This is a genomic window from Halomonas sp. KM-1, from assembly GCF_000246875.1.
In the GTDB taxonomy this organism is placed as follows: Bacteria; Pseudomonadota; Gammaproteobacteria; order Pseudomonadales; family Halomonadaceae; genus Halomonas; species Halomonas aerodenitrificans.
The window spans coordinates 1-56,712 of record NZ_BAEU01000124.1 but is presented as its reverse complement, the minus strand read 5'-3'; the positions used below and the strand labels follow the sequence as shown (position 1 = coordinate 56,712).

The 56,712-nt window shown below is 64.5% G+C and carries 54 protein-coding genes and 4 tRNA genes (1 of these 58 only partly in view); 24 read left to right on the top strand and 34 right to left on the bottom strand.

Going from position 1 to position 56,712, the window contains the following annotated elements; genetic code table 11:
• From lon to B8115_RS14185, 8 genes are all read right to left on the bottom strand, one after another.
• Positions 1-982, bottom strand: the start of a protein-coding gene (gene lon / locus B8115_RS14220) for an endopeptidase La (protein ID WP_010628480.1). 1,424 nt of this gene lie to the left of the window's left edge; only the first 982 of its 2,406 coding nucleotides appear in the window; its start codon is at positions 980-982; its stop codon lies beyond the left edge, outside the window.
• A 151-nt stretch (positions 983-1,133) separates the two neighbouring features.
• Entirely contained in the window at positions 1,134-2,411 is a 1,278-nt protein-coding gene (clpX, locus tag B8115_RS14215) for an ATP-dependent Clp protease ATP-binding subunit ClpX (RefSeq protein ID WP_010628479.1), read from the bottom strand.
• A 77-nt stretch (positions 2,412-2,488) separates the two neighbouring features.
• Positions 2,489-3,109, bottom strand: a complete 621-nt coding sequence (gene clpP / locus B8115_RS14210; RefSeq protein ID WP_010628478.1) for an ATP-dependent Clp endopeptidase proteolytic subunit ClpP — start codon at positions 3,107-3,109, stop codon at positions 2,489-2,491.
• Between the two features lie 91 nt (positions 3,110-3,200).
• Positions 3,201-4,559, bottom strand: coding sequence for a trigger factor (gene tig / locus B8115_RS14205; RefSeq protein ID WP_010628477.1), 1,359 nt, complete (start codon positions 4,557-4,559; stop codon positions 3,201-3,203).
• 374 nt (positions 4,560-4,933) lie between these two features.
• Positions 4,934-5,008 (bottom strand) — tRNA-His (locus B8115_RS14200).
• Between the two features lie 32 nt (positions 5,009-5,040).
• Positions 5,041-5,115, bottom strand: a tRNA-His gene (locus tag B8115_RS14195).
• Positions 5,116-5,191: 76 nt separating this feature from the next.
• Positions 5,192-5,268: transfer RNA gene (locus B8115_RS14190), tRNA-Arg, on the bottom strand.
• 67 nt (positions 5,269-5,335) lie between these two features.
• A tRNA-Pro gene (locus tag B8115_RS14185) sits at positions 5,336-5,412 on the bottom strand.
• Between the two features lie 211 nt (positions 5,413-5,623).
• Here B8115_RS14185 and folD point away from each other — a divergent pair.
• Both folD and mtnN read left to right on the top strand, forming a co-directional pair.
• Positions 5,624-6,502 (top strand): bifunctional methylenetetrahydrofolate dehydrogenase/methenyltetrahydrofolate cyclohydrolase FolD, encoded by an 879-nt coding sequence (gene folD / locus B8115_RS14180; RefSeq protein ID WP_010628476.1) that lies wholly within the window; start codon positions 5,624-5,626, stop codon positions 6,500-6,502.
• A 120-nt stretch (positions 6,503-6,622) separates the two neighbouring features.
• A complete protein-coding gene (gene mtnN, locus B8115_RS14175; RefSeq protein ID WP_010628475.1) occupies positions 6,623-7,363 on the top strand; it encodes a 5'-methylthioadenosine/S-adenosylhomocysteine nucleosidase in 741 nt (246 codons plus the stop codon).
• Positions 7,364-7,450: 87 nt separating this feature from the next.
• Here the strand turns inward: mtnN and B8115_RS14170 are convergent, their stop codons facing one another.
• From B8115_RS14170 to pyrC, 3 genes are all read right to left on the bottom strand, one after another.
• On the bottom strand, positions 7,451-8,428 hold the full coding sequence (locus B8115_RS14170; protein ID WP_010628474.1) for a glycosyltransferase family A protein: 978 nt from the start codon (positions 8,426-8,428) through the stop codon (positions 7,451-7,453).
• 5 nt (positions 8,429-8,433) lie between these two features.
• A complete protein-coding gene (locus tag B8115_RS14165) occupies positions 8,434-9,300 on the bottom strand; it encodes a polysaccharide pyruvyl transferase family protein (protein ID WP_010628473.1) in 867 nt (288 codons plus the stop codon).
• Between the two features lie 217 nt (positions 9,301-9,517).
• Complete coding sequence (pyrC, locus tag B8115_RS14160; protein WP_010628472.1) at positions 9,518-10,555, bottom strand: dihydroorotase; 1,038 nt, start codon at positions 10,553-10,555, stop codon at positions 9,518-9,520.
• A gap of 183 nt (positions 10,556-10,738) precedes the next feature.
• On the opposite strand from pyrC, the gene B8115_RS14155 reads away from it, so the two are divergent.
• The gene (locus tag B8115_RS14155; protein WP_010628471.1) at positions 10,739-11,167 is read left to right on the top strand and encodes a hypothetical protein; all 429 of its coding nucleotides are present in this window, start codon (positions 10,739-10,741) and stop codon (positions 11,165-11,167) included.
• Positions 11,168-11,185: 18 nt separating this feature from the next.
• Here B8115_RS14155 and B8115_RS14150 read toward each other — a convergent pair whose 3' ends face one another.
• From B8115_RS14150 to B8115_RS14130, 5 genes are all read right to left on the bottom strand, one after another.
• Positions 11,186-12,430: an FAD-binding oxidoreductase gene (locus tag B8115_RS14150; RefSeq protein ID WP_010628470.1), complete on the bottom strand. Its 1,245-nt coding sequence runs from the start codon at positions 12,428-12,430 to the stop codon at positions 11,186-11,188.
• A 123-nt stretch (positions 12,431-12,553) separates the two neighbouring features.
• Complete coding sequence (locus tag B8115_RS14145; RefSeq protein WP_010628469.1) at positions 12,554-13,009, bottom strand: TerB family tellurite resistance protein; 456 nt, start codon at positions 13,007-13,009, stop codon at positions 12,554-12,556.
• A gap of 74 nt (positions 13,010-13,083) precedes the next feature.
• Positions 13,084-14,379 carry a TRAP transporter large permease gene (locus tag B8115_RS14140; RefSeq protein ID WP_010628468.1) on the bottom strand — a complete coding sequence of 432 codons (1,296 nt, stop codon included), beginning with the start codon at positions 14,377-14,379 and terminating at the stop codon, positions 13,084-13,086.
• Positions 14,379-14,921, bottom strand: coding sequence for a TRAP transporter small permease (locus B8115_RS14135; protein ID WP_010628467.1), 543 nt, complete (start codon positions 14,919-14,921; stop codon positions 14,379-14,381). Before B8115_RS14135 ends, B8115_RS14140 begins: the two co-directional genes overlap by 1 nt.
• Positions 14,922-14,998: 77 nt before the next feature.
• The gene (locus B8115_RS14130; protein WP_010628466.1) at positions 14,999-15,979 is read right to left on the bottom strand and encodes a TRAP transporter substrate-binding protein; all 981 of its coding nucleotides are present in this window, start codon (positions 15,977-15,979) and stop codon (positions 14,999-15,001) included.
• 244 nt (positions 15,980-16,223) lie between these two features.
• On the opposite strand from B8115_RS14130, the gene B8115_RS14125 reads away from it, so the two are divergent.
• Positions 16,224-16,988: an SDR family NAD(P)-dependent oxidoreductase gene (locus B8115_RS14125; RefSeq protein WP_010628465.1), complete on the top strand. Its 765-nt coding sequence runs from the start codon at positions 16,224-16,226 to the stop codon at positions 16,986-16,988.
• Position 16,989: 1 nt separating this feature from the next.
• Here the strand turns inward: B8115_RS14125 and B8115_RS14120 are convergent, their stop codons facing one another.
• Positions 16,990-17,673, bottom strand: coding sequence for a GntR family transcriptional regulator (locus B8115_RS14120; protein ID WP_010628464.1), 684 nt, complete (start codon positions 17,671-17,673; stop codon positions 16,990-16,992).
• Positions 17,674-17,856: 183 nt separating this feature from the next.
• Here B8115_RS14120 and B8115_RS14115 point away from each other — a divergent pair, with 183 nt between their 5' ends.
• From B8115_RS14115 to B8115_RS14085, 7 genes are all read left to right on the top strand, one after another.
• Positions 17,857-19,407, top strand: a complete 1,551-nt coding sequence (locus tag B8115_RS14115) for an ABC transporter substrate-binding protein (protein ID WP_010628463.1) — start codon at positions 17,857-17,859, stop codon at positions 19,405-19,407.
• Positions 19,408-19,476: 69 nt separating this feature from the next.
• A complete protein-coding gene (locus B8115_RS14110) occupies positions 19,477-20,454 on the top strand; it encodes an ABC transporter permease (RefSeq protein WP_010628462.1) in 978 nt (325 codons plus the stop codon).
• Positions 20,451-21,287: an ABC transporter permease gene (locus tag B8115_RS14105; protein WP_010628461.1), complete on the top strand. Its 837-nt coding sequence runs from the start codon at positions 20,451-20,453 to the stop codon at positions 21,285-21,287. Before B8115_RS14110 ends, B8115_RS14105 begins: the two co-directional genes overlap by 4 nt.
• A 9-nt stretch (positions 21,288-21,296) precedes the next feature.
• Entirely contained in the window at positions 21,297-22,919 is a 1,623-nt protein-coding gene (locus tag B8115_RS14100; RefSeq protein ID WP_010628460.1) for an ABC transporter ATP-binding protein, read from the top strand.
• Positions 22,920-22,950: 31 nt separating this feature from the next.
• The gene (locus tag B8115_RS14095) at positions 22,951-24,342 is read left to right on the top strand and encodes an FAD-binding oxidoreductase (protein ID WP_026038129.1); all 1,392 of its coding nucleotides are present in this window, start codon (positions 22,951-22,953) and stop codon (positions 24,340-24,342) included.
• Positions 24,343-24,349: 7 nt separating this feature from the next.
• Positions 24,350-25,276: a DMT family transporter gene (locus B8115_RS14090; RefSeq protein WP_010628458.1), complete on the top strand. Its 927-nt coding sequence runs from the start codon at positions 24,350-24,352 to the stop codon at positions 25,274-25,276.
• Between the two features lie 54 nt (positions 25,277-25,330).
• Positions 25,331-26,440 carry a histidinol-phosphate transaminase gene (locus B8115_RS14085; RefSeq protein WP_010628457.1) on the top strand — a complete coding sequence of 370 codons (1,110 nt, stop codon included), beginning with the start codon at positions 25,331-25,333 and terminating at the stop codon, positions 26,438-26,440.
• 17 nt (positions 26,441-26,457) lie between these two features.
• Here B8115_RS14085 and B8115_RS14080 read toward each other — a convergent pair whose 3' ends face one another.
• From B8115_RS14080 to B8115_RS14065, 4 genes are all read right to left on the bottom strand, one after another.
• Positions 26,458-26,940 (bottom strand): tripartite tricarboxylate transporter TctB family protein, encoded by a 483-nt coding sequence (locus B8115_RS14080; protein ID WP_010628456.1) that lies wholly within the window; start codon positions 26,938-26,940, stop codon positions 26,458-26,460.
• Positions 26,937-28,463 (bottom strand): tripartite tricarboxylate transporter permease, encoded by a 1,527-nt coding sequence (locus B8115_RS14075; RefSeq protein WP_010628455.1) that lies wholly within the window; start codon positions 28,461-28,463, stop codon positions 26,937-26,939. The genes B8115_RS14080 and B8115_RS14075 overlap by 4 nt, the downstream gene beginning before the upstream one ends.
• A gap of 74 nt (positions 28,464-28,537) precedes the next feature.
• The gene (locus tag B8115_RS14070) at positions 28,538-29,629 is read right to left on the bottom strand and encodes a tripartite tricarboxylate transporter substrate binding protein (RefSeq protein ID WP_010628454.1); all 1,092 of its coding nucleotides are present in this window, start codon (positions 29,627-29,629) and stop codon (positions 28,538-28,540) included.
• A 91-nt stretch (positions 29,630-29,720) separates the two neighbouring features.
• Positions 29,721-31,142: a sigma-54-dependent Fis family transcriptional regulator gene (locus tag B8115_RS14065; RefSeq protein WP_035591203.1), complete on the bottom strand. Its 1,422-nt coding sequence runs from the start codon at positions 31,140-31,142 to the stop codon at positions 29,721-29,723.
• A 184-nt stretch (positions 31,143-31,326) separates the two neighbouring features.
• Here B8115_RS14065 and speB point away from each other — a divergent pair, with 184 nt between their 5' ends.
• From speB to B8115_RS14020, 9 genes are all read left to right on the top strand, one after another.
• Positions 31,327-32,277: an agmatinase gene (gene speB / locus B8115_RS14060; protein ID WP_010628452.1), complete on the top strand. Its 951-nt coding sequence runs from the start codon at positions 31,327-31,329 to the stop codon at positions 32,275-32,277.
• 81 nt (positions 32,278-32,358) lie between these two features.
• On the top strand, positions 32,359-33,741 hold the full coding sequence (locus B8115_RS14055; RefSeq protein ID WP_010628451.1) for a YjiH family protein: 1,383 nt from the start codon (positions 32,359-32,361) through the stop codon (positions 33,739-33,741).
• 8 nt (positions 33,742-33,749) lie between these two features.
• Entirely contained in the window at positions 33,750-35,384 is a 1,635-nt protein-coding gene (locus B8115_RS14050; RefSeq protein ID WP_238539225.1) for a 5-guanidino-2-oxopentanoate decarboxylase, read from the top strand.
• Positions 35,385-35,411: 27 nt separating this feature from the next.
• Positions 35,412-36,857 carry an aldehyde dehydrogenase family protein gene (locus B8115_RS14045; protein ID WP_010628449.1) on the top strand — a complete coding sequence of 482 codons (1,446 nt, stop codon included), beginning with the start codon at positions 35,412-35,414 and terminating at the stop codon, positions 36,855-36,857.
• 72 nt (positions 36,858-36,929) lie between these two features.
• Positions 36,930-37,418 carry a GNAT family N-acetyltransferase gene (locus B8115_RS14040; protein WP_010628448.1) on the top strand — a complete coding sequence of 163 codons (489 nt, stop codon included), beginning with the start codon at positions 36,930-36,932 and terminating at the stop codon, positions 37,416-37,418.
• Between the two features lie 151 nt (positions 37,419-37,569).
• Complete coding sequence (locus B8115_RS14035) at positions 37,570-38,565, top strand: TRAP transporter substrate-binding protein (protein ID WP_010628447.1); 996 nt, start codon at positions 37,570-37,572, stop codon at positions 38,563-38,565.
• Positions 38,566-39,108 (top strand): TRAP transporter small permease, encoded by a 543-nt coding sequence (locus B8115_RS14030; RefSeq protein WP_010628446.1) that lies wholly within the window; start codon positions 38,566-38,568, stop codon positions 39,106-39,108.
• Positions 39,105-40,364, top strand: a complete 1,260-nt coding sequence (locus tag B8115_RS14025; protein WP_010628445.1) for a TRAP transporter large permease — start codon at positions 39,105-39,107, stop codon at positions 40,362-40,364. Before B8115_RS14030 ends, B8115_RS14025 begins: the two co-directional genes overlap by 4 nt.
• 81 nt (positions 40,365-40,445) lie before the next feature.
• Positions 40,446-40,652 carry a hypothetical protein gene (locus B8115_RS14020; protein ID WP_010628444.1) on the top strand — a complete coding sequence of 69 codons (207 nt, stop codon included), beginning with the start codon at positions 40,446-40,448 and terminating at the stop codon, positions 40,650-40,652.
• A gap of 10 nt (positions 40,653-40,662) precedes the next feature.
• Here B8115_RS14020 and B8115_RS14015 read toward each other — a convergent pair whose 3' ends face one another.
• Entirely contained in the window at positions 40,663-41,250 is a 588-nt protein-coding gene (locus B8115_RS14015; RefSeq protein ID WP_238539224.1) for a DUF938 domain-containing protein, read from the bottom strand.
• A gap of 86 nt (positions 41,251-41,336) precedes the next feature.
• Complete coding sequence (locus B8115_RS23720) at positions 41,337-41,486, bottom strand: hypothetical protein (RefSeq protein WP_162832595.1); 150 nt, start codon at positions 41,484-41,486, stop codon at positions 41,337-41,339.
• Positions 41,487-41,642: 156 nt separating this feature from the next.
• On the opposite strand from B8115_RS23720, the gene B8115_RS14010 reads away from it, so the two are divergent.
• Positions 41,643-41,894 carry a hypothetical protein gene (locus tag B8115_RS14010; protein ID WP_035591198.1) on the top strand — a complete coding sequence of 84 codons (252 nt, stop codon included), beginning with the start codon at positions 41,643-41,645 and terminating at the stop codon, positions 41,892-41,894.
• Positions 41,895-41,898: 4 nt separating this feature from the next.
• Here the strand turns inward: B8115_RS14010 and B8115_RS14005 are convergent, their stop codons facing one another.
• From B8115_RS14005 to B8115_RS13960, 10 genes are all read right to left on the bottom strand, one after another.
• A complete protein-coding gene (locus B8115_RS14005) occupies positions 41,899-43,131 on the bottom strand; it encodes a DUF418 domain-containing protein (protein ID WP_010628441.1) in 1,233 nt (410 codons plus the stop codon).
• 102 nt (positions 43,132-43,233) lie between these two features.
• Positions 43,234-44,601: an HTH domain-containing protein gene (locus B8115_RS23955; RefSeq protein ID WP_010628440.1), complete on the bottom strand. Its 1,368-nt coding sequence runs from the start codon at positions 44,599-44,601 to the stop codon at positions 43,234-43,236.
• A gap of 79 nt (positions 44,602-44,680) precedes the next feature.
• Positions 44,681-45,712 (bottom strand): 23S rRNA pseudouridine(2604) synthase RluF, encoded by a 1,032-nt coding sequence (gene rluF / locus B8115_RS13995; protein ID WP_010628439.1) that lies wholly within the window; start codon positions 45,710-45,712, stop codon positions 44,681-44,683.
• 89 nt (positions 45,713-45,801) lie between these two features.
• Positions 45,802-46,455: a glutathione S-transferase family protein gene (locus B8115_RS13990; protein WP_010628438.1), complete on the bottom strand. Its 654-nt coding sequence runs from the start codon at positions 46,453-46,455 to the stop codon at positions 45,802-45,804.
• A 125-nt stretch (positions 46,456-46,580) separates the two neighbouring features.
• Positions 46,581-46,898: a cytochrome C oxidase subunit IV family protein gene (locus B8115_RS13985; RefSeq protein WP_010628437.1), complete on the bottom strand. Its 318-nt coding sequence runs from the start codon at positions 46,896-46,898 to the stop codon at positions 46,581-46,583.
• Between the two features lie 11 nt (positions 46,899-46,909).
• Positions 46,910-47,644, bottom strand: coding sequence for a cytochrome c oxidase subunit 3 (locus B8115_RS13980; protein ID WP_141638604.1), 735 nt, complete (start codon positions 47,642-47,644; stop codon positions 46,910-46,912).
• Positions 47,645-47,654: 10 nt separating this feature from the next.
• A complete protein-coding gene (locus B8115_RS13975; protein WP_010628435.1) occupies positions 47,655-48,320 on the bottom strand; it encodes a cytochrome c oxidase subunit 3 in 666 nt (221 codons plus the stop codon).
• Complete coding sequence (locus tag B8115_RS13970; RefSeq protein ID WP_010628434.1) at positions 48,317-50,122, bottom strand: cbb3-type cytochrome c oxidase subunit I; 1,806 nt, start codon at positions 50,120-50,122, stop codon at positions 48,317-48,319. The genes B8115_RS13975 and B8115_RS13970 overlap by 4 nt, the downstream gene beginning before the upstream one ends.
• A 26-nt stretch (positions 50,123-50,148) precedes the next feature.
• Complete coding sequence (locus B8115_RS13965; RefSeq protein WP_010628433.1) at positions 50,149-51,528, bottom strand: c-type cytochrome; 1,380 nt, start codon at positions 51,526-51,528, stop codon at positions 50,149-50,151.
• A gap of 72 nt (positions 51,529-51,600) precedes the next feature.
• Complete coding sequence (locus B8115_RS13960) at positions 51,601-52,137, bottom strand: hypothetical protein (RefSeq protein WP_010628432.1); 537 nt, start codon at positions 52,135-52,137, stop codon at positions 51,601-51,603.
• 341 nt (positions 52,138-52,478) lie between these two features.
• On the opposite strand from B8115_RS13960, the gene hutC reads away from it, so the two are divergent.
• On the top strand, positions 52,479-53,195 hold the full coding sequence (hutC, locus tag B8115_RS13955; RefSeq protein ID WP_010628431.1) for a histidine utilization repressor: 717 nt from the start codon (positions 52,479-52,481) through the stop codon (positions 53,193-53,195).
• A 90-nt stretch (positions 53,196-53,285) separates the two neighbouring features.
• Here the strand turns inward: hutC and B8115_RS13950 are convergent, their stop codons facing one another.
• A complete protein-coding gene (locus tag B8115_RS13950) occupies positions 53,286-54,617 on the bottom strand; it encodes a YjiH family protein (RefSeq protein WP_010628430.1) in 1,332 nt (443 codons plus the stop codon).
• A 300-nt stretch (positions 54,618-54,917) separates the two neighbouring features.
• Here B8115_RS13950 and hutI point away from each other — a divergent pair, with 300 nt between their 5' ends.
• Together hutI and B8115_RS13940 are read left to right on the top strand one after the other, a co-directional pair.
• Positions 54,918-56,138 carry an imidazolonepropionase gene (gene hutI / locus B8115_RS13945; RefSeq protein WP_010628429.1) on the top strand — a complete coding sequence of 407 codons (1,221 nt, stop codon included), beginning with the start codon at positions 54,918-54,920 and terminating at the stop codon, positions 56,136-56,138.
• A gap of 131 nt (positions 56,139-56,269) precedes the next feature.
• A partial coding sequence (locus B8115_RS13940; protein ID WP_010628428.1) for an arginase family protein occupies positions 56,270-56,712 on the top strand: 443 nt, incomplete at its 3' end.

The window sequence follows — 56,712 nt, the reverse complement described above, 5'->3', positions numbered from 1 at the left end:
GGCCGTAGTGATCCTCGTCGAGTACCTTGTGGGCGTGCGGCAGGTCATGCTTTACCCGGGTGCGCTTCTTCCACGGCACGCCCACCATCCAGTCGAGATAGGAGCGTACCACCGTGGCTTCTGCGGAGCTCGGCGACATCATCTTGAGCTTGCCCAGCTCTTGCAGGGCCTTCTCCCGCGCCTCCTTGGGCATACCTGACTCTTCGATGGCAGCCTCGTACTTCTCGGCCTCGTTGGGCACGTTCTCGAGCTCGCCCATCTCCTTCTGGATGGCCTTCATCTGCTCGTTGAGATAGTACTCGCGCTGGGACTTCTCCATCTGATCCTTGACCCGCGAGCGGATGCGTTTCTCCACCTGGAGCAGGTCGATTTCCGACTCGATCAGCGCCATCAGATGCTCGATACGGTCACGCACGCGATCCATTTCCAGCAGCTGCTGCTTGTCGTGGATCTTGAGCGAGAGATGAGCGCAGATGGTATCGACCAGACGGCTCGGGTCCTCGATGCCCGAGAGCGAGTTGAGAACCTCGTTGGGCACCTTCTTGGACAGCTTGACGTACTGCTCGAACTGATTGAGCAGCACGCGCACCAGCGCCTCCTGCTCACGCTCCGTCAAGGGCTCGCTGTCGCGCAGCACCGCATCCGCCATGCTGTGTCCGCCGTCGGCATGGTGGACTTCGCGCAGGTCGGCCCGCGAGACACCCTCGATCAATACCTTGACGGTGCCATCCGGCAGCTTGAGCAGCTGCATGATCTCGGCAATGGTGCCGATGGTGAAGAGGTCGTCGGTGCCGGGGTCGTCCTGGCCGGCTTCGCGCTGGGCTACCAGCAGTACGCGCTTGTCGGCTGCCATGGCGGCATCGAGCGCCTGGATCGACTTCTCTCGGCCGACGAACAGAGGGATGACCATCTGCGGATAGACGACCACGTCGCGCAGTGGCAAAAGGGGCAGACTGAGAGTCTGAACGGCGTTCTGCTGCATCGCAGACGTTCCTCAAACAGAAATCGGTGAATACAGGGGGTGTGGGGGCAGCACACCCCCTTTGCAAGGGGGCGCGGGCGACCTGCATGAAAAAGGGGCCGCCCGAGCGACCCCTTTTCGTCACGGGCGTGACGGCAACTGCCGGACGGCCTCAGCCGTCGGTGCCGTCCACCCGCTGGTCCTGCTGAGAATAGATCAGCAGCGGCTCGCTGTCCCCGGCGATGACCGAAGCATCGATGACCACCTTGGTCACCCCCTCCATGGAGGGAATCTCGTACATGGTGTCGAGCAGAACCGACTCGAGGATGGAGCGCAAGCCACGCGCCCCGGTCTTGCGCGCCATGGCCTTGGCCGCCACCGCACGCAGCGCGTCCTCGCGGAACTCCAGCTCCACGCCCTCCATGTCGAACAGGCGGGCGTACTGCTTGACCAAGGAGTTCTTGGGCTCGGTCAGGATCTGAATCAGCGCGTCTTCGTTGAGCTCGGTGAGCGTGGCGATCACTGGCAGACGGCCGACGAACTCGGGGATCAGGCCGAACTTGACCAGATCCTCCGGTTCGACATCAGCGAGCAGATCACCCACGCCCTTGGTCTCGTCCTTGCTCTTCACTACCGCGCTAAAGCCGATGCCGCCCTTCTCGGCGCGGTCTCGAATGACCTTATCGAGGCCGGCAAAGGCGCCCCCCACGATGAACAATATGTTGCCGGTGTCCACCTGCAGGAACTCCTGCTGGGGATGCTTGCGCCCGCCCTGCGGCGGCACGGAAGCCGTAGTACCCTCGATCAGCTTCAGCAGCGCCTGCTGCACGCCCTCGCCCGACACGTCACGGGTGATCGAGGGGTTGTCCGACTTGCGCGAGATCTTGTCGATCTCGTCGATGTAGACGATGCCGCGCTGGGCCTTCTCCACATCGTAGTCGCACTTCTGCAGCAGCTTCTGGATGATGTTCTCGACATCCTCGCCGACATAGCCCGCCTCGGTGAGGGTGGTGGCATCGGCGATGGTGAAGGGCACGTTGAGCAGGCGTGCCATGGTCTCGGCCAGCAGCGTCTTGCCGCTGCCGGTAGGACCGATCAGCAGGATATTGGACTTGCCGAGCTCGACGTCGTCGCCCTTGATGCCGGCACGCAGACGCTTGTAGTGGTTGTACACGGCCACGGACAGCACCGTCTTGGCGCGGTCCTGACCGATGACGTATTCGTCCAGGGTGCGACGAATCTCGCGGGGAACGGGCAGGCGCTCCTCATCGCTCTCGGCATCGGCATCGAGAACTTCCTCGCGAATGATGTCGTTGCACAGGTCGACACACTCGTCGCAGATATAGACGGACGGGCCTGCAATCAGCTTGCGCACCTCGTTCTGATTCTTGCCACAGAACGAGCAGTAAAGCAGCTTGCCGCCTTCGTCCTTGCCTTTGCCGTCGGCCATTCGCGTACCTCTGTCACTTCGGCGACCCGATCGGCCGCCGCTAATCACGTATATGAAGCGTGTCTGAATTCACGCTATCAGGATGTGGGCCGCTTATCCAGTACGGCATCTATGAGACCGTACTCCGTTGCCTGAGTGCCGCTCATGAAGTTGTCACGATCGGTGTCGCGGGCAATCGTCTCGATATCCTGCCCGGTGTGATGCGCCAGGATACGGTTGAGCTTGTCACGGATGCCCAGGATCTCGCGGGTATGGATCTCGATATCGGCCGCCTGCCCCTGATAACCGCCCAGCGGCTGGTGGATCATCATGCGCGAGTGGGGCAGTGAATAACGCTTGCCTGAGGCGCCGCCAGCCAACAGCAGCGCCCCCATACTGGCTGCCTGACCGATGCAGACCGTGGAGACATCGGGCTTGATGAACTGCATGGTGTCGTAGATCGCCATCCCGGCCGTCACGGCGCCGCCCGGCGAGTTGATGTAGAGATGGATGTCCTTGTCCGGATTCTCGGACTCGAGGAACAGCAGCTGCGCCACGATCAGGTTGGCCATGTGGTCTTCCACCGGCCCCACCAGAAAGATCACCCGCTCCTTCAACAGCCTGGAGTAGATGTCGTAGGCCCGCTCGCCGCGTGCGCTCTGCTCAACCACCATCGGCACCAGGCCGCCGGCGTTCCGGGTCTCGAACTCGTTGCTCATCAGTGTGATGTCCTTGCATCCGATGAATGGAAGCGACTGCACCTGCCGGCCGCACTCTCGCGGCCGGCAGGTCGAGGGGCGTGACGCCGAATCAGCTCTTGGCCTCTTCCTCGCCTTCCTCATCTGCGCCCTCTTCGGCCTGCTCGCCCTGCTGAGCGGCTGCGAGAGCCTGCTGGTAGCTCATCTCAACGTCCTTGACGGTCGCTTGCTCCAGCAGCTTGTCGACGGCTTTCTCCTCAAGGATAGCCGACTTGACCTGGGTCTTGAGTTGATCGTTGCCCATGTAGTAGTCAACGACCTGCTGCGGATCCTGGTACTGCTCAGCGAGCTCCTCGACCTTGGCGCGAATTTCGTCGTCGCTGGCGTCGAGCTCGTTGGCCTTGATCACCTCGGCCAGCAGCAGGCCGATCTGAACGCGGCTCTTGGCCTGCTCGGAGAACAGCTCGTTGGGCAGCTGGGACACGTCGAAGTCTTCGCCCAGGCCGAACTGCTGGGCCGCCTGGCGCTTGAGCGCATCAGTTTCCTGCTGGACCAGGGACTGCGGCACCGGAATGTCGTTGGCCTTCTTCAGCGCCCCGAGCACCTGCTGCTTGACGCGATTGTCGACGGCCTGCTTGGCCTCGCGCGCCATGTTCTTCTTGACCTCTTCACGGAACTTCTCGACGTTGCCATCCTCGACGCCGAAGCGCTTGATGAACTCTTCGTCGACTTCCGGCAGGGCCTGGCCCTTCACCGCGTGCACCTTGACCTTGAAGGTGGCTTCCTGACCGGCCAGATGCTCGGCCTGGTAGTCCTCGGGGAAGGTGACCTTGATCTCCTTCTCTTCACCTGCCTTGGCGCCGACGAGCTGGTCCTCGAAGCCGGGGATGAAGTTGCCGGAGCCCAGCACCAGGTCGTGACCTTCAGCGCTGCCGCCTTCGAACGGCTCGTCGCCCAGGAAGCCCTTGAAGTCGATCTTGACCTGATCGCCCTGCTCGGCGGCACGCTCGACCTCTTCCCAGGATGCATTCTGCTTGCGCAGAGTCTCGACCATCTCCTCGAGATCGGCATCGCTGACTTCGACCTGCGGACGCTCGACCTCGGTACCTTCGATCGAGGCCAGCTCGATTTCGGGGTAGACCTCGAGGGAGGCCACGAACTCCAGGTCCTTGCCGGTCTCGTCGACCTTGGGCTCGATGCTCGGGAAGCCCGCCGGGTTGAGGTTCTGCTCGGTGATCGCACGCACATAGCGCTCACGCATCAGCTCGCCCACGACCTCGTCGCGCACGCCGCGACCATAACGCTGACGCACCACGGCCATGGGCACCCGGCCCTTGCGGAAGCCATTGAGACGAATGTTCTTCGCCGTGTCCTTGAGGCGGGCCTCGACGGCCTCGTCGACCTCGGCGGCCGGCACCTGGAACGTGACACGGCGCTCGATCTGGGAGGTCGTTTCGACGGAAACTTGCATGAATGGTCCTCTACCACTAGGGGCGTTCTTGGGAAGCATGAATGTAAAAGAGAGATTCTAAGAATCCCGCCCTACGCTGGCAAGCATTACACCCATTGGTTGGGGCGCGACGGGCGCTTTACAAGGGCGTTTTGCAAGGCATTTCGTCCGGCACTTCATTATGCGGGCATTGTAACCCGGCCTCGGCAAGCCATGACCACCCTGTCTTTGACAACCAGGTCTTCGACAACCAGGTCTTTGACAACCAGTGCCCGGCGAGCATCCACTCAAGAGAGCGAACATGATGACAGCGCCACCAGCGGCAATGAAAGACTCGCGGCAACGAAAAAAGATAGAGGAAAGGAAAGGTACAGAAAAGTATAACAGAGGTGCAATGGGGTGGATGATGGGGATCGAACCCACGACCACCGGAGCCACAATCCGGGGCTCTACCACTGAGCTACATCCACCATTGCAGAGATGAGGCGTCACAAGAGTCGATTGGGGTGGATGATGGGGATCGAACCCACGACCACCGGAGCCACAATCCGGGGCTCTACCACTGAGCTACATCCACCATATCGACACTACTACCTACTACATCACTCGCTACTACACCACTCGAACCGGAGACCCGCCGCGGGCAACAGCATTGGCACGCCCAGCAGGACTCGAACCTGCAACCTACGGCTTAGAAGGCCGTTGCTCTATCCGGTTGAGCTATGGGCGCATTCTACGATCCATGGCGTCTGACCGCAACCCTGATTCGCCATTTCCTCAGCGTAAACAAAAGGTTGTGGTCGGGGTGGAGGGATTCGAACCCCCGACATCCTGCTCCCAAAGCAGGCGCGCTACCAGACTGCGCTACACCCCGCCGGCCTTCGCACGGCCCTCGACAGCCAACAACCAGGCCTCGTCGAGCGCTGCGTATTCTACGCGAGAATCCTTCGCGGTCAATAGCTATCTGAAGCAGCGAGGCTTTTGCGCTTTGCCTGGACGGCGCGGCATGCGAAAATCGGCCCCCTTCGAGAACTTACGGTCGGCATTGGCAGCGCCGCTCACTCATTCACCACAGGGGAGAAACGATGACCGCCCAACTCATCGACGGCAAGGCCATAGCCGCTCAGGTCCGCGAGCAAGTTGCACGCCAGGTCGAAACGCGCCGCACCGAGGGCAAGCGCATACCGGGCCTCGCCGTGGTTCTGGTGGGCGAAGACCCGGCTTCCCACGTCTACGTCAGCAACAAGCACCGCGCCTGCGAGCAGGCCGGCATTCTCTCCTTTCGGCACACTCTGCCCAGCGATACCAGCCAGCAGAGGCTCGAGCGGCTGATCGACGAGCTCAACGCCGACCCGCGCATCGACGGCATCCTGCTGCAGCTGCCTCTGCCGGCCCACCTCGACGCGCGCCCGATCCTCGAGCGTATCCTGCCGCACAAGGACGTCGATGGGTTCCACCCCTACAACCTGGGACGTCTGGCGCAGCGTTTGCCGGTACTCCGCCCCTGCACCCCCAAGGGCATCATGACCTTGCTGCAGGCCAGCGGCCTCAAGGTGCGCGGCATGGACGCCACCGTGGTCGGTGCCTCCAACATCGTCGGCCGCCCCATGGCACTGGAACTCATGCTGGCCGGCTGCACCACTACCGTGTGCCACCGCTTCACCCGCAACCTCGAAGAGCATGTGCGTCGCGCTGAGCTGCTGGTGGTGGCGGTCGGCAAGCCGGGCCTGGTCAAGGGAGAGTGGGTACGCGACGGCGCCATCGTCATCGATGTGGGCATCAACCGCGAGGAGGACGGCAGACTGGTCGGCGACGTGGAATTCACCTCGGCCGCCGAGCGCGCTGCCTGGATCACGCCGGTACCGGGTGGCGTGGGCCCGATGACCGTCGCTTCGCTGCTGGAGAACACCCTCTACGCCGCGGAGCGCCACGATGCCATGGAACAGGAATCCGCCACGCTCTGATAGAACTTGGCAGCCTGAACCTGACAACCTAGCGTCGCTCCGCTAGAATACGCCCCTCCTCAGAACATACCTACTCACGACACGGCGGCCCGGCCGCCTTAGCGGAGCAAGCGACTCGAGATGAAACGCATCGGTATCATCGGCGCCATGGCCCAGGAGGTCGACTACCTGGCTTCGCAACTGGAAGGCCGCCGTACCCGCACCCATGTGGGCTGCACCTTCCATCACGGCAAGCTGCACGGTGTCGATGTGGTCATCCTGCAGTCGGGCATCGGCAAGGTCAATGCCGCCATCGGTACTACCCTGCTGCTCGACGTCTACCAGCCCGAAGCGATCATCAACACCGGTTCGGCCGGCGGCTTCGGTGAAGGGCTGGAGATCGGCGACATCGTGGTATCCAGCGAGGTGCGACATCACGATGTGGATGCCGTGGCGTTCGGCTACGAGCATGGCCAGGTGCCGCAGATGCCCGCCGCCTACCTGCCCGATGCCCGTCTGGTCACGCTCGCCCGGGAGTGCATCGAGGAGCTGGGCGAGGTCAAGGTGGTGGAAGGCCTGATCGCTACCGGCGACGTCTTCATGGCCTGCCCGGAGCTGGTCACCAAGACCCGCACACGCTTCCCCACCATGCTGGCGGCCGAGATGGAAGCCGCCGCCATCGCTCAGACCTGCCACCTCTACGGTTGTCCGTTCGTGGTCATCCGCGCGCTGTCCGACATCCCCGGCGGCGGCGACAATCACCTCTCGTTCGAGCAGTTCCTGGAGCAAGCCGCCGCGCACTCGGCACGCATGGTGGAGCGCATGGTCCTGCGTCTGGGCAAGACCGAGCCGCAACCCGACATCGAACTCGCCGCCAGCTAGGCATCAGGCTTCGCCTGAAAAAACAGGGGAGCGGCAATGGCCGAGACCATGACCGCTCCCCAGCGCCCCCAGCAAAGCCGTCCTGCCTCAGTGGCTACACACCTTGCCCCGGCCCATCAGACGCTTGATCGCGATACGCAGCGAATCGCTGAGCGCATGAAAGACGATTTTCAAGCACATGCTGCGGTTTCTGAATCCTAGCATCAGCGCCAGCAGAAGCGAGAGATCATAGGGTGCCCGCACCTTGCGGCATACGCCCATGTACTGACCGGTATACTGCAGAGCACGCTTGCGGATATGACGCCGGCAACTGCGATAGGCGGGGTCGCGATAAAGCTCCAACAGCGACCCGAGCAGGCCATGCAGGCCCTTCACGTGCTTCATGCACTTGGCCATCGTCATGGTGGAGTTATGACGGATTCTGCGCCGGAACAATACACGATCGGTCACCACATGACGTCTGGCTGAAAAGATCAGGGGATAGAAGACCTGTTCATCCTCGTGATAGTAAGCCTTGAAGCCCAATCGATCCCCCCACAGCATGCGCTTGCTCAGATAGAGACAAGGGCTGCAGGAGCCGCCGCCATGCCGTTCGAACGCCGCCAGAAGGTCAGCCGCACTGGTGTACTCGCCTTCGAACCCGCGGCGGTAGGAGCGCACCAAACCCAGCCCTTTCGCCCCTTCGTCGAAGAACGCAGCTCCCGAAAAGAAGATGATGTCCGGGTAGTGGGTGGATGTGATGAGGGCATGCATCTGCTCGATGAAATCGGATTCCAGCAGGTCATCGGCATCGAAGAAGTAGACGTAATCGCCCGACGCACTGGCAATCCCAAGGTTTCGGGCCCTACCCTGCCCCTGGTTGACCGTCGCTATCAGCTCGACGCGATAGGGATGAGGAAATGCACGTAGACGCTCCCAGGTGTCATCCTCGCTGCCATCGTCAACGATGATGACCTCGTGGGGCGGTAACGTCTGGCTGGCCAGGCTCTCAAGCGCGGCCTCTATATAGGAGGCCACGTTGTAGGCCGGGACGATGATGCTGATGGTCGGCTCGCGCATGTCCATGACCGTCACTTGAATTCGTCGAAGGGAAAACTGGCGACCAACCGCTCCGGTTCATTCAGATACTTCGCCACCCCACCCCGTGCAGGCAACGCCGCCATGCAATCGTCGGCCTCAGCCCGCCCCCTTAGCGTCAAGACGACGGTATCGGGAGCGTCCGTCGTACTGTAATAGTCGCGAAACTTGAACTCGCCACCGATCAGAGCATCGGAGAACCGCACCCAACGATTGGGAATTCGGTAGCAATCGGCAAGAATCAACCCATGCAGCGAGGAAGAAACGATCGCATCGCATTCGGCGAGGGCATCAATGAACGGCTCAGGCTGCTGCCCCACGTCGATCAACTTGACGTCGGGCAGACCCGCCATATAGCGGACCACGGGGTTATCCAGATCGATATAGTGAGGCACCAGCCCGACACGGTAGTGCCGATCGCAACGCACAGGCTGGTAGAACAGAGGCATGAGGAGAGCAGGATCGCCCAGTATCGCTCTTGAGACATCCGCGCCATTGGCAGCCAACAGCTGTTGGGTAAGCCGACCCCTGAGCGCCAGGAAGCGGGCATGCTCGAGAGCCTCTCGTCCTGGTAGCCACCGCGGGTCGATGACACCGCTACCCCACACCAGACTCCGACTTTTCGCCTGGTGAAGGATGCTTCCCACACCCAACAGATGCGCGCCCACGTTCGAGTGAACGCGGTAGGCATCCTTACCGGTGAGCCGCCGTACCAGGTAAGGCGTGATCGCATCTCCGACGTTCAGCCGTTTGTCGAAATATACGACCGGAATCCTCTCCCTGGCGAAGGTCAGCAGCAACGCAAACTCGAGCAGGCTGCGAAGCCCCTTGCGAACCTGCTTATGAGTCGACCTTGTCATCCTGGATCGTTCTCGACGCATACCTACGGGCACCCTGCGGCCAAGCCTCAGGCACTCAGATGGAACGTAAGTAGCGATGAGAGAGTACTCCCTGTACTCAACTCACACGATAGACTAGCCGTCACGGCTTCGCCGCAGGAATGTCATCGAACATGATACCCATCACCAAATGCAGAACGGCCGCCCGAAGGCGGCCGTCTCGCTTCCGCTCGAGCGGTCAGTCGCGCAGCTTCCACATCAGCGTTTCCCCCGCCTTGAGCGGCACGATGCGCTGACCGTTGGCATAGGGCAGCGAGTCGGGCAGCGTCCACTCCTCCCGTACCAGGGTAATAGTGTCGGCGTTGCGCGGCAGGCCGTAGAAGTCCGGCCCGAAGTGGCTGGCGAAGCCCTCCAGCCGGTCCAGAGCACCGGCCTGCTCGAAGGCAGCTGCGTAGAGCTCGATGGCCGCCGGTGCGGTATAGGCGCCGGCACATCCGCAGGCCGACTCCTTGTCGCCCTGAGCGTGGGGCGCGCTGTCGGTGCCGAGGAAGAACTTGCCGCTGCCCGAGGTGGCGGCCGCCAGCAACGCCTCGCGATGGCGCTCGCGCTTGAGGATCGGCAAGCAGTAGTAGTGCGGGCGAATGCCGCCCACGAGCATGTGGTTGCGGTTGAACAGCAGGTGGTGAGCGGTGATGGTCGCACCCACGTTGGCCGGAGCCTGAGCGACGAACTCGGCGGCATCGGCGGTGGTGATGTGCTCGAATACCACATTGAGATCCGGATGACGCTCGAGCAGCGGCTTCATCACCCGCTCGATGAACACCGCTTCGCGGTCGAAGATGTCGATCTCGGCATCGGTGACTTCGCCATGCACCAGCAGCGGCAAGCCGAGGCGTGCCATGGCGCCGATGGCGGCATCGCAGTGCGCCAGATCGGTGACGCCCGAGTCGGAGTTGGTCGTCGCTCCGGCGGGATAGAGCTTCACTGCATGCACCAGACCGCTTGCCACGGCCCGCTCGATCTCTTCCGCCGGGGTATTGTCGGTGAGGTAGAGCGTCATTAGCGGCTCGAAGGTGGAACCCGTGGGGCGAGCCGCCAGAATTCTCTCGCGATAGCCTTGCGCCTGCTCGGTGGTGGTGACCGGCGGCTTGAGATTGGGCATGATGATCGCCCGCCCCATCTGACGCGCAGTGGCGGGCACCACGGCTGCTAGCGCCTCGCCGTCGCGCAGGTGGAGATGCCAGTCATCGGGTCGGGTCAGGGTAATAGCGGTCACGGGGCGTCCTGTCGTTCAACATGAGTGTCGATGCCAGAGTATACCGGAAGGCCCGACCAAAATGGCGTACCGCTCGCGTACCACCCGCCCGCTGGAGCTATCGAGAAAATCGCTTTCGCGGCAGCAACAGACGCCGTTTTGCCGTATCATCGACGCCGTTTTTCGCCGTGAGAGTCGCCGCCAATGCCTCGGGTTCGCCACTACGCCGATATCGTCGCCATTCTGGCCGGTCTGATGTGGATCGTGTTCTTCTGGTCGATCAGTATCTCGGCGCAGATTGGGAGTGTCGAACCGACGCTTGCCGCCCTGCTCGCCCTCGGCGCCATGATTCTGGTCAGCTCCGTGCATCGACCGTTTCGGATCCACCTGAGCCGCTACCACGTGCGCAAGCGCCGCACCGAGATGTGGATGCACATCCTGGCCTTGCCCATGGCCCTGGCATTGCTTTTCGGCGTTTTCATCGAGAACATGCTCGCGCCCATGAGCGGCGAACAGAAGATGCTGCTGTTCAACGTACTCGCCACCGCCGGCTGGGTGGTCTACGTCATGACCCTGGTGATCAAGTTCGTGCACCATCTGTTCCGCCGTCGCCGCAATCGGGCCAAGCCGTAGGCGCCTGGCCCAGGACACTCAAAAGCGCTCGGCGCGAAACGGCGCCATATCCACCGCCGTCGGCTCACCTTCCATCATTTCGCTCAGTACACGCCCCGTGGCCGGTCCCATGGTGAAGCCCTGGTGCCCGTGGCCGAAGGCGAACCACAGCCCCGCATGGCGCGGTGCCGGCCCGATCACCGGCTTCATGTCCGGCAGACAAGGGCGCGCACCCTTCCACGGCTGTGCCTCCAGCCGCTCACCCAAGCCGGGGAAGAGCTCCCGCGCCTTACACTCGGCCGCGGCCAGCTGATCGTGGGAAGATGGCGCATCCAGCGGCGCCAGCTCGGCCCCGGTGGTCAGCCTGATACCGGCCCGCATGGGCGCCAGGATGTAGCCGATGTCGGCATCGGCCAGCCAATGATCGATGCGCTGCCCTTCCGCCGTACCGTAGTGCATGTGGTAGCCGCGCTTGACGAAGGTCGGCAGGTGGTAGCCGAGATCTCTCAGCCAGGAGCCTGCCCAGGGGCCCAGGGCTACCACGACATCACGGGCATCGATACCGCCCTGGTCGGTATCGAGGCGCCAGCCGGACTCCGCCTGACGCACACCCCTCACTTCCGCCTGCAGAAACTCTCCTCCCGACTGCTCGAAGCTGCGGGCATAGGCGGCCACCAGCTCACCCGGATCGGCCACGCTCCAGGAGTTGGTCCAGTGAATCGCCCCGGCCAGCCCGCCGCCGAGGCCCGGCTCCTTCAGCGCCAGACCCTGGCCATCGAGCAAATCGTGAGTCACACCGAAACGCCGGGCAGAGTCCTCGGCCTCGAGCGCCCGACGCTCGAGCTCCGTCTGGCTGCGGTGCACCTCGAGCCAGCCCTCCTTGCCGATCAGCTCCCTCGCGCCGGCGGCTTCGATCATCGGCGCATGCTCCTGGGTCGACAGCGCGATCAACGACGCGTACTCGGGGATGATGCGTGCATAGTGACGAGGCGACGAGTAGCGCCAGTAGTCGAACAGCGGCCCGGCGAACTGCAGCACCCCGCTCCAGCGATAGCGAATGTCGACCCGCCGGTTGGGCAGCGAGCTCAGCAGCTTGCTCAGCTCGCGGGGAAAGGTGTAGGGGCGAACCGCCTCGCGCTGGATCAGGCCGCCGTTGCCATAGGAGGTCTCGCGACCGGGCGGGAGACGATCCACCAGCAGCACCGAACGCCCACGACGGGCCAGGTGCCAGGCAATGGAAACACCGACCATGCCGGCTCCCAGGACGACGGTTTCACGAGACATGCCTCTCCTCCACGATGCGCTGACGCGACCGGCCCCCTGCCGGAACGAGCGCACCAGTCTACCAGTACGTCTCGGAGCATGGCGGGCCAACCTCTCGCTTGTCGGCCTGGATCAAGAAAGTCGCTATTGCGCCTTGCCTTGAACCTGCAATTTGGTGCGGATGAAGTCGGAATGGCTGACGTGAAGCAGATCGGCCAGACGCCGGATACGGTGCTCCTCGAGAGCGTTGTGATTGGCGTCGGCATTGGCCAGCACCCACATCATGCGCACCAGCTCGCGACGCTGGTCGTAGTCGTAGTGCTGCTTGATCAGGCTGACGAACTGATAGTGGTCCACGGAGTTCTCCACTTCGTCGCGAGCCATCTCCATCAGTTCCTCGACCGCCGCACCGGAAAGCTGAAAATGCGATATGAGCAGCTCACGCAGCGCCGCGAGCTGGGTCTCGTCGGTGTGATAATCGGCGCGCATCACCTCGCACAGCAGCGCGGCGGTGGCACGCTCCAGGGTCGGAGCGGGGTCGTCCGAGCGCTCGGGCTCGGCCAGGGTTTGCTGGAAGAAGCGCTGAATGGTGTCGAGCATGGCGGATCCCCTGCGATGGTATCGCTTCAGACCGGCGGCAGCCTCGGGCGTTCCGTTCGAGGCTGCCGCCGCCTTCAATAGCCCATCGTGCGCGGCAGCCAGGTCGTCAGCGTCGGCAGCGCGATCAGGATGAGAATCGTCAGCAGGATCGGGATCAGGAACGGCAGGATCGAGATGACGATCTGCGCATAGCGCAGCCGGGTGATACCCACCATCAGAAACAGCACCGTGCCGAATGGCGGAGTGATGACCCCCACCGACAGGGTGATGACCATGACGATGCCGAAGTGAATCGGATCGAGCCCAGCGGCCAGGGCAGCCGGCACCACGATCGGTGTGAAGATCAGGATGCTCTCGATCACCGACATGAAGCAGCCGATCAACAGGAAGAACAGCGCGAAGGCCAGCAGCAGCAGGATCGTCGGCATGTCGATGGCGGCGACCTGACCGGCCAGCGCCTGAGGAATGCCGATGCGCACCAGGATCCAGCCGTAGAAGCTCGATACGGCGATGATCAGCAGGATCGCGGCGCTGAACATCAGCGTGCGGCGGAAAGCCTGGAACAGATCGCGCAAGGAGAGATCGCGATAGACCAGCCCGCCGAGAATGAGCGCATAGACCGAGGCCACCGCCCCCGCCTCGGTAGGCGTGAACAGCCCGGTCCAGATCCCGCCCACGATGATGGCCGGCATGAACAGCGGCAGCACGGCGCGTCTGCCGGTGCGCAGCACCTCCTTACCATCGAACGGCACCGGCGGCGGCATGGTCACGCGCTTACCCGCCCCCAGCACCACGGTCATGCCCATGAACAGCAGAGCCATGAGAATACCGGGCACCAGCCCAGCCATGAACAGCGCGCCGATACTGACGTTGGCCAGCCAGCCGTAGACTACCAGCGCGATACTCGGCGGCAGAATGGGCCCGATGACACTCGAAGCCGCAGTGATACCGGCCGAGTAGCCGAGGTCGTAGCCGCGCTCCTTCATGGCCTTGATCTCGATGCTGCCGAGGCCGGCGGCGTCGGCTACCGCGGTGCCGGACATGGTGGCGAAGATCGAGCTGGCCACCACGTTGGCATGACCCAGGCCGCCCTTGGTGAAGCCCACCAGCGCCGTGGCGAAATCGAAGATCCGCGTGGTGGTCGAGCCCGTGTTCATGATGTTGGCAGCCAGAATGAACAGCGGAATGGCCAGCAGGGTGAAATTGTTGAGCGTCTGCACCATGCGCAGCGACATCAGCTCCACCGGCAGGCCGCCGGTGCCGGTCACCGCTAGGGCGATGAAGGAGGTGATGCCGATGGCCACCACCACCGGCAAGCCGATGGCCATGAGCAGCAGCAGACCGCCGACGAAAACCATCAGTTCCTGCATCAGTTCGTCTCCCGCTCGGCCTGCAGCTCGGTCTGCCAGGCCACCGGCCCCCGCAGCGTCTGCCACAGCGCCAGCACGGCCATGCCGGCAAAGGCGATGAATATGCCGTAATAGAGGTAGCTGAAGCTGATCCCCAGCGACACGGTGCGATTGTTGGCACTGGCTACCGACATCGTCAGCGCCCCGTAAGCCGCCAGTACGAAGAATCCACACGACAGCAGCGCCACCAGGCGGTACTGCAGCGCACGCGCCACATCACCGAGACGATGGCTGAACAGATCCACCACCAGATGCTCGAAGCGCACCCAGGCAGACAGCGAGCCGAAGGCCACCGCATAGATGGCCAGTATCGAGGCGACCTCTTCGGTCCAGGGCATGCCCAGGCCGATGAAGTCCCGGGCGATGACAGCCGACACGATCAGCAGCAGCACACCGGCCAGCATCAGTACGCCGAGAAAATCACAGATCAGCGTGACGCCTTTGAGCAGATAGAAGGCAACCCGATCCAGGGCGCCCCGTGGCGGCGTTGATGAAAACGTCAAGACAGCGATCCTCCAGACGGAAAACATCAGCGGCGCCCCGAAGGCCGCCGCTGAGGGTCACTTGGCGTGCATGGCAATCAGTCGTTGCCGTTCCCGCCCGTGGCATCCTCCAGCACGCCGTCGGCCATGTCGGCCATGACGCGCTCGATGGAGGGCATGGCAGCCTCGCGAAAGGCTTCGATATCCGGCTCGACGATGGTCATGCCGGCCTTCTCGAGTTCTTCGAGGTAGTACTCGTCCAGCTCCCGCTCCACCTCGGTGCCGTGCTGCCGCGCGACATGGATGGCCTCGGTGATGAGCGCCTGATCCTCTTCATCGAGGCCGTTCCACCAGCGCGAACTGGCCACCCAGTTCCATGGGAACTGCACGTGGCTGGTGAGGATGATGTGATCCTGCACTTCCCACAGGCGGCGGGTATAGGGGGAGGACAGCGAGTTCTCGTGACCGTCCACCTGGCGGGTCTGCATGGCCAGATAGATCTCGGGTGCCGGCACGTTGACCACCTGGGCACCAATCCCCTCCCAGACCTGCAGCCAGACCGGCAGCGACGGCAGACGCAGACGGAACCCTTGCAGGTCTTCGGGGGTATGGATCGCCTTGTTGGCGGTCATGTGACGCGGGCCGCGATGCTGGGTACCGAAGTACTTGAGACCGCCCTTCTCTTCGGCGATCTCCACCAGGCGCTGGCCGGAGGGGCTCTCCATGTAGGCGTCGACCTCCTCCCAGGTGGAGAAGAGGAACGGCACGGTGATGGCGTCGTACTCCGGCGCATACTGCTGGCGCCAGTTGCCGCCGGTGATGGAGATTTGGGTCTGCCCCAGGTTGAGCAGCTCGAGGACCCCATCCTCACTGCCCAGCGAGCCGGCGAGGAAAGGCCGAACGTTGAAACGGCCCGGCGCCTGCTCTTCGAGATATTCGGCGAAACGCTCCACGGCGGCGCTTTCGGAGCCGCCCTCGCTCATGGTGTTGTTGACCTGGATTTCGATGGTGCTGGCAAGTGCGAGCGGGGCGCTCAGCATGCCGAGCGTGGCCAGCGTGGCAAGCAAGGACTTGCGCATGAGGTGCTCTCCTGATCGTTATCGTTATGTTGGTTATCGTGATGACGATGTCCTGATCTTGAAACATGCTCAGGCTGCGCTCAAATCGGCTTTGATGAAGGGAGGCTTCGTGCATCGCGATGCCTCTGGAACGCCCGCCCAGCGGCATTTTCCAGCTGCCCCGCGGATAAACTGCGACCAATGGCTAATATCATGCAGCGCCAGGCAGCATCTCAATGGAAGTATCGTTCCTGGAGCATTCACCATGCACGAAACCACGCCCATCGCTTTCATCACCGGCGCCACCTCGGGCATCGGCCGGGCCTGCGCCGAGGCCTTCGCCAATGCCGGCTGGGGGCTCGTCCTCACCGGTCGCCGGCAGGAGCGCCTGGACGCCCTGCAGCAGCGTCTCGCCCAGGTACCGGTTCACACAGCCGTGCTGGACGTCACCGACCGCGATGCCGTTCAGCAGGTCGTCGACTCGCTTCCACCGCCCTTCGAACGTCCCAGAGTGCTGCTCAACAACGCCGGCCTGGCACTGGGCAAGGGGCCGTCCCAGGAAGCCGATCTCAACGACTGGCACGCCATGATCGAGACCAACATCAAGGGCTTGGTCACGGTCACACGGCTGTTGCTGCCACGACTGGTGGCTCACGGTGCAGGAGCGAGCGTCATCAACATCGGCTCCATTGCCGCTCACACCCCTTACCCCGGCGGCCATGTCTACGGTGCATCCAAGGCCTTCGTCGAGCAGTTCAGCTACAACCTGCGCTGCGACGTCAGTGCCGCCGGCGTGCGCGTCACCGATCTGGCACCGGGCATGACCATGAGCGAATTCACCGAAGTGCGCATGAAAGGCGATCGCGATGCCGCCGACCGCTATTACGCCGGCACCCACGCCCTGCAACCCGCCGACGTGGCCGCTCAGGCGCTGCACATCGCGGAACTGCCACCCCACGTGAACATCACCCGGCTGGAAGTCACGCCGCTGTGTCAGCAGTGGTCGCCGTTCACCATACTGCGCGAGTGACTCAGGCAGACTCGCCGATGCCCTTCACCACGTAATCCCGCGCCACGCCAATGTGGTAGTCGATAGCCTCGTGGCAACGCCGCGGATCGCCGCTGGCCAGCGCATCCAGCAATTCCCAGTGGCAGGTGGCGATGGTGTCGGGTTCGGCATGGGTCTTGCCGATCAGGGCAATGCAGAGACGCAGCTCGTGAGTGATGTCGTCGAAAGCCTTGAGCAGCCGTCGATTGCCCGAGAAGTCGATCAGCATGCGATGGAAGACAAGGTCCTCCTCGATCTTGCGGCTATCGCTGTCCTGCAACGCCACCTCGCACATCAGCTCGACCTGACGGCGCAGCGCCTGTTCCTTCTGTGCATCGTAGCTTTCGACCAGGCGCGCCATCGCATGCCGCTCGAGGCAGAGGCGAAGATCGAAGACATCGATCAGCTCACTGGCATCCAGCGCCCGCACGAAGAACCCACGGCGAGGCTGGGAGACCAGCAGCCCGCGGCTCTCCAGCAGCCGCGCCGCTTCACGCACGGGGGCTCGGCTCACCCCGAGGTCGCGAGCCAACTGAACTTCCGAAAGCCGCTCACCGGGCGCATAACGCTGACTGATGATGGCCTGGGTCAGGTAGTCGGCGACCTGCTCCACCAGATTGCGCTGCTGGATGATCGCACCGCTACCGAAAGCACTCGAAGGGGTCATGCACCTGGCTCTTGTCGCTTTTGTAGCTACAGTAAGACGATTGACCCGACCTGTCGACCGTCGATTGACGACTGTCGACAGTTTCAAATGTCACTGCTATGGTCAAAAGGGCTGATAGTCACTACCTATCATCAGAGGGAAGAAGCACAACAAACACCCGAGACAACAAGAAGGAATTCGATGATGAGACTGACCCCTCTGGCCGCGGCCGTTGCCGCCCTGGCCTTCACTTCTGCCTTTGCCGATGAACCCCGCTCCGGGGGCACCATCAACACCATCATCCAGCCCGAGCCACCCGGCTTGGTGCTCGGCATGATCCAGAACGACCCCACCCGCAAGGTCGCCGGCAACATCTATGAAGGGTTGCTGCGCTACACCACCGACCTGGAACCGCAACCTCAGCTGGCCGAATCCTGGGAAGTGAGCGACGACGGTCTGGTCTACACCTTCCACCTGCGCGAGGGCGTGCTGTGGCATGACGGCGAGCCCTTCACCGCCGCCGACGTGGTGTTCTCCGCCGATGAATTCCACCGCGAGCTGAACCCCAGCGCCCGCGCCGTGCTGCAGCACGTGGAAAGCATCGAGGCGGAGGACGATCACACCGTGGTCTTCACTCTCTCCGAGCCCTTCGGCCCCTTCCTGCTCTCCTTCGAGGCCGGCACCTTCACCATGGTGCCCAAGCATCTCTACGAGGGCACTGACTTCCGCGACAATGAGCACAATAGCCATCCCATCGGCACCGGCCCGTTCAAGTTCGAGAACTGGGACCGCGGCACCGTCATCGAGCTGGTACGCTTCGACGACTACTACGAGGAAGACCTGCCCTACCTGGACGGCATCAACTGGCATGTCATCCCGGATGGCGCCTCCCGCGCCGTGGCCTACGAGAACGGCACCGTCGACGTGCTGCCCAACGGCACCGTGGAGAACTTCGACATTCCGCGCCTGACCGCCATGGACAACACCTGCGTGACGGAGGAGGGCCACGAGTACTTCAGCCCCTTCGCCATGCTGTGGATGAACAACCGCGAAGGGCCGACGGCAGACAAGCGTTTCCGCCAGGCGGTGATGTATGCCATGGACCGTGAGTTCGCCCGCGACGTGCTGTGGAACGGCCTCGGCGAGGTGCCGCTCTCCTCCTTCGGCTCCAATGCGCGCTTCCGCCACGACGGCCTCGATCCCTACGACCACGATCCGGATCGCGCCCGCGAGCTGCTCGAGGAGATGGGCTACGACAACGAGGAGGTACGCCTGTTGCCGCTGCCCTACGGCGAGACCTGGACCCGCTGGGCCGAGGCCGTGCAGCAGAACTTGCGCGAAGTGGGCATCAACGTGCGCACCCAGTCCACCGACGTGGGTGGCTGGAACCAGCGCCTCTCCGAGTGGGACTACGACCTCGCCTTCACCTTCCTCTTCCAGTACGGCGATCCGGCCCTGGGCATCACCCGCTCCTACCTCTCCGACAACATCGAGCGCGGTTCCCCGTGGAACAACGTCGGCGGCTACGAGAACGAGCGGGTCGACGAGCTGTTCGACGAGGCGGCCACGGCCTTCCCCGACGAGGAGCGCGAAGCCCTCTATCGCGAAGCCCAGGAGATCATCCACGAGGACGTACCGGTAGGCTGGCTGCTGGAGCTCGGCTTCCCGACCATCTACCGCTGCGACGTCCAGAACCTGGTCACCTCCGGTGTGGGGGTCAACGACGGCTTCAGGGACGCCTGGCTCGACCGCTGAGTCGACGTTCGCCCTGACGGGGCGGCGGTATAGCCGCCCCTTACCACCGTCACGCAAGAGGCCGGTTGTATGCTCTACGCTCGACTGATCGTGATGCGGCTGCTCAAGGCCGTCGTCGTCCTGTTCCTGATCGTGATCTTCAATTTCTTCCTGATTCAGATGGCACCGGGCGACCCCGCCGCCATCCTGGCCGGCGAGGCTGGCGCCACCGACGAGGAGTTCCTGCGTCAGCTGCGTGAACGCTTCGGCCTCGATCAGCCGATCTACGTCCAGCTGTGGCGCTACGTCTCGGGTATCGCCATGCTCGATTTCGGCTGGTCGTATCGCCAGGGCATGCCGGTGCTCGACCTGATTCTCGCCCGCCTGCCGGCCACCCTGCTGCTCACCGGCACCGCCTTCGTACTGTCGCTGGCGCTGGGCATCGTGGCCGGCTCCATGGCCGCGGCCCGGGTCAAGAAGCCTTCCGGCTCCATCATCATGGCCCTGGCCCTGCTGTTCTACGCCACGCCGCTGTTCTGGGTGGCACTGATGGCAGTGGTGCTGTTCTCGGTCTTCCTCGGCTGGCTGCCGGCCTACGGCATGTACACGGTGGGCGCTGGACACACCGGCTTTGCCCTGGTGCTTGACGTGGCCAAGCATCTGATCCTGCCCGCCACCACCCTGGCGCTGTTCTTCATGGCCATCTACACCCGCATGACCCGCGCCTCGATGCTCGAGGCAAGCCAGCAGGACTACGTCAAGACTGCCCGCGCCAAGGGGCTCGCCCCGGGCGTGATCCAGCGACGCCACATCCTGCGCAACGCCCTGCTGCCGATCATCACCCTGGCCGGCCTGCAGGCGGGCCAGATGGTGGGCGGCGCCATCCTGACCGAGACGGTGTTCGCCTGGCCCGGCATCGGCCGGCTGATGTTCGAGGCGCTGCAGCAGCGCGACTACAACCTGCTGCTGGGCATCTTCTTCTTCTCCGCCGCACTGGTCATCGTCTTCAACATCATCACCGATCTGGTCTATCGCCTGGCGGATCCGCGCATCAAGGAGGCCTCATGAGCTTCTTCGCCCGCTTTGCCCAGAACCGCGGCGCTCTGGTCGGCCTGTTCATCCTGCTGGCCATCATTGCGATGGCGATGCTGGCCCCCTTCCTCTATCCCGAGTCGCCCTGGCGTATGGTGCAGCGACCCTTCCTCGCCCCCATGGAGGTGGATGGCTTCTGGCTCGGCACCGACACCATGGGCCGCGACGTGGCCGCCGGACTGATGCACGGCGCCTGGGTCTCGCTGCTGATCGGCCTGGTCTCGACCTCGGTAGCGCTGCTCATCGGCGTGCCACTGGGCGCCATCGCCGGTTATTACGGCGGCTTGATCGACGACGCCCTGATGCGCTTCACCGAGTTCTTCCAGACCATCCCGAACTTCGCCCTGGCCATCGTGCTGGTGGCGATCATGCAGCCCAGCGTGACCTCCATCGTACTGGCCATCGCCATCGTCAGCTGGCCGCCGGTGGCACGCCTGGTGCGCGCCGAGTTCATGTCGCTGCGCCACCGCGAATACGTGGAGGCCGCTCGCCTGGTCGGCCAGACCAACCGCACCATCATCCTGCGTCAGATCCTGCCCAACACCCTGTCGCCGATCATCGTGCTGGCCTCGCTGATGGTAGCCACCGCCATCCTGCTGGAGTCGGCCCTCTCCTTCCTCGGCCTGGGTGACCCCAACGTGATGTCCTGGGGCTACATGATCGGTGCCGCCCGCACGGTGATCCGGCAAGCCTGGTGGCTGAGCTTCTTCCCCGGCCTGGCGATCCTGCTTACGGTGCTGGCGCTCAACCTGGTCGGCGAGGGGCTGGATGATGCCTTGAACCCCAAGCTCGCCCGCGAACGCTCCTAGGAGAACGACATGAACGACAACGCTCCGGTATTGAGCATTCGCGGCCTGACCCTCGCCCTGCCCAAGGGCGCCGATCGCGACTACGCGGTGGAGGAGGTCAGCTACGACGTGGCCCGCGGCGAGATCATGTGCGTGGTCGGCGAGTCCGGCTCAGGCAAGTCGATGGCGGCCAACGCGGTGATGGGTTTGCTGCCCAAGGGCGTTCGCGCCACCGCCGGTGAGGTCCTGTTCGACGGTCAGGACCTGCTGGCACTGACGGAAAAGCAGCATCGCAAACTGCGCGGACTGCGCATCGGCATGATCTTTCAGGAACCGATGACCGCACTGAACCCGCTGATGCGGGTCGGCGCCCAGATCGCCGAGGTGTTCGAAGCGCATGGCAAGTTCACTTCGAAGGAGCGCCAGCAGAGAGCACTGGCGCTGCTCGAGGAGGTCGGCATCCCCGAACCGGACAAGGCGATCCGCGCCTACCCGTTCCAGCTCTCCGGCGGGCAGCGCCAGCGGGTGATGATCGCCATGGCACTGGCGCTGGAGCCGGAGTTGCTGATCGCCGACGAGCCAACCACCGCGCTGGACGTCACCACCCAGGCGCAGATCCTGGAATTGATCCGTGACCTGCAGCAGCGCCGCGGCATGGCGGTAATGTTCATCACCCACGACTTCGGCGTGGTGGCCGAGGTGGCCACCCGTGTCTGCGTGATGCGCTACGGTCGGGTCGTCGAGCTCGGCACGGCCCAGGAGGTGCTCGAAAATCCTCGCCACGGGTATACTCGCGCCCTGCTCGAGGCGATTCCCAGCAACATCATTCCGGACGCCGTCGCTCAGGAGCGGCCCGCGCCGCTGCTGGAGGTGCGCAACCTCAACAAGGTGTTCCGCTCACGCGGCGGCCTGTTCAAGCCGGCCCGCGAGGTGCGCGCCCTGGACGACGTCTCCTTCACCCTGGCACCGGGTGAGACAGTCGGAATCGTCGGCGAGTCCGGTTCGGGCAAGTCGACCCTGGGCCGCTGCGTGGTGCGCCTGGAACGGCCCGACAGCGGCTCGCTGAGCCTCAGCGGAACCGATTTCTCGGCCTTGAAGGGAGACGAACTGCGCCGGGAGCGGCGCCGGGTACAGATGATCTTCCAGGATCCCTACGCCTCGCTCAATCCGCGCCACCGGGTCGGCTACGCCATCGCCCAGGGCCCCATGGCCAATGGCGTAGCGCGCCGGCAGGCAATGCAGCAAGCCGAGGAGCTGCTGGAGCTGGTCGGCCTCGGCGCCGTGGCGGTAGATCGCTACCCCCACGAGTTCTCCGGCGGCCAGCGCCAGCGCATCGGCATCGCCCGTGCCCTGGCGCTCAACCCGGAGCTGATCGTAGCCGACGAGGCGGTGTCGGCCCTCGACGTGTCGATCCAGGCCCAGGTGCTCGAACTGCTGGAGGAGTTGAAGCAGAAGCTGTCGCTCTCGCTGCTGTTCATCACCCATGATCTGCGGGTGGCTGCACAGATCTGCGACTCCATCATCGTCATGCAGCACGGCCGCATCGTCGAGCAAGGTACCGCCCAGGAGGTGTTCCTCAGGCCACGGGAGGCCTATACCAAGCAGCTGCTGGACGCCATACCCGGCCGTGCGCACGAAGCCGCCATGGCCTGATGCCCCGCAACGATCGAGAAGGATGAAGCAGATGCAGTCGCTGTTGGAGAGAATCGTCGCCATCGTTGGCGAGGGCAACGTGCTGACCGGCGATGACGTCGCCCAGCGCCGGGTCGACTGGATGAGCGGGGCGAGCTGTCGCGCCGGCGCCATCGTCCGGCCGGCCAACACCGACGAGCTGGCCCAGGTGATGCGCCTGTGCCACGCCGTCGCTCAACCGGTGGTGACCCATGGCGGCCTCACCGGCCTGGTACATGGCGGCGAGGCGAGACCGGACGAGCTTGCCATTTCGCTGGAGCGCATGACCGCCATCGAGGCGATCGACCCCATCGGCGGCAGCATGACGGTTCAGGCCGGTATCGCGCTTCAAACCGTGCAGGAGGCCGCTGCCGAGCACGACCTGCAGTTCGCACTCGACCTCGGCGCGCGGGGCTCCTGCACCATCGGCGGCAACATCGCCACCAATGCCGGCGGCGTACGGGTCATTCGCTACGGCATGATGCGCCAGCAGGTGCTGGGGCTCGAAGCGGTGCTGGCCGACGGCAGCGTGGTCAGCTCGATGAATCGCATGCTGAAGAACAACGCCGGCTACGACCTCAAGCAGCTGTTCATCGGCAGCGAGGGCACCCTGGGTATCGTCACCCGCGCCGTGCTACGGCTGCAGCCGAGAATGACCAGCGAGCGTACCGCGCTGGTGGCCTGCCCCGACTTCGAGGGCGTGACCGGTCTGCTCAGGCACCTGGGGCGCGCGCTGGGCGGCAGCCTGGGCACTTTCGAGGTGATGTGGCGCAACCACTACGCGCTGCTCACCGAGGAGAGCGGCCGCAACACGCCGCCCCTGCCGGCACGCTGGCCCTTCTATGCCATCGTCGAGTCGCTGGGCAGCGACGACGCGGCCAATATCGTGCAGTTCAGCGCGGCACTGGAGTCGGCCCTCGAAGCCGGCCTGATCGAGGACGCCGTGCTCGCCCAATCCGACGCCCAGCGCCAGGGCATCTGGGATATCCGCGAGGACATCGAGGGGCTGATCGACCACCTCTCCCCGCTGTTCACCTTCGACGTCAGCCTGCCCATTCCCGACATGGCCGACTACGCCGATACGCTCGAGCGCAGGATCAGCGAACGCTGGCCCAAGGGGCGCATGGTGATATTCGGCCATCTCGGCGACGGCAACCTGCACGTGTCGGTGGGGGCCGGCAGCGGCGATCCCCAGACCCGCCGCGAGGTGGAGCAGATCGTCTACGGCCCGCTGGCCGAGCTGGGCGGCTCGATCTCCGCCGAGCACGGTATCGGTCTGGAGAAACGCGACTACCTGCCGCTCTCCCGCAACCCCGGTGAGATTGCCCTGATGCGCACGCTGAAGCAGGCGCTGGACCCGAAGGGATTGCTCAATCGTCACAAGATCCTGGCACCCGAGGAGTGAGCGGGTCATGCCCTCTCAGCCCAGTCCGCAGGCAAGCGTGCCGCTGCACCACACCGGTACGACCCTGCTGTTGATCCTGGCCATCGGTCTGTTCTGGGGCGGCAACTGGCCGGCCGTGCGCTTCAGCCTGATGGACATCCCGCCCTTCACTCTGCGCGCCATCGGCTTCGTCACCGGCGCCGTGATGCTGCTGGGCTGGGCATGGCTGAAAGGCTGGCCGCTGGCCATCGCGCCAGGCGAGCGACTGTGGCTGGCCGTGACCGGCGGCTTCACCATCCTGGGATTCAACGTCGGGACTGCCTTCGGTCAGCTGCACATGCCCACGTCCCAGGCGGCCATCATTGCCTTCACCATGCCGTGCTGGGCCCTGCTGCTGGCTATCGGCCTGCTCGGCGAGCGGGTATCGCCGCGCCAATGGCTGGGACTCGGGCTTGGCCAGACCGGACTGCTGGTACTGCTCGGACCGGCTGCCTGGCACGCCGGCCTGGCAGGCCTTGCCGGGCCGGCATTCGTGCTGGGCGCCGCGCTGTCGTGGGCACTCGGCACCGTGCTGACCAAGCGCCGCGGCACCTGGCAGGGCCATGCAGTGGTCATCACCGGCTGGCAATTCGCTCTCTGCGCCCTACCCATGATCGTGCTGGCGTCGCTGTTCGAGTCGCCGGGCACGCCGGCCGCCTGGCAGGTTTCGACTTGGTTCGGACTGGGCTACCACTTGGTCTTCGCCATTTGCCTGGCCCAGATGCTGTGGTTTCGCAACGTCAACCGTCTCAGCGTGGCGCAGTCCACCATCAGCACGTTGCTCATCCCGGTGGTCGGCGTCCTCAGTGCCGTGATGCTGCTCGGCGAGGCACTCACACCGAGGCTTCTGGTGGCGCTTGGCCTGATACTTGCGGCCGTAGCCAGTGTCATGACCCCACGCTGGCCCGCGACTTGAGCCAGCCCCAGGCTTCTGCAACGATCTTTCGTCAACGCGTATATGGAGTGCAGCATGCCCCGCTTTCCCGATCACCTCAAAGGCTCCGGCCCCAGCAACCCCTTTCCCGGCATCAAGGTGCTGGAACGTCGCATCGGCCGCGAGATCCCCCACCGCCTGGGCTCCAACGAGGGCCTCGACATGCCCCATCGGGCGCTGCGCGAACGCTTCGGCGATGCCATGACGGAGCATGTCTACTGCTACGGCGACGCGGAAGCGCTGGGCGTACGCCAGCGGCTCGCCTCGCTCTACGGGCTGCCGCTGGAACACACCCTGGTCGATGCCGGCGCCGACAGTCTGATCGCCCTGGCCCTGCGCACCGTAGCGGAACCCGGTTGCCCGGTGGTCAGCGCCAGCGGTACCTACCCCACCTTCGGCTATTTCGCTCGCGGACAGAACTGTCATCTGGTGGAGCGGCCCTATCGCGAGGCGCCCGGCCTGCTCACCCCCGACCTCGACGCCCTGCTGGCTTCGGCCCATGAGCACCGGGCCCGGCTGGTCTACGTCGCCAATCCGGACAACCCCAGCGGGCATCTGCACGGCGACGACGAGATCCGCCGGCTGCGTGCCGAGCTGCCCGACGATTGCTGGCTGCTGCTCGACGAGGCCTACCACGACTTCCGCGACGACGCCGACTCACCGTTCAGCCGCGAAGCACTGCCCGGCGTGATCCGTCTGCGCACGCTGTCCAAGGCTCACGGGCTGGCCGGGATGCGCATCGGCTACGCCATCGCCGAGCCGGAAACCCTGGGAATGATGATGAAGGTGCGGATCCACTATGCGGTATCCAGCCTCACCCAGGTCATCGCCGAGACCGTGCTCGATCGCCACGCCGAGGTGGAGGCGCACATTCGCGCCGTAAAAGCACGCCGGGAACGCCTCACTCGCCATTTTCACGAACTGGGCGCCGAGGTGCTGCCGAGCGCCACCAACTTCATCGCCCTGCGCTTCTCGAGTGCGGAGCTGGCCGGACGGCTGAATCAGGAGCTGCTCGAGGCCGGCCGCCTGATCGCCCGCCCCGCGCACCCGGACCTCGGCCACGTGCTGCGTATCACCGCCGTCGAGGATGCCCTGGTACCGGGTCGCTTCGACATTCTGGAGCGGGCGCTGGCATCGGGTGCATGAGCGCCCCCCTGTGGCCTTCAAAAGCCCAGCAAAGGGGTGGGCCAGCGCAGCTGCAGCACCTTGCCCAGACCCCACAGCAGGATGACGATACCGGCGGCAAGCCCCAGGCTAGGCAGCCAGGGGCTGCGAAACTGAAGCTTGAGCAAGGCCAGCACGAACAGCCCGGCTGCCGGCAAAGCACCGATGCCAAGAAACAGCGCCACGAAGCCGAGCATCCAGGCGAAGAACAGCAGCCCCTTGGCGAAGAACAGCGGGCTGTCGTCCTCGTCGCCCAGGTCGGTGTAATCGCTGGCTTCCCGCGCCCCCCGCCGCAGCCACTGTCGCCCCAGCTCCAGCAGCGCCAGCAGGATGCCCAGCGCGGCCACCACGGTGGGAAACAGCCTCGCTCCGAGCGAGAACGACTGGCTGATCGTCAGCACGGCCACCAACCCCACCAGCACGAAAAGCACGAATGGCGTCTGCAGATGGCGGGTGAAGATGCCGATCAAGCGGGCTTTCATGGGCGGCTCTCCTTGTCGATCTCGGGTCTCTCGGCTGCCTGTATCGCCTCGGCCCGCTGGCTGGTGTTGCGCTTGAGCCTGACGCTGGCCACTATCAGCGCCACCGCCAGCGCGCCGATCGTCAGCACGCCGGGACGCGTCAGCCATTCCCAGTCGTAGAGGTTGTAGGACATCCACAGATAGCGCTCGGCCAGGCCGCTGAGAATGAAGCCGATCAGCAGCGGCGGACGTGGCATGCCGCTGCGCTTCATCAACCAGCCCAGCAGCCCGAAGCCGAGCAGGAAGGCCAGGTCGGCCCAGTGTCGGGTCTCCTGCCAGGCGCCAACGATCACGATGACGATGATGACCGGGGCAATGTAATGAAACGGCACGAAGGTCAGCCGTGCGATGGGCCGCGACAGCAACAGGCAGATGAAGGTACCGAAGACGTTGGCCAGCGCCAGCGACCAGATGATGACGAACACCAGGTCGAGATCGCGGGTCAGCATCTGCGGGCCGGGCTGAACGCCGAAGATCATCAGCGCCCCCAGCAGCATGGCCATAGCCGAGGAGCCAGGCACACCGAACAGCAGGGTCGGCATCAGCACGCCGCCCTCCTTGGCGTTGTTGGCGCTCTCGGGGGCGATCACACCCCGCACGTCACCCTTGCCGAAACGACTGCGATCCTTGCTGGTCTGGGCCACGATACCGTAGTTGACCCAGTCGATGATCGACGAACCCATGCCGGGAATGGCGCCGATCACCACGCCGATCACGCTATGACGAATCACCAGCCACTTGTGCCTCAGCGTGTCGCGCACCCCATGCATCCAGCCGTGGCCGAGGCCGCGAGCCCGCTCGGCGATGGCACCGCCACGGGCCAGCAGGTCGACGATCTCCGGCAGCGCGAACAGCCCCAGCGCCACGATGACCAGCGACAGTCCGTCGTAGAGGTAGAGAAAGTCCCCCGCGAAGCGATATTCCGCCGCCACCGGCGCGCCGCCGACGGTGCCGATGGCCAGCCCCGCGACTGCCGCCAGCATGCCCTTGAGCGGTCGATTGCCCGACAGCACCCCTATGATGGAGAGCCCCAGCAGGGTCAGCATGAACAGCTCGGGTGAGCCGAAGGCGAGAATCAGCGGGCGCGCGAAGGGCACCACGGCGGAGAGCGCCAGCGCCCCGATCAGGCCGCCGATCAGCGACGCCGTGAAGGCCGCCCCCAGCGCCCTGGCGGCCTCGCCTCGGCGGGCCATCGGATAGCCGTCCATGATGGTGGCCTGAGAGCCGGAAGAGCCGGGAATGCCCATCAGCACCGAGGGAAACGTATCGGCGCTGGGCACCGCCGCCGCAATACCGATGAGCAGGGCCACCCCGGCGTAGGCATCCATGCCGAACAGGAACGGCAGTACCAGCGCCATCCCCATCAGCCCACCCAGTCCGGGCAGAATTCCCACGGCAATACCGATCGCCACCCCGGAAAAGAGCATCAACAGGCGAAAGGGGTCGAGCAGAATCCAGAACGCATTGTCGAACGCATCCAGCATGAGCACCTCATGTCAAAGCCCGTGCACGCGACGAGCCGCCCGAAACCCCGGGCGGCTCGTCGCATGCAGGCATCTCAGTTGAACTCGGTGCCGAAGCGCTCGTTCAGCATGTCGCGCAGGTAGTCGAGAACTTCCGGTGAGGCGGCATCCATCGAAGCCTTGATCTGCCCCAGGTCGTCACCCCACATGATCTCGTAGCCCTCGAGGATGTTGGCACTGGCCTCCTGGAACTCCGGGTCGTTGACCATGGCCTCGACCCCCGCCTGCAGGGCCGCCATCGCCTCGTCGGGGATATCGCCATGTACCCAGACGGTACCGCGGGTGTTCTGCACCAGCGGCACGGTGACCTTGAAGGCCTCCCAGATGGTGCCGGAAGGCATCTCGCCGTGGATTTGCTCGTAGAGCTCAGGGGCGGTGATCATGTCCGGTACGGCAGGGTCGCGCTGCGGATTGCCCTCGCCATCGATGAAGCCGATGGCGTAGAGCGGCATGGCCATCCCCTCGTCCACCAGCGGCTGTACGCTGTTGAGATAGGCCGGCGTGCTCTGAGTGTTGATCATCAGTTCGCCACGCTCGAAGGCAATGCGCGTATCGCCGCGGCCGCCGTAGCCGGGTACCGCGCGGTAATTCAGCTCGAACATCTCCAGCGCTACCAGCGACTCGAGCAGACCCACGGGATCGGTGATGCCCTTGGTCAGCCGGCCTTGCGCCTCGAGCAGGTCGGCCGGGTCGTCGATGCCTGCCTGGGTGGAGATGGCCGTCACGTGCCCCATGGGCGCGGCTACCACCGGCTCCAGCGCGTCGAGGTCGAGCCTGAGCCCCTGTAAGCCGAGGAAGGCGCGCAGGTTCAGGTGGCCCGAGGCGGTCATCAGAGTGAGACCGTCATGGTCGACCCGCTCGGCGAATTCGTTACTGCCCAGCAGACCGCCGGCACCGGTGACGTTCTCGGATACGATGGTGGGGCTGCCGGGGATATGACGGCCCAGATGCTGACTGATCAGCCGGCCGAAGGTATCCGTCCCGCCACCCGGCGAGAAAGGAATGATCATGCGAATGGTCTGACCGGCGTAGTAGTCGTCGGCGTGGGCGGCAGGAAGCATGACGCTGGCGCCAAGGACCAGGCCGGTCGCGATGGCGGCGATCTTGTTATAGGTTGTGCGGGGCATGGGTAGCTCCAAGGTCGAAACGGAACGGAAGGCGTTACTCACCCAAACCACTATAGACAGTGTTCCCCGTCACGACCTCGTGACATCGAGCTCAATCGGCCCGGCGCTCGATCCTGAGCCCATGCCGCTTGAGCTTGCGCACCACGCTGGGCTGGCTGATCCCCAGCCGCTCGGCGATGGCATAGGTGCTGGGGAGCGACCGGCACAGCGCCTCAAGCACCTCGCGTTCGACCCGGGCCAGATAGGCGGAGAGTCCTTCGTTCTCGGTCAGCTCGGCCGGCTGCGTCGTCTCTGCGTGTGAAGACGTCGGCGTCACGGATGAAACGTAGCCCCGTGTCGGCGAATGGATCGAATCGTCCGGGCTCGACAGCCAGGCGCGCTCAAGCCAGTTTTCCAGCTCTCTGACGTTGCCCGGCCAGTCGCCCCCCATCAGCTCCGGCCACACGCTGCCGTGCAGCAGCTTACGCTGGCCATAGCGCTGATTGAGGCGTTCGAGACATGCCTCGGCCAGCGCCGGGATGTCTTCGCGGCGCTCACGCAGCGGCGGGATGGTGACCGGAATGACGTTGACGCGATAGTAGAGGTCGAGGCGAAAGCCACCGCTTTCCACGCGCCTGGCCAGATCCTGATTGGTCGCCACCACCAGACGAAAATCGACCCGCCGCGGCCGGGTATCGCCCAGGCGCAGCACGCTGCCGTCCTGGATCACCTTGAGCAGCTTGGTCTGCATGGGCAGCGGCAGCTCGCCGATTTCGTCGAGGAACAGGGTACCGCCCTCGGCCTGCTCCAACAGCCCCGCCTTGCCCTGGCGCGCCGCCCCGCTGAAGGCGCCGGGCTGATAGCCGAACATCTCCGACTCGAACAGGTTCTCGGGAATCGCCCCGCAGTTGACCTCGATGAACGGCCCCTGCCGCCGCCGGCTCCAGCGATGCAGCTGCTTGGCAAAGGCGCTCTTGCCGACCCCCGATTCGCCGAGCAGCAGCACCGTGGCATCCGAAGGCGCCACGCGCTTGAGCAGCAGCGCCAGCTCCCGCATCACGTCGCTGCGCACCTCCAGGCTGCCCATCGCCTCGTCCAGTTGGCCATCCTCGTGACCAGCACCGGCCCCACTGCGCTTGAGGTGTTCGCTGAAACGCTTCTGCAGTAGCGCATATTCGTCCTGCAGCAGCTGCAGATCGGTCAGGTCCCGGGAGCGGCTGACGATGCGCTCGAGCCTGCCATCGACATGCACCGGGTGCGCCTCGGCGATCACTCGCCGGCCGGTTCCCGTCACCTGCATCAGCTGTACCGGCCTGCCGGTGCGGATCACCTCCAGGCTGATGGAGGGCCGGAGTACGCCCTGCGCCTCCAGCTGCTGCACCGTGCTGCCGACCAGTTGCTCCCGCGGCAGGCCGTAAACCGCCGCCGCGCCAGGGCTGACGTCGAGTACCCGCCCGTCGCCGTCGACGATGAAGAAGTGGTCGTTGGCCGTCTCGACGATGGTACTCACCACCGCGCGGTCGATGTCGCTCATCAGGATACCCAGCCGATGCATGAATGAATCAAGGATGCATTATTGCATCACCGCAGCGCCACTGACGATTCGAATTTGCATCACATGCCCTGACAGGCCCCGTGACAGCGCGAGCTCCGGCTGGCACGAAACCTGCTAGACCTGATGAGTGAGGGATGACACTTCCAACCATCAGGAGCCCAGCATGGCCGATTTCAACCAGCCGCTTGGCGGCAACGAGATGCCCCGCTTCGGCGGCCCCGCCACCATGATGCGCCTGCCCACCCAGCCCAGTGCCGCAGGGCTGGACGTCGCCTTCATCGGCGTACCGCTGGACATCGCCACCTCGAATCGCCCCGGCACGCGTTTGGGGCCGCGCCAGATCCGCGACGAGTCGCGCATGCTGCGTCCCTACAACATGGCCACCCGTGCCGCGCCCTTCGACAGCCTGCAGGTGGCCGACATCGGCGACGTGCCGATCAACACCTTTCACCTGCCCAAGACCGTGGACATCATCAGCGCCTTCTATGACGAGGTGCTCTCCCACGGCTGCATCCCGCTGACCCTGGGCGGCGATCATCTCATCACCCTGCCGATCCTGCGCGCCATCGCCAAGAAGCACGGCCCGGTGGGGCTGATCCACATCGACGCCCACGCCGACGTCAACGAGCACATGTTCGGCGAGCCCATCGCCCACGGCACGCCGTTTCGCCGCGCCCAGGAAGAGGGCCTGCTGGCCCACGGCAAGGTGGTGCAGATCGGCCTGCGCGGCACCGGCTACGCCGCCGAGGACTTCGACTGGTGTCGCCAGCAGGGCTTCCGCGTGGTCACCGCCGAAGAGTGCTGGTACCGCTCGCTGGCGCCGCTGATGGAAGAGGTTCGCAGGCAGATGGGCGATACCCCGGTCTACGTCACTTTCGACATCGACGGCCTCGACCCTTCGGTCGCCCCCGGCACCGGCACCGTCGAGATGGGCGGCCTGACCTCGGCCCAGGGGCTGGAGATCGTGCGCGGCGCGACCGGACTCAACATCGTCGGTGGCGATCTGGTCGAGGTCTCACCGCCCTACGACCCCAGCGGCAACACGGCGCTGATGGGCGCCACCCTGCTCTACGAAATGCTGTGCGTACTGCCCGGCGTGAAGCGTCGCGACTGATACAAGAGCGTCGAGACTGACCCAACAACGACCGACGCCTACAACGACAACCCACACAACGACAAACATAGGGATACCCGTATGTCCTCTACCGACACGACACACCGAACCCGCACCGAGGAAACCCCCTTCGAGCGCAACAATCTGCTCAAATTCCTGATTCCCTCAGCGCTTGGGGTCGGTCTGTTTCTGATCCCCTTCCAGATCGGCGACACCATCAACATCGGCATGGGCTTCATGGCGGACGGCCTCAAGGCGCTGCTCGACGGCGCCCTGCCGGCCATTGCCGTCATCGTGCTGGTGCTCTCCGTGCTGGCCACCACCTGGATCAAGCTCACCCATCCACGCTGGGCCGAGAAAGGTGTGATGCGCGATATGTTCCATGTCGGCCCGGTGTGGTTCGGCATGCGCATCCTGGGGGCGGCCTTCGCCCTGATGACGTTCTTCCAGTTCGGGCCGGAGTTCGTCACTGCCTCGTTCACCGGCGGCGTGATGCTCAACGACCTGGCGCCGGTGCTGCTGACCTTCTTCTTCTTCGCCGCCCTGCTGCTGCCGTTCCTGGTCGAATTCGGTTTCATGGAGTTCATCGGCAGCCTGGTACGCAAGCCGTTCCGGGTGATCTTCAACCTGCCCGGCCGCAGTGCCATTGATGCCACCGCCTCGTGGATGGGCTCCGGCACCGTGGGCGTGCTGATCACCACCCAGCAGTACGAGAAGGGTTTCTACAACCGCCGTGAAGCCTCGGTGATCGCCACCAACTTCTCCATCGTCTCGATCGCCTTCAGCCTGCTGATCACCAGCTTCGTCGACCTCAACCACATGTTCATCCAGTTCTACTTCACCGTGGTGGTGGCCGGCCTGATCGCGGCGGTGATCGTGCCGCGCCTGCCGCCGCTGTCGCGCAAGCCCGATACCTACTACGAGCCGGTGGGCTGCCAGCTGGCCGAGAAGCGCACCGAGGAGATGGGCCTGCTGCGCTACAGCCTGACCCAGGCGGTGCGCCGCGCCGAGCGCGCTCCGGGCCCCAGAGAACTCGCCCGCAACGCACTGTTCAACGTCGCCGACATCTTCCTCGCCCTGCTGCCGCTGGTATTCGCCATCGGCACCGTGGCGCTGATACTGGCCGAGTTCACCCCGCTGTTCACCTGGCTCTCCTACCCCATGGTGCCGGTACTCGAGCTGCTGCGCATTCCCGAGGCCCAGGCGGCGGCCCCGGCCACCCTGGTGGGCTTCGCCGACATGTTCCTGCCGGCGGTGCTGGCAACCAACATCGAGAGCGAACTGACCCGCTTCGTGATCGCCTGCCTGTCGCTGACGCAGCTCATCTACATGTCGGAGATCGGCGCCCTGATCCTCAAGTCGAAGATTCCGCTCAAGCTGTGGGAGCTGATCGTGATCTTCCTGCTGCGCACGGCCATCACGCTGCCGATCATCGCCTTCATGGCCCACACCTTCTTCTTCTGAGGTTCGCGATGACCCGACAAACGATGACCTGTGCCCAACTGCTGCTGACGCTGCTACGCGAACGCTACGCTGTCGATACCGTGTTCGGCATCCCCGGTGTGCATACCGTGGCGCTCTACCGCGGCCTCGAGGGCAGCGGCATGCGTCATGTCACGCCGCGTCACGAGCAGGGTGCCGGCTTCATGGCCGACGGCTATGCCCGCGCCACCGGCAGGCCCGGCGTATGCCTGATTATCACCGGCCCCGGCATGACCAACATCGCCACCGCCATGGGCCAGGCCCTGGCCGACTCCATCCCGATGCTGGTGATCTCCAGCGTCAGCCGCCGCGACACCCTGGGCCGCGGCCAGGGCAGGCTGCACGAGCTGCCGAGCCAACAGCAGCTGATGGCGGGGGTGTCGCGCTTCAGCCATACCCTGCTCGACCCGAGCGCCCTGCCGGAGGTGCTGGCCCGGGCCTTCGCCGTGTTCGAGGGCCAGCGGCCTGGGCCGGTGCATCTCGAGATTCCCATCGATCTGTTCGATGCTCCAGTGGCATTGGCGGAACTGCCGCCACCGGCGCGCCTGTTCCGCCCGGCACCGGACCCCGAAGGGCTGGCCCTGGCCGCCGACTGGCTGCGCGCAGCGAAACGCCCGCTGGTGCTGCTGGGCGGCGGCTGTGTCGATGACCCCGCTGCTGCCAGAGCCCTGGTCGAGCGCCTCGATGCGCCCACGGCGACCACCATCAACGCCAAGGGCGTGCTGGGTCGCGCCCACCCTCTCGACCTGGGCGCCAATGCGGCGCTGCCCGCCGTGCGCGAGCTGGCCCGTGAAGCCGACGTGATTCTCGCCGTCGGTACCGAGCTGGGCGAGACCGACTACGACGTGGTGTTCGACGACGGCTTCGAACTGCGCGGTCGGCTGATCCGCATCGACCTCGATGCCCAGCAACTGGTGCGCAACCAGCAGGTCTCGCTGGGCCTGGTGGCCGATGCCGGGCGCACGCTGGCGCTGCTGGCGGAGCACTTCCCTGAGCCGCTGTCACGCGGCGGCACCCAGCGCACTGCGGACGCCCTGGCCGCGCTCGATCTGAACAACGATCCGGCCCTCGCTCCCTTCGTGCCGCTCTACGCCACGCTGCAGGAGGTTCTGCCCCAGGCACTCCTGGTCGGCGACTCCACCGCACCGGTCTATGCCGGCAATCACCTGGTCTCGCAACCCGCGCCACGGCGCTTCTTCAACGCCTCCACTGGCTACGGCACCCTGGGCTACGGCCTGCCGGCCGCGCTGGGTGCCCAGCTTGGGCAGCCGACGCTTCCCGTGGTGGCCCTGGTCGGCGACGGCGGCGTGATGTTCACCCTCAGCGAACTTGCTACCGCCGTGGAAGAGTGCCTACCGGTCGTGATCGTACTGTGGCACAACCAGGGCTACGAGGAGATCCGTCGCTACATGGACGCCCAGGGCGTCACGCGTTGCGGCGTCGACATCCAGGCGCCGGATTTTCAGGTGGTCGCCGCCGGCTTCGGCTGCCAGGCGGTGCGGGTGGGCGATCCGGCCGGCCTGGCCCAGGCACTCGCTTCGCGACCGCTCGACGCGCCCCTGCTTGTCGAAGTGAATGCCGACGCCTGGCAGCAGGCTGCGACCTCGACTGACGATCTCCACTGACGATCTCCACTGACAGAGAGAAGCGCCATGCAACAGCTGGATCAACAGTTCATCGACAACCGCTGGACGCCCTCCCGTGGCGAGCGCTGCCTGCCGGTGATGGATCCCTATCGCGAGGTGGTCATCGCCGAAGTCAGCGCCGGCCATCCGGACGATGTAGACGATGCCGTGGCCGCGGCGCAGCGTGCCCTGCCGGCCTGGCGCGCGCTCAGCGGTGCCGAGCGAGCCGACTATCTGGAACGCTTCGCCGATGCCCTGGCTCGCCGTCGCGACGAGCTGGTACGACTCTCCTCGTCCAACAACGGCAAGGTGCTAGCCGAGGCCGGCATCGACCTCGACGACGCCATCGCCTGCTATCGCTACTACGCCGGTCAGGCACGGGAGCTCGACCAACGCCAGGGCCGGCTGGTGGAGCTCGAAATGGCAGGCGTCGAGGCGCGCTGTTACCACGATCCGGTAGGCGTGGTGGGGCTGATCACGCCGTGGAACTTTCCTCTGGTGACCAGCGCCTGGAAGCTCGCTCCGGCGCTTGCCGCGGGCTGTACCGCGGTGCTCAAGCCGTCCGAGGTGACCCCGCTGCCCGAACGTGCGCTGGCGGAGATCGCCCTGGAGATCGGGCTACCGACCGGCGTGCTCAATCTGCTGTTTGGGGATGGCGTCGGGATCGGCGCACCGCTGGCCGCTCACCCAGGCATCGACAAGGTCTCCTTCACCGGCAGCAATCGGGTCGGCGAAGCGGTGATGCACGCCGCCGCCGAACGCACCGCCGACGTCTCACTGGAGCTAGGTGGCAAATCCCCGATCCTGGTGATGGAGGACGCCGATCCCGAGCAGGCCGCCGACTGGGTCATGGCCGGCATCTACTTCAATGCCGGCCAGATCTGCTCGGCCACCTCGCGCCTGCTGGTTCACGAAGCCATCGCCGAACCGCTCTATGCCGCGCTTGCCTCACGTATCGACGCACTGACGCTGGGCGATCCCCAGACCGAGGGCACCGACATGGGGCCGCTGACCAGCGCCCGCCAGCGCGAGAACGTGCTGACCTATCTCGCCGTCGCCGAACGGGAGGGGCTCCGGGCAGTACGCGACGCCAGCCACCGGCAGCTACCCGCCAAAGGATATTTCGTCGCCCCGACGCTGCTGCGTGACGTACCGACCACGAGCCGCCTGTGGCAGGAGGAGATCTTCGGCCCGGTGCTATGCGCCCGCAGCGTGGCCAGCGAAGCGGAGGCAATCGAACTGGCCAATGCCAGCGACTTCGGTCTGGCGGCAACCGTGGTGTGCGCCGACCGGCAGCGGGCCGTGCGCATCGGCAGGCAACTTCAGGCTGGCAGTGTATGGCTCAACGGTGAACAGCTGGTACTGCCCGAAACCGGCTGGGGCGGCTTCAAGCGCAGCGGCATCGGCCGCGAGCTGGGACCCTGGGGGCTTTCAGCCTATCTGGCGGTGAAGCATCTCGTTGGTCCGATATGAAGCGCATGAGCGATCTTTCCACGCTGACATGACGTAAAATCGGGGCCGATGCCAGGTATCAAGGAGGAGACCATGATCCGCATTCGCCCTTATCAGTCCGGCGACTGGGCCGCCATGTGGGACTTCATCGCTCCGGTGCTCCACGCCGGCGACACCTATGCCGTGCCGAGTCGGATCAGCGAGCCCGACGCCTACCGCATGTGGGTGGAGTTGCCGCGTGCGGTTCGAGTGGCCGAAGACAGTGCCGGCAACCTGCTCGGCACCTATTATCTCAAGCCCAACCAACCCGGCCCCGGCGACCACGTGTGCAACTGCGGCTATCTTGTGGCCGAGCACGCCCGGGGTCAGGGTATCGCCAACAAGCTGTGCGAGGATTCCCTGCGGGTGGCGCGTGAGTTGGGCTTCACCGCCATGCAGTTCAACATGGTGGTATCGACCAACGAGATCGCCATTCGCCAATGGCAGAAACACGGCTTCGAGATCGTCGGTACCCTGCCCTGCGCCTTTCGCCACCCCACCCAGGGGCTGATCGACGCCTACGTCATGTACCGTCTGCTGTGAACTGCCTCGAAATGCAGGCGCGGACCGGTCCGCGCCCTCGCCCCAACCTTGACGACAACTCTGTTACGCAATGTCAGCGTTACGATTGACCCTGTCGAGTTGGCTGGGGCATGCTCCTGAGCGGATCGAACCGACAAAGGAAAATTAAAAAATGAAGATCTTTGCACGCAGCACGCTGGCACTCGGCATCTCTCTTGCGCTGGTTTCCACCGCCCAGGCCTCCGAATTCGCCGACATGGATCCCGTCACCCTGCGTCTGGCCCACGTGGTCAACGAGCAGGATGGTTTCCACATTGCCGCGGTGAAGTTCCAGGAGCTGGTCGCCGAGCGCACCGAAGGCGCCGTTTCCGTCGACATCTACCCCAATGCCTCGCTGGGCGACGAGCGCACCCTGCTCGAGGGCATGCAGATCGGCACCGTCGACATGGGCGTGATCACCAACGGCCCGGTAGCCAACTTCGTCGAGGAGATGGCGGTCTTCGAACTGCCCTTCCTGTTCCCCTCGCCGGAAGCCGCCTACGAAGTGCTCGACGGCCCCATCGGCCAGGAGCTGCTCGACAAACTGGCCGAGGTCAACCTCAAGGGCCTGGCCTATGCCGAACGCGGCTTCCGCAACCTGACCAACAGCGAACGCCCGGTCCGCTCGCCAGAAGACCTCAACGGCCTGCGCATCCGTGTGATGGAAAACCCCGTCTACACCGACACCTTCCGTGAACTCGGCGCCAATGCCATTCCCATGGCCTGGACCGAAGCCCTCACGGCCATGCAGCAGGGCACCATCGACGGCCAGGAGAATCCGGTCAACGTCATTCACTCGTTCAAGCTGCAAGAAACCCAGGACCACATGACGCTGTCGCGCCACACCTACGCGCCTGCCATCTTCGTCATGGGCATGCCGGCCTGGAATCAGCTGCCCGAAGCCGCCCAGGAAGTGCTGGTACAAGCCGCCCAGGAGGCTGCCGAGCATGAGCGCCGTGTGAATGCCGAGATGGAAGCCGGCCAGCTCGACGAACTGCGTGCCGCCGGCATGCAGATCATCGACGATGCCGATCTCGAGGCGTTCCAGGCTGCCGTGCGTCCGGTCTACGAGAAGTACGGCGATCAGTTCGGCGACTACCTGCCGCGCATCCTGGAGGCACTGGAATAAGTGAGTTCACCGCTGCACGCCCTCACGGGCCTGCTGCAGCGTAGCGAACGCGCCCTCGACGCCGTCATCCAGCCCATCGTGTTTCTGGGCATGGCGGCGTTGATCGGCGTGATCACGCTGCAGATCGTCTCGCGCACCCTCTTCACCGCCGTCGGCTGGACCGAAGAGGTCGCCCGCTTCCTGCTGGTGTGGATCACCTTCCTGGCATCCACGCTGGCCTTCCAGCGCGGTCGCCATATCGCCGTGACCTTCGTCGTCGACGCCCTGCCCGCTCGCCTGGCACAGCTGGCGCGCATCGCCGCGGTGCTGGTGGCGCTGGGCTTCATGCTCGCCCTGGTGGTGATCGGCTACCGCTACATGCAGGTGCAGAGCTTCCAGCGCTCCGCCTCGCTGCGGCTGTCGATGACCTACGTGTATGCCGTGATCCCCATTTCGGCCGCCATCATGGCCTGGTACGCCCTGATCGACGCGATCGAGCTCATCGTCAAGGGGCCTCAGGCGGCCGACACCGGCAGCAGCACGGCCGAGGAGCCACCGCCATGACGGCGCTACTGTTCGTACTGTTCTTCGCCTTCATGCTGCTCGGCGTGCCGATTGCCCTGGCCATCGGCGCCAGCACGCTGCTGGCACTCAACGCTCAGGGCGTCCCGCTGATGGTGGTGACGCAGCAGATGTTCCAGGGCATCAACTCCTTCGCCCTGGTGGCGGTACCCATGTTCATCCTCGCCGGCGATCTGATGGCCCAGGGCAAGGTCAGCGAAAAGCTGGTGGATTTCGCCGACTCGTTGTTCGGCTTCCTCAAGGGCGGGCTTTCGCTGGTATCGGTGGGAGCCGGCATGTTCTTCGCCGCCATTTCCGGCTCAGGTGCCGCCACCACCGCGGCGGTGGGCTCGAGTCTGGTGCCGGAACTCAAGCGCAAGGGTTACGATCCCGCTTCGGCGGCCAGCCTGATCGCCGCCAGCGGCACCATCGGCGTGGTGATCCCGCCTTCGGTGCCGATGATCATCTACGCCGTAGTCGCCCAGCAGTCGGTGTCGAAGCTGTTCCTCAACGGCATCGTACCGGGCATCCTGATGGGCATCGGGCTGGCGGCCATCGCCATCACCCAGGCCTACCGGCGCAACTACCCACGCGGCACCGCGCTGTCGCTTACGACCATCTGGCGTACCTTCAAGAGTGCAAGCTGGGGCCTGATGACCCCGGTGATCATCCTGGGCGGCATTTTCTCGGGCATCTTCACGCCGAGCGAAGCGGCAGTGGTGGCGGTCAACTACGCCCTGCTGGTCTCGCTGTTCGTCTATCGCGATCTCTCGCTCGGCGACGTCTACCGCATCCTGATCCGTTCAGCGATCACCACCGCGGTGATCATGCTGGTCATCGCCACCTCAGCGGTGCTGAGCTGGACCCTCTCCAGCTGGCAGGTGCCGGGCGCCATCGCCCAAGCCGTGCTGTCGCTATCCACCAACCCCTACGTGATCATGCTGCTGATCGTGGCGGTGATCCTGCTCACCGGCGTGTTCATCGAAACCGCCAGTGCCCTGATCATCCTCACCCCGGTACTGCTGCCGCTGGTGCTGCAGCTCGGCATCGACCCGATCCATTTCGGCATCATCATCGTGATGGGGCTGGCCATCGGCATGATCACGCCGCCGGTGGCGATCAACCTGTACGTCGCCTCGTCCGTGACCCAACTGCCGCTGGAGCGCATCACGCGGGCCATCCTGCCCTATATGCTGGGGCTGATCGGCGTGCTCCTGCTGGTGGTCTACGTGCCGATCATGCTGGGGTGGTCGGGATGAAGCCGTTTGCCTCTTGACGACCGTGCGGCCTGGCCTCAGGCTGGCCGCATATCCACCTACCACCCATCGAAGGGACGCCACGTGTCATCCATTCTGCGTATCGCCACGCTTTCTGGCCTCGTTGTGCTTGCAGGTTGCACGACCTATACCTACGACGACGGCAGCCGCCAGACCCTCTGGGGCATTCCCGCCGAAGAGGAAACCCGGCGCTATGAAGACGATCGCCAGGCCGAAGGCGTGCGCTATCGGGTACCGGGCCAGATCGAAGAGAACAGAAGAGAGGATTGAGAGATGCAGCTCAAGGATGCAGGCGCAGCACCACGCTGAGATTGTTGGCCGGCATCTCGACGACCTGCTCCAGTACGAAGCCGTGTTGCTGCGCCTCGCCGACCACCTGCTCCAGATCACGCACGCCCCAGCGCGGATCGCGCGCCTTGAGGTCGGCATCGAAGGCCTCGTTGCTGGGCGCAGTATGGCGCCCATCGCGCCGATAGGGTCCGTAGAGGTATAGCACGCCCCCCTGACGCAGCCGCTCTGCGGAGCGCGCCATCAGCGCCTCGCACACTTCCCATGGCGAGATGTGGATGAGGTTGATCGCCACCACCGCATCGTAAGGGCCTGCGGGCCAGATCCCGGTGACGTCCAGCAGCAGCGGTTCATGAAGATTGTCGAGCCCGGCGCTCTCACGCCAGGCGCTGATGGAGCCCCGCGCCTCGGCATTGGGGTCGCTGGGCTGCCAGGTCCAGTCCGGCCTGGCCTCGGCGCAGTGCACGCCGTGCTCGCCACTGCCGCTGGCGACTTCGAGAATAGTCGCCCGCTCGGGCAGGATCCTGCTCAGCACGTCGAGGATCGGCTGGCGATTGCGAGCCGCTGCAGGGCTCTTCATGCGGCGGCTCATGTTTCGACCTCATGACCAACGGCAGAATTGGACAGCCCCGACTTCGGGCGAAGCCGGGGCAGCGATGAACGACCTCAAGGGTGACGGCGATGCTCGCGCCGGGCGGACGAGCCGCTACGGCGGCGAAAGCCAGTGAGCATTTCCTTGCCCTTGCGCTTCAGCCTCGCGCGATTCTCCGGTTTGCGCAACCACCAGGCAACCGCGAGTCCTAACAGTTTTCTCATCCTGACCTCCTGTCTCGGATAACTGCCCTCTCTTTGTATGGACGGTGACGAGGCGCCGGTCAAGCGTAAGCGGCGAGGTTCACGGCCCCCGTTAGCCATTCGGCGTTTCCTCTGCCATGGTGGGTAGTGAATGGACTCACCAGCATGGAGGATGCCATGACGCGTACCGCAAAAGTCGAGCCGATACAGCGGGAGACCCAGGAGGCCATCCTGGTCAGCGGCTGGCGGGTGGTCGACGTGACCGACCCCGACCAGCCGCAGGAGATATCCCGCCACGACAGCGAGCCCGAAGCCATCCGCGCCGCCCGCGACTACGAACACGAGACCTCGCTCGAGCCCGGCTCGCCGCCCGACGACACTCAGGACTACGACGCCTCCGATCCCCAAGGCGTCAAGGAGCTGCCCTGATCGCTCAATGCCGCCAGGGCTGTCGCTGGCCCCGGGTCAGCGAGCGCCACAGCCACTCGAGCGGCCCATAGCGGAAATGGCGCAGCCACAGCGGCGCCAGCCATAGCTGCAGCAGCCAGATGCCCATCACCATCAGCATCTGGCCGCTGCGCTCGACGTGCCCGAACATGCCCAGACCGTGGCCATAAAAGATCAGGCTGCAGATCACGCTCTGCAGGATGTACTGGCTGAGGGCGGTCCTCCCCACTGCTGCCAGCCGTAGCCGCAGGCGCCCCATGGCATTGGCTCGCAGCAACAGCATCACGACGCTCACCCAGCCGAAGGCAACCAGCACGCTGCCCCAGTAGTTGAACTGGGTGCCCACGAACATCGAACGCGGGCCCCAGGCGTTGGCAAAGTTCCAATGCACACCGTAGAGGATCGTGGGCACGCCCAGCAGCAAGGCGACAGCCAACAGCGAGAGATAGGTCCTGCGGCTGGCCCGGCCGGTCAGGATACCCCACCGGAACAGCGCCATACCGATCAGCATCAATCCCGCGCTTCGCCACAGACCCCAGATAAGCAGGGTAAAAGTCTGCATCTCGAAGGCCATTTCGGCTCGCTGGGGAAGCTGCTGCCACCAGCCGCTGCGGTAACGCTCGACTTCGCCCGCCAGCTGCGTCGCGGATGGCTGCCATTCGGCCATGAACGTCTGGCGGTCCGCTTCCGACCATGCCGGCACCGTCGCATCGAAGGCCAGAAACAGCAGCGAGGTCACTGCCAGCAACACGACGCCCAGCGCCAGCTGCCGCGACGGAGCAAGGTGACGCAGAGGAAAGAGCACCAGCGCACAGACGGCAAAGGTGAAGAGAATGTCGCCATACCAGAGGAGATAGGCGTGGGCGATACCGAACAGTATCAGCCAGGCGTGGCGCCGACTGTGCAGCGGCCAGGCCGGCTTGCCACATGCCTCGGCCCGCTCGGCGTAAAGCACGATACCGGCCCCGAACAGCATGGCGAACAACGCCATCATCTTCTGATCGGCCAGCACGTGCCCAGTGAGCCAGACCACCAGATCGATGCCTTCGAGCCGCCCCCAGGCAGTCGGGTTCAGATAGGCCGCCTGAGGCATCGCGAACGCCTGAACGTTCATCACCAGAATGCCGAGCAGCGCCACGCCGCGCAGCACGTCGAGTGCCTCGATGCGTGCCGTCGCGCCCTGATCGGCACGACGGCACGCTTGCCGGGTCCGGCTCACCCGCCACCCTCCCGACTCAGTCGGGCGGTGGGATCACCGTCATGCATGAGTACGCCTGGCAAACTCAACTGAACACCTGTATTGCCGAGTCATGAATGCCGACTAGCCGCTCGGAGTCGGTTCGGCAGGCATGGCCTTGGCAATGGCCTCTTCCGTGCGACGATGAGCGGGCCGATCCTTGAGGCCATTCCAGTAGGCTTCGAACTCCGGGCGCCTGTCCAGCGTGCCGAACTGCATGCCCCAGCCGATGTGGGAGCCGACATAGATGTCGGCGGCGGTGAAGCTGTCGCCGGCAATGTAACGCCGTCCCGCTACCGCCTTGGCCAGGGTGTCGACCGCCGTCTCGCAGCTGCCGCAGCCGAACTGCATCTGCTGCTCCGAGCTCAAGGTGAAATTGGCGGACTTCAGAGATATCGCCATCTCCAGCGGCCCGGCTGTGAAGAACAGCCAGCGGTAGTAGTCGCCTCGACCTTCGGGCGTCGGCAACAGACCGGCCTCAGGGAACGCCTCGGCCAGATAGGCGCAGATGGCGGCCGCCTCGGTGACGACGGTGTTGCCATGGCGTATGGCCGGCACCTTGCCCATGGGATTGATGGCAAGATACTCGGGCGATTTCATCGGCGGACCGTACTCGATCACCTCCATGCGATAGGGCTGCCCCAGCTCTTCCAGCATCCAGTGCACGATGCCACCCCGGGACCAGGGGTTGGTGTAAAAGACGATCTCTTCCTGCATGTTCCGCTCCCTCTTGTGGTGTGTGTCACAGGCAGGATAGGCCCCATCACTGACAGATTCTGGCAGCAGGGTGCTCAGCCACTCGCGTTCGAGCACCGCCCGCGGCCGGGCGTAGCGCTCCCCCGTGGCAATGGCGGCCTCGATACGGTCGGCCCGGAAGTTGCGAAACGCCTGCCTTAGCTCACACCAGGCGACGACGAGACGCGTCGATTCGAAGAAAGCGATCACGAAGGGCCAGATGACGCGCTCCGAGCGCCTGCCATGCTGGTCCGAGTAAAGAATGCGCAGCTTTGACTGATGACGAATGGCCCGGCGCAGCTCCTCGAGATCGACGCTTTGGCGTCTCTCCCAGCCTGGTCCCACCAGCAGCGCAGAGTCCTGCATTCGGTGCCTGTGTTCGCCGGGCAGCACTGCCGCCACCTTGGCCAGCGCATCACCCGCTGCGTTCGCGAGGCCGTCGTCGGCTCGCCGCTGCACCCAACGCAACCCCAGCGTGAGCGCCTCGATCTCTTCCTCGGAAAACATCAGCGGCGGCAGCATCAAGCCCGGCTCGAGTCGATAGCCCATACCCGGCTCGCCTTCGATCTCGGCACCGATGGCACGCAGCGAAGCGATGTCGCGGTACAGGGTGCGCAGCGAGACACCCAGCTCCTGCGCCAGCGCGGTACCGCTCACCGGGCAGCGGTGACGTCGCAGGATCTGCAGCAGGTCGAGAAGGCGCGTCGTCCGGGACATGGTGGAGTCATACTCGCGTCGGCTGGCAATGCAGGGTTGATTGACAACATAGATCGGTTGGCAACGTAGCTCGATGGGCTCAGCGGCCCGGCTTCGTGCGGCGGGGTTTTCCCCCCTTTCCGCTCTGACCACCGGCCGGCTTGGGTTTCCCGTGCAGCGACTTCTTGTTTCTGGCATTGGCCGCCGGCTTCGCTCCACCACCCTTGCCGACGGCTCCAGCTTTAGCCGCTTTTCCCGCAGCGGTCTTACCCTTCGCGCGACCGCTCGCCGACGACTTGCCCTTGGCATCCCGCCTCGCCGTGGCCGCCGTTCCCTTCGCGGCCTGCCCCGTCTTGCGCTTGTTGGGTGCCTTGGTAGGCGATGGTTTCCTGCTCTTGGGCGAGGCATCGGAACTCGACCCCTCGGTCAAGGCAACGATGGTGTCGACCTCCTTCTGGGTCAGGTCGCGCCAGTCTCCCAATGCCAGCCCCTTGAGCGTCACGTTCATGATGCGTATGCGTTCGAGCCTGGTGACTTCGTAACCGAATTTTTCGCACATCCGCCGGATCTGACGATTCAACCCCTGCACCAGCGTTATGTTGAAAACGAAGGTCGACTCCTTGACCACCTTGCAGCGCTTGGTCACCTCTCCGAGGATGCGGACACCTGAAGCCATCCCCTCGATGAATTCATCGGTAATCGGCTTGTCGACGGTGACCCGATACTCCTTTTCATGATTGTTGCTGGCCCGCAGGATCTTGTTGACCAGATCACCGTTGTTGGTAAGGAAAATCAGCCCTTGGGAATCCTTGTCCAGCCGACCGATGGGGAAGATACGTACCCCATGGTTGACGAAGTCGACGATGTTGTCCTTCTCGCTCGGCTCGGTGGTACTGACGATGCCTACAGGCTTGTTCAGGGCAATGAACACCAGATCTTCGGCTTCCTGGGGTTCGATGAGCTGACCGTTGACCTTGACTTCATCGCCGGGAAAGACCTGGTCCCCCGTCTTGGCACGCTTGCCGTTGAGCCACACGTTGCCCTGTTCGACATAGCGGTCGGCTTCGCGCCTGGAGCACAAACCGCTTTCACTGATGTATTTGTTGATACGGGTAGAAGAACCGAAGGCCATGACGCTCTTACCAGAGAGATGCGGGAAACGGTATGGCATTCAAGCATGCTACGCCGTGCCGGTGAAAGCCCCTGTCGGAACGCCTCAGATCAAGGTGTGCCGACTTCGGCGCTTTCGATCACTTCGGGCTCTGCCCTGGCCTGCTCGACCCACTCCTGCATCGGCCCAGAGCGCAGCAGCGTCTGGCGGTAGGCTTCGGCAGGCGGCGAGAGCTTCACGCCGTAGCTGGCGAAACGAAACGCCACCGGTGCGAACATGCAGTCGGCGATGGAGAACTCGCCGAAGAGCCAGGGACCGCGGTGCCCGTAGCGCTCGCTGCCCTGGGTCCAGATCTGCTCGATCCGCCTGATCTCTGCCTCGAGGGTCTCGCTGATCGATACCCGTCGTCCGTTGGCGCGGCAGTTCATCGGCATGCAGGTTCGCAGCTCGACGAAGCCGGCATGCATCTCGGCGCTGAGCGCGCGCGCTTCGGCTCGCTCATGCCGCGACGCCGGCCAGCCGGCCCCCGACAGGTAACACTCGGAAAGGTACTCGCAGATCGCCAGCGAGTCCCAAACGGTCAGCTCGCCATCGTGCAGTACCGGCACCTTGCCCGCCTGGTTGTGCGCGGCCAGCGCCTCCCGTGTAATGTCCTGCGCCAGAGGGATACGGATTTCCTCGAATGGCAGGCCGTGCATGCGCAGCAGCAGCCAGGGTCTGAGCGACCATGAAGAGTAGTTCTTGTTACCGATGACGAGTTTCACGCGACCTCCCTTTACGGCGTGCCAGGCCCCTACTGTGCAATGGCTGCTGCATGGCGTCCAGCCGGGCACAGGCAAACGGGCCCCCAAGCGCAGCGCGTTACGCTCGAAAGGCTCGCTCTGCCGCATCAGTTGAACAAGATACCCAGGCGTGAACTCAGCGTGTAGTCGGCTTCCAGCGCCATCAGGGCCGCCAGGAACAGCAGCACCGCCGGCGGCACCAGCACCGTATAGACGATCGACAGGCGCTCCCAGGCCATGTGCATGAAGAAGGCCACGATCAGCCCGGCCTTGAGCAGCATGAACAGGGTGATCAACCCCCATTTGGGCAGGCCTTCGAGCCCTGAGAGATCCACCAGATACGAGAACACGCTGAGCACGAACAGCCAGATCCATACGCGCAGGTAGACGCGCAGTGCGGGCTGTTGATGGCTGCCTTGGTCCATGGTGCCCCCCCCTACCACAGATAGAAGAACGCGAAGATGAAGACCCAAACCAGGTCGACGAAATGCCAGTAGAGCCCCAGGCTCTCGATCATCCCGTAGTTGCCCTTGCGACCGGTGAGAAAGCCGGGGCGGCTCCCTTCCAGGGAGCCGCGCATGACCTTGACCGCCATGATCACGATGAAGATGACGCCAATGGTGACATGGGTACCGTGAAAGCCGGTGATCAGGAAGAACACCGCACCGAACTGCGCCGCTCCCCAGGGGTTCTCCCAGGGACGAACGCCCTCGCCGATGAGAATGGTCCATTCGAAGGCCTGCATACCGACGAAGACCGCCCCGAGCAGCGCGGTGACGAGCAACAGCGCGGCCGTCTTGCGGCGGTCCTTGGCATAGCCGTACTTCACCGCCAGCGCCATGGTGCCGCTGCTCGAGATCAGGATGAAGGTCATGATGGCGATCAGCAGCAGCGGGATCGACTGGCCACCCACGGTGAGCGCGAACACTTCACTGGCATCCGGCCAGGGCTCCACGGTCGATATGCGCAATACCATGTAGCCGACCAGAAAACAGGCGAAGATGAACACATCGCTGAGGATGAACAGCCACATCATCGTCTTGCCCCAGGGCATGTCGAACACACGGCGCTCTGCCGCCCAGTCGTTGACCAGGCCGGCCATACCCTCCTGAGGCGTCGGACGTCTTATCTCGTCTGGCGACAGCGGACTGCCGGGATGCAGATTGGCCATGATCCTGTCCTCATGTGGTCAGCAGCAGCGCGAAGAGAATCCCCCATACCAGCAGCAGGAAATGCCAGTACAGCGCACACAGTTCGACGCTGGGCAGCATCTCCCGCGGTGTGGCCCCCCGCTGCAGGCGGAACAGGCTGCGCGACCAGGCGAACAGCCCGCCGAGCAGGTGCAGGACGTGCAGCGCCGTGAGCAGAAAGAAGAAGGCGTTGGCCGGGTTGGCCGCCAGGTAGATCCCCCTGGCCTGCAGCTGCCACCAGGCCAGCGCCTGGCCCAGAATGAAAGCGATGGTGAAACCGCCTCCCACCAGCAGGCCCCACCGCAGCCTCGCAGCATTGTCACGGCGTGCAGCCTGCCAGGCGGACTGCAGCGCCACGCTGCCGAGCACCAGGCAGGCGCTGTTCCACCACAGCAGACCGGGCACCGCCAGCGGGCGCCAGTCGTGGCCCATCTCCTGTCGCATCAGGTAGGCGCTGATGGTCAAGGCGAACAGCGACGTGGCCACCGCCAGAAACACCGCCAGGCCGACGCGCGGAGCGGTCAATGCGGGCGGCAATTGGCTGCGCTGCGCAGCGGCGCCCTGCGCCTCCCAAGGGCGCACGTTGATCGAATGACTGAACAGCCAGCCGCCGAACAGCGCCATCATCACGGCCAGAAACACCAGCGTCACCGTCATGTCGGCAGCCTCCCTTGCGCCGCCTCCTGGCTCATCGGATCGACCTTCTCGACCTCGTCGGGCGGCATGTTCTGGGGAATGAAGTCATGCTTGGCGCCAGGCACGCCGTAGTCGTAGGCCCAGCGATAGACCACCGGCAGCTCGGCGCCGAAATTGCCGTGACGTGGCGGGGTGTGCTCCGTCTGCCACTCGAGGGTGGTCGCCTGCCAGGGATTGGGCCCCGCTTCGCGGCCGCGGAAATAGCTGCGTACCAGGTTGTAGAAGAACACCAGTTGCACCAGCGCGACGACGATCGCCGCCACGCTCATGAAGGCATTGAGAGTCTGGATCGAATCGGGAATGTAGGCGGTCTCGCCGTAGCCGTAGTAGCGGCGCGGCACGCCGGCAAACCCCATGAAGTGCATCGGATAGAAGATCGCGTAGGCGCCCAGGAAGGTGACCCAGAAGTGGATCTTGCCCAGGGTGTCGTCGAGCATGCGCCCGGTGATCTTGGGGTACCAGTGATACATCGCGCCGAACACCACCAGCACCGGTGCCACCGCCATCACCATGTGGAAATGGCCGACCACGAAGTAGGTGTCCGCCAGCGGCACGTCGACGGTGACGTTGCCCAGGAACAGCCCGCTGAGCCCACCGTTGACGAAGGTGAAGATGAAGCCGATGGCGAACAGCATCGGCACCGTCATGCGAATGTTGCCGCGCCACAGCGTGAGTACCCAGTTGTAGACCTTGATCGCCGTGGGCACCGCGATGATCAGCGTGGTGGTGGCGAACAGGAAGCCGAAATAGGGATTCATGCCGCTGATGAACATGTGGTGAGCCCAGACCACGAAGCTGAGCACGCCGATGATGATGATCGCCCACACCATCATGCGGTAGCCGAAGATGTTCTTGCGCGCGTGGGTGGCGAGGATGTCGGAGACGATGCCGAAGGCCGGCAGCGCGACGATATAGACCTCAGGATGGCCGAAGAACCAGAACAGATGCTGATAGAGCAAGGGGCTGCCACCGGCGTGGGTGGAGTGCTCGCCGAGGTTGAGCATCTCCGGCATGAAGAAGCTGGTGCCCAGCAGCATGTCGCAGAGCATCATCAGGATCGCCACCAGCAGCGCCGGAAAGGCCAGCAGCGCCATCACCGTGGCCATGAAGATGCCCCAGATGGTCAGCGGCAGGCGCATCAGCGTCATGCCGCGGGTGCGCGCCTGCAGCACCGTGACCACGTAGTTGAGCCCGCCCATGGTGAAACCGGCGATGAACACCCCCAGCGACGCCAGCATCAGCAGAATGCCGCCGTCGATCCCCGGAGTGCCGGGACTGATCGCCTGGGGCGGATACAACGTCCAGCCCGCGCCCGTGGCTCCGCCGGGCACGAAGAAGCTGGCCACCAGGATCAGCACCGCCGCCAGGTAGAACCAGTAGCTCAGCATGTTGAGATAGGGAAAGGCCATGTCCCGCGCACCGCACATCAAGGGGATCAGGTAGTTGCCGAAGGCGCCCAGGAAGAGTGCGGTGAGGAGATAGACCACCATGATCATGCCGTGCATGGTGACGTACTGCAGATAACTCGATGGATCGATCAGCGCAAAGGTGTTGGGAAAACCCAGTTGCAAGCGCATCAGGATCGACAGCACCAATGCCACCAGCCCGATGGCAATGGCAGTCAGGCCGTACTGGATGGCGATCACCTTGGCATCCTGGCTCCACACGTACTTGCCAATGAAGGACTTGGGGTGAACCAGCTCCACATTGTCGAACTCGCCCGCCTGGGCATGAGGCACTCCGTGATGTCCGGGTTCCACCATGACTCACTCCTCCACACCGCCTGGGTTCACCGCCGCCATGTCACCCTGGGCTGCGGCAGGGTCGTGATATACGCCACCACGTCGCGGACCGCCCGGTCGTCGACCAGCACCTGGGCCATCTCGATCATCTGGTTGCCATACGGGTCATCGCGATGCCGCCCACGCACCCCGTGGCGGAAATTCTGCAGTTGCCGCTCCAGATACCAATCCGGCAGTCCCGCCAGACGCGGCCCATTGGTGGCACGTATACCCTCCCCCTGCTGCCCATGGCAGTTGGCACAGGTACGATAGCGCCGCGCGCCCCGTTCGGGATCGCCGCCGACAAGTCTGGCCTGGGCGGGTTGGTCGGGCAGGGTCTCGATGAAGGCCGATACGTCGGCAATCGCCTGACGGTCGGCCAGCAAGGTGGCGAACGGCCGCATCTGCTGGCCATAGATGTCGTCTTCGTGGCTGCCGCGGGCACCGGAGCGAAACAGCCCGAGCTGGCGCTCGAGATACCAGGCATCCAACCCGGCAAGTTTCGGCGCGTTGAGAGCCTGGTTGCCCTGCCCCTCGGCCCCATGGCAGGCGGCGCAGGTGACATAGAGCCCCGCCCCAGCCGCAGGGTTGCCCGGCGCCAATTGGGCAAGTTCGGCAAAGGTGGGCTGTTCCCCGAGCCAGGCATCGAAAACCTCCTGCTCGACCACTTCGATACGCCCACGCATGGCGAAATGGGCGATGCCGCACAGCTGGGCGCAGACGATCTCGTACTCACCCACCACCGTGGGCGTGAACCAGAAATAGGAGGTCTGTCCCGGCACCATGTCCATCTTGGCCCGGAAGTTGGCCACCTTGACGTTGTGCAGCACGTCCTTGGAGCGCAGCACCATCTTCACCGGACGATCCACTGGCAGCATCAGATGCGGCGACGTGATAAGGATGTCGTCCTGGCCGGCGGGGTCGTCGACCATGCCGAAAGGGTTGCGCTCGTCGATGAAGCGATTGTGGGCGGCTCCGAATCGCCCATCCTCACCGGGAAAGCGAAAGCTCCAGTGCCATTGCTGCCCCACCACCTCGACCTGGTGGGCATCTTCAGGCGGCGAAACGAAAGCGCCCCAGACGAGCAGCCCAGGCGCCAGCAGGCCGGCGATCCCCAGTGTGGTGACCCCGGTCAGCCACAGCTCGAGCGACTTGTTCTCGGGGTCGTACTGGGAACGCCGGCGTTTGTTGAACCGGTAGCGGACGACCACATAGGCCAGGAACAGATTGACGGCCAGGAAGACCGCCCCGGTCACCCAGAGGGTGATCGTGATGGTGTCGTCGATCGTTCCCCAGTTGGAAGCCAACGGGGTGAGATACCAGGGGCTGAGGAAGAAGAACAGCACTGACCCCACTGCCAGCACGATGACCGCAACCGCAATAGCCATGGCTCTCTCCTTCCTCCAGGCAAAGAGCAGGATCCTGGCAAAGAGCAGGATCGACGACAGCGACGCACAGGTCTAGATACCGGTCCCGCAATGATGCCGGCGCTCTTCCGCTGTGACCTTGTCGATGACGACCTCGGGATGATGCCGATGTATCGCCGAATAGATCATCGACTCGCGCTCGTTGGGGACATCCACCATCATCAGATAAGCCCCGTGTTCGATCTCATCTTCGTACTTGTCGACCTTCACGTCGTGTACCGACACTCCGACCATGGTGCTGGTCCAGATACCGAACAAACCGCCAAAGATGCCCATGCCGATGATCGTGGTGGCTATGCCGGCGCTGGTGAAGCCTTCGCCCAGGAAGTAATAGACCACCACCCCGAGCACGCATCCCAGAGGAATGCCGAACAGCAGGCCGCGCACGGCGGCGTGTGCCACGTCCGAAGTCTGCAGCAGCGTGGCGCAGTTGATGCCGTGCTCCTTGAGTTTCAGCCAGTCACGGCCAGTGACGTGAACTTCCTTGTCAGTCAGGCCCAGATCGGTGAGCTCATGGGCGACGTTGACGGTAGTAGCCAGATCAGGGGTTAGGAAGTAGAGGCGCTGCATGGCATGCCCTCCTCTATTATTAATGTCAGGGGAGACGCAGCGCGATTGGGGGCCACACTCAATTGTGCGGCACACTTCCAGTGTGTAACGTTCTTCCTTAATTAATTATTCCCTAAAACATCACGGCGTCTTTAGTTGACCCGATCCGTTGGGTATTTCCTTTATTAAAGTTGTCCAAATCGCCTCTCTGGGCAAGTTCCTTTTGACGGCGCATGTTTCATGACACAAGCGGACCGCCTGGCAGCGCTCTCGCGGCCATCTCCCGGCAGGTGCCTTGGGCCCGACATCCGGGTAGACTGCGTGTATAGACAATTACCTCTCCAGAAAGGACTCAGCTCAGCATGGGCAGCACGATTCCACTTTATCTGCAGATTCAGCAGCATCTGCTGGAAAAGATACGGAGCGGCACCTGGCCGGCACACCATCAGATTCCCCCCGAAGAGCAGCTGGCCCGTGACTTCGGTGTCAGCCGCATGACCGCCAACAAGGCGATCCGCGATCTCGTGCAGCAGGGTTACCTGACCCGCCAGCCCGGGCTCGGCACCTTCGTCACCGACCGCAAGGCGGAATCGTCATTGGTCGACGTGCACAACATCGCCGAGGAGGTTCGCGGCCGTGGCCATCGTTACGAGTGTGACGTGCTGCTGGCCGAGGCCATCGCCGCCGACGACGAGGTGGCGCTGCGACTGGGCGTGCGCCTGGGCACGCGGGTGTTCCACACGCGTATCGTCCACCGAGAGAATGGAGTGCCCATCCAGCTCGAGGATCGCTTCGTCAATCCGCGCTGGGTGCCGGACTATCTGGAAACCGACTTCCATCGCCACACCCCCAACGAAGTGCTGGTGGCAGCCTGCCCGATCACCGACGTGGAGCACGTGGTCGAGGCGGTACAGGTCGACACCACCACCGCCGAACGCCTCGAAATGGATGCCACACAGCCCTGCCTGAGCATGATACGCCGCACCTGGTCGGGCGAGCATCTGATCAGCTACGCCCGCCTGATCCATCCCGGCGACCGCTACAAACTGCGCTCGGCGCTCTCTCGCCGCGCCAGCTGAGCCCGGATCGTGACGCTTCGATGACGCTGAGCGAGGCCGGTGTAGCCGGCCTCGCTCAGCGGTGGCAAGCGCTATTGCGCGGTGGGAACCTCAGGCCCCGCTCAGCGCCTGAGCCAGGAAGCCTGCCGGCACGGCCAGCATCAGGCTGAGTGCCACGCGGATGAACCACACCACCACGATGCGCCCTACCGAGAGCGGAATGCTGGTGGCCAGGATGCAGGGGATGGAAGCGGAGAAGAACAGCACCGCCGAGACCGATACCACCCCGGCCGCAAAGCGAGCGACGAACTCGGCCTCGGCCATAAGCAGCGCCGGCAGGAACATCTCGGCCAGCCCGGCGGCGGAAGCCTGGGCCAGCGCCATGCCATCTTCCAGCCCCCAGATCGCCACGAAGGGATAGAACAGCAGCCCCAGCCACTCGAACAGCGGCGTGTACTTGGCAGCCAGCAGACCCAGCAGCCCCACCGACATGATCGACGGCAGGATGCTGATCGCCATCAGCAGCCCTTCGCGTACGTTGAGCGCCACGCTGCGATGCAGCCCCGGCGCCTGAGCCGCCACCTCCAGGCCGGCTTTCCATGCCGTGTTCAGCCGCTTGCTGGGTACCGCCTCGGGCTCGCCATCGCTGCGCTCATTGTTCATCTGCGACAGCGGCGGCAAGCGAACGGTCACGGCAGTGACGGCAAAGGTGATCGCCAGCGTCAACCAGAAATAGAGGTTCCACACGCTCATCAGATCCAGCGTGCGCGCCACGATGATCATGAAGGTGGCCGACACCGTGGAGAAACCGGTGGCGATGATCGCCGCCTCCCGCGCCGAATACTGCCCCGCCTGATAGACGCGGTTGGTGATCAGCAAGCCGATGGAGTAGCTGCCCACGAACGAGGCCACGGCATCGATGGCACTACGCCCCGGCGTGCGCCAGATGGGCCGCATGACCGGCTGCAGCAGCACGCCGATCAGCTCCAGCAGGCCGTAGCTGATCAGCAGGGCCAGGAACACCGCGCCGATGGGCACGATCAGTCCTACCGGTATCACCAGCCGATTGAACAGGAACGGCAGCATGTCCGGCTCGTGCAGCAACCCCGGCCCCCAGCCGGTCATCGCCATGATGGCCACGGCGACGCCGGCCAGCTTCAGCACGGTGAAGATGCGGTCGGTGAGACTGCGCCGCCAAGTGCCCTTCCACAGCGGGTAAGCCGCGCCCGCCACGATCAGCGTCAGCGCATAGAGACCTGCAGCACCGCCCAGAAGCTCCCGCGCCGCGGTCACCATGTGGTCCAGCAGGATGGTGTTCCTGCCACCCAAGGTGACGGGAATGAAGAAGATCAGAATCCCCAGCGCGCTGGGTACGAACAACTTGGCCACGGTGAGCCAATTTAAACCGCTTACGCCCCGGGTGACCGGGTCCGGAATCGCCATGGGTGTCGTCCTCGTCTTGTGATTGATGCGTGGCGCCTTATTGTATATACAATACGTTCGACAAAGGCGCCATGCCGAAGCGACGCAAGCACCTACATCTTTAGTCTAAACACGGAATATGCGGCAACGCCTAACCTCACCGCCTATGCGGAAGTCATCCTTCGAAGAAATAAGCAGTTAGCCCGCATTCGAAGCGTGCAGCCGGGAATCTAGGACAAACTATTCGCAGCTTGCCCTTGACCTCCGGCCGATGACGATTTAAATGTATATACATTAAACCGTCAGCCATCAGGAGCCCCTATGCCTGCCAACTCCAAACAGCGCCTCGTCTGGCATGACGTCACGCTCTTCGACGGTCACGACACCCTGCCCCAACCGATGGCGGTGATCGTGGCGGGCGACACCATCGAGCGTGTCGTGCCCATGCATCAGCTCGACCCTAGCGAGAGCGCCGACTGTCAGATCCTCGGCCAGGGTGGCGTGATGACGCCGGGGCTGGTCGACTGCCATACCCACCTGGTATTCGGCGGCTCCCGGGCCGACGAGTTCGAACTCCGTCTCGAGGGCGCCAGCTACGAAGAGATCGCCCGCCGCGGCGGTGGCATCCTCAGCACCGTGCGTGCCACCCGCGAAGCCAGCGAAGAGCAGCTGTTCAGCCTGGCCAGGCCGCGGCTGGAAGCGCTGTTGCGCGAAGGCGTGACCACGGTGGAGATCAAGTCCGGCTACGGCCTGAGCGTGGCCGACGAACTGAAGATGCTGCGCGTGGCACGTCGCCTCGGTGAGGAGCTGCCGGTGCGGGTGATGACCACCCTGCTTGGCGCCCATGCCCTGCCGCCGGAGTACAAGGACGACAGCGACGGCTACATCGACCTGGTGTGCCGCGAGATGATCCCCGCCGCGGCCGCCAAAGGGCTGGCCGATGCAGTGGACGTATTCTGCGAGAAAATCGCCTTCTCGGTGGCTCAGTGCGAGCGCGTCTTCGAGGCTGCCGAAGCCCACGGCCTGCCGATCAAGGCCCATGCCGAGCAGCTCTCGAACCTGGGCGGCAGTGCGATGGCGGCCCGGCATGGCGCGCTCTCCGCCGATCACATCGAATATCTCGACGAGCAAGGCGTCAACGCCCTGCGCGAGGCCGGCAGCGTCGCGGTGCTGCTGCCCGGCGCCTTCCACACCCTGCGCGAGACGCAGCTGCCGCCCATCGCCGCACTGCGCGAAGCCGGTGTGCCCATGGCCATCGCCACCGACGCCAACCCCGGCAGCTCGCCGCTGTTCATGCCCACGCTGATGCTGAACTTCGCCTGCACCCTGTTCCGCCTGACGCCGCGCGAAGCCCTGGCCGGCATGACCGTCCACGGCGCCCGGGCGCTGGGCCTGCACGCACAGCAATTGGGCCGCATCGTCCCGGGCGCACCGGCGGACCTGTGCCTATGGGACGTCGGCTCACCCGCCGAGCTGGCCTACGCCGTGCAGCCCGGACGCCTGCGTCAGCGGATGTTCAACGGAGAGATAACCCATGGCTAATCGATGGGCGCCGGGTGTAGCCAAAAGCGAAGCGTCTTTTTCATGGATGAAAAAGTCGAGCGCCCAGGGATGGGTTCACAGCGTCTTCGCGTTGGCTGCTCCCGGGGTAGCCCCGACCTAAGGAGGAAGATATGAACTCCATTTATCTTGATGCCATCGATATGTCCCCCTGGGCCGGGCGCGAAGACCCGGAGCCCGACAGCCTGCGCTGGCATCAGGTCATCACTCCGGTGAAGTCGGACAGCGCCCCCGGCGCCGCCCTGCTCGGCTTCGCCTCGGATGCCGGCGTGGCGCGCAACCAGGGCCGCGTGGGGGCCGCCGAAGGCCCGCGGGCACTGCGCAAGGCGCTGGCACCGCTGGCCTGGCATCGCAGCGCGCCGGTGTTCGATGCCGGCGACGTCAGCTGCCACGGCAACGACGACCTGGAAGCAGCCCAGCAGCGCCTGGCCGAACGGGTCGCCGCCCTGTTGGCCCACGGCCACCTGCCGCTGGTGCTGGGCGGCGGCCACGAGGTGGCCTTCGGCAGCTGGTCGGGCCTGGCACGCCACTTCGAGGCCCAGGGCGAGGCCCGCCC

Bases quoted from the DNA above. Each gene is read 5' to 3' on its own strand.
- clpX (WP_010628479.1), bottom strand. From the start codon at position 2,411: ATGGCCGACGGCAAAGGCAAGGACGAAGGCGGCAAGCTGCTTTACTGC.
- clpP (WP_010628478.1), bottom strand. From the start codon at position 3,109: ATGAGCAACGAGTTCGAGACCCGGAACGCCGGCGGCCTGGTGCCGATG.
- tig (WP_010628477.1), bottom strand. From the start codon at position 4,559: ATGCAAGTTTCCGTCGAAACGACCTCCCAGATCGAGCGCCGTGTCACG.
- folD (WP_010628476.1), top strand. From the start codon at position 5,624: ATGACCGCCCAACTCATCGACGGCAAGGCCATAGCCGCTCAGGTCCGC.
- mtnN (WP_010628475.1), top strand. From the start codon at position 6,623: ATGAAACGCATCGGTATCATCGGCGCCATGGCCCAGGAGGTCGACTAC.
- B8115_RS14170 (WP_010628474.1), bottom strand. From the start codon at position 8,428: ATGGACATGCGCGAGCCGACCATCAGCATCATCGTCCCGGCCTACAAC.
- B8115_RS14165 (WP_010628473.1), bottom strand. From the start codon at position 9,300: ATGACAAGGTCGACTCATAAGCAGGTTCGCAAGGGGCTTCGCAGCCTG.
- B8115_RS14155 (WP_010628471.1), top strand. From the start codon at position 10,739: ATGCCTCGGGTTCGCCACTACGCCGATATCGTCGCCATTCTGGCCGGT.
- B8115_RS14150 (WP_010628470.1), bottom strand. From the start codon at position 12,430: ATGTCTCGTGAAACCGTCGTCCTGGGAGCCGGCATGGTCGGTGTTTCC.
- B8115_RS14145 (WP_010628469.1), bottom strand. From the start codon at position 13,009: ATGCTCGACACCATTCAGCGCTTCTTCCAGCAAACCCTGGCCGAGCCC.
- B8115_RS14140 (WP_010628468.1), bottom strand. From the start codon at position 14,379: ATGCAGGAACTGATGGTTTTCGTCGGCGGTCTGCTGCTGCTCATGGCC.
- B8115_RS14130 (WP_010628466.1), bottom strand. From the start codon at position 15,979: ATGCGCAAGTCCTTGCTTGCCACGCTGGCCACGCTCGGCATGCTGAGC.
- B8115_RS14125 (WP_010628465.1), top strand. From the start codon at position 16,224: ATGCACGAAACCACGCCCATCGCTTTCATCACCGGCGCCACCTCGGGC.
- B8115_RS14120 (WP_010628464.1), bottom strand. From the start codon at position 17,673: ATGACCCCTTCGAGTGCTTTCGGTAGCGGTGCGATCATCCAGCAGCGC.
- B8115_RS14115 (WP_010628463.1), top strand. From the start codon at position 17,857: ATGAGACTGACCCCTCTGGCCGCGGCCGTTGCCGCCCTGGCCTTCACT.
- B8115_RS14110 (WP_010628462.1), top strand. From the start codon at position 19,477: ATGCTCTACGCTCGACTGATCGTGATGCGGCTGCTCAAGGCCGTCGTC.
- B8115_RS14105 (WP_010628461.1), top strand. From the start codon at position 20,451: ATGAGCTTCTTCGCCCGCTTTGCCCAGAACCGCGGCGCTCTGGTCGGC.
- B8115_RS14100 (WP_010628460.1), top strand. From the start codon at position 21,297: ATGAACGACAACGCTCCGGTATTGAGCATTCGCGGCCTGACCCTCGCC.
- B8115_RS14095 (WP_026038129.1), top strand. From the start codon at position 22,951: ATGCAGTCGCTGTTGGAGAGAATCGTCGCCATCGTTGGCGAGGGCAAC.
- B8115_RS14090 (WP_010628458.1), top strand. From the start codon at position 24,350: ATGCCCTCTCAGCCCAGTCCGCAGGCAAGCGTGCCGCTGCACCACACC.
- B8115_RS14085 (WP_010628457.1), top strand. From the start codon at position 25,331: ATGCCCCGCTTTCCCGATCACCTCAAAGGCTCCGGCCCCAGCAACCCC.
- B8115_RS14080 (WP_010628456.1), bottom strand. From the start codon at position 26,940: ATGAAAGCCCGCTTGATCGGCATCTTCACCCGCCATCTGCAGACGCCA.
- B8115_RS14075 (WP_010628455.1), bottom strand. From the start codon at position 28,463: ATGCTGGATGCGTTCGACAATGCGTTCTGGATTCTGCTCGACCCCTTT.
- B8115_RS14070 (WP_010628454.1), bottom strand. From the start codon at position 29,629: ATGCCCCGCACAACCTATAACAAGATCGCCGCCATCGCGACCGGCCTG.
- B8115_RS14065 (WP_035591203.1), bottom strand. From the start codon at position 31,142: ATGAGCGACATCGACCGCGCGGTGGTGAGTACCATCGTCGAGACGGCC.
- speB (WP_010628452.1), top strand. From the start codon at position 31,327: ATGGCCGATTTCAACCAGCCGCTTGGCGGCAACGAGATGCCCCGCTTC.
- B8115_RS14055 (WP_010628451.1), top strand. From the start codon at position 32,359: ATGTCCTCTACCGACACGACACACCGAACCCGCACCGAGGAAACCCCC.
- B8115_RS14050 (WP_238539225.1), top strand. From the start codon at position 33,750: ATGACCCGACAAACGATGACCTGTGCCCAACTGCTGCTGACGCTGCTA.
- B8115_RS14045 (WP_010628449.1), top strand. From the start codon at position 35,412: ATGCAACAGCTGGATCAACAGTTCATCGACAACCGCTGGACGCCCTCC.
- B8115_RS14040 (WP_010628448.1), top strand. From the start codon at position 36,930: ATGATCCGCATTCGCCCTTATCAGTCCGGCGACTGGGCCGCCATGTGG.
- B8115_RS14035 (WP_010628447.1), top strand. From the start codon at position 37,570: ATGAAGATCTTTGCACGCAGCACGCTGGCACTCGGCATCTCTCTTGCG.
- B8115_RS14025 (WP_010628445.1), top strand. From the start codon at position 39,105: ATGACGGCGCTACTGTTCGTACTGTTCTTCGCCTTCATGCTGCTCGGC.
- B8115_RS14015 (WP_238539224.1), bottom strand. From the start codon at position 41,250: ATGAAGAGCCCTGCAGCGGCTCGCAATCGCCAGCCGATCCTCGACGTG.
- B8115_RS23720 (WP_162832595.1), bottom strand. From the start codon at position 41,486: ATGAGAAAACTGTTAGGACTCGCGGTTGCCTGGTGGTTGCGCAAACCG.
- B8115_RS14010 (WP_035591198.1), top strand. From the start codon at position 41,643: ATGACGCGTACCGCAAAAGTCGAGCCGATACAGCGGGAGACCCAGGAG.
- B8115_RS23955 (WP_010628440.1), bottom strand. From the start codon at position 44,601: ATGTCCCGGACGACGCGCCTTCTCGACCTGCTGCAGATCCTGCGACGT.
- rluF (WP_010628439.1), bottom strand. From the start codon at position 45,712: ATGGCCTTCGGTTCTTCTACCCGTATCAACAAATACATCAGTGAAAGC.
- B8115_RS13985 (WP_010628437.1), bottom strand. From the start codon at position 46,898: ATGGACCAAGGCAGCCATCAACAGCCCGCACTGCGCGTCTACCTGCGC.
- B8115_RS13980 (WP_141638604.1), bottom strand. From the start codon at position 47,644: ATGGCCAATCTGCATCCCGGCAGTCCGCTGTCGCCAGACGAGATAAGA.
- B8115_RS13975 (WP_010628435.1), bottom strand. From the start codon at position 48,320: ATGACGGTGACGCTGGTGTTTCTGGCCGTGATGATGGCGCTGTTCGGC.
- B8115_RS13970 (WP_010628434.1), bottom strand. From the start codon at position 50,122: ATGGTGGAACCCGGACATCACGGAGTGCCTCATGCCCAGGCGGGCGAG.
- B8115_RS13965 (WP_010628433.1), bottom strand. From the start codon at position 51,528: ATGGCTATTGCGGTTGCGGTCATCGTGCTGGCAGTGGGGTCAGTGCTG.
- B8115_RS13960 (WP_010628432.1), bottom strand. From the start codon at position 52,137: ATGCAGCGCCTCTACTTCCTAACCCCTGATCTGGCTACTACCGTCAAC.
- hutC (WP_010628431.1), top strand. From the start codon at position 52,479: ATGGGCAGCACGATTCCACTTTATCTGCAGATTCAGCAGCATCTGCTG.
- B8115_RS13950 (WP_010628430.1), bottom strand. From the start codon at position 54,617: ATGGCGATTCCGGACCCGGTCACCCGGGGCGTAAGCGGTTTAAATTGG.
- hutI (WP_010628429.1), top strand. From the start codon at position 54,918: ATGCCTGCCAACTCCAAACAGCGCCTCGTCTGGCATGACGTCACGCTC.